The sequence below is a fragment of the Calidifontimicrobium sp. SYSU G02091 genome (assembly GCF_022631395.1).
Classification (GTDB): Bacteria; Pseudomonadota; Gammaproteobacteria; order Burkholderiales; family Burkholderiaceae_C; genus Calidifontimicrobium; species Calidifontimicrobium sediminis.
Genome location: NZ_JALBGB010000023.1, coordinates 1 through 54,215, shown reverse-complemented (window position 1 = coordinate 54,215; position 54,215 = coordinate 1). Strand labels below are relative to the sequence as shown.

57 protein-coding genes and 1 tRNA gene (1 of these 58 running past the window's edge) are annotated in these 54,215 nt (G+C 71.1%); 20 read left to right on the top strand and 38 right to left on the bottom strand.

Going from position 1 to position 54,215, the window contains the following annotated elements; translation table 11 throughout:
* Nucleotides 1–288, top strand: the 3' portion of a protein-coding gene (locus tag MOJ79_RS13880) for a fasciclin domain-containing protein (RefSeq protein WP_241924692.1). The gene continues 168 nt to the left of window position 1, outside the view; the window shows 288 of its 456 coding nt (coding positions 169–456); its start codon lies off the left edge, out of view; the stop codon is at nt 286–288.
* A gap of 182 nt (nt 289–470) precedes the next feature.
* Nucleotides 471–1,700: a cytochrome D1 domain-containing protein gene (locus tag MOJ79_RS13875; RefSeq protein ID WP_241924691.1), complete on the top strand. Its 1,230-nt coding sequence runs from the start codon at nt 471–473 to the stop codon at nt 1,698–1,700.
* A 24-nt stretch (nt 1,701–1,724) separates the two neighbouring features.
* On the opposite strand, the gene ppk2 is transcribed toward MOJ79_RS13875, so the two are convergent.
* Nucleotides 1,725–2,654 (bottom strand): polyphosphate kinase 2, encoded by a 930-nt coding sequence (gene ppk2 / locus MOJ79_RS13870; RefSeq protein ID WP_241924690.1) that lies wholly within the window; start codon nt 2,652–2,654, stop codon nt 1,725–1,727.
* Nucleotides 2,655–2,729: 75 nt separating this feature from the next.
* The gene (locus MOJ79_RS13865; RefSeq protein ID WP_241924689.1) at nt 2,730–3,971 is read right to left on the bottom strand and encodes a glycosyltransferase family 4 protein; all 1,242 of its coding nucleotides are present in this window, start codon (nt 3,969–3,971) and stop codon (nt 2,730–2,732) included.
* A 179-nt stretch (nt 3,972–4,150) separates the two neighbouring features.
* Between MOJ79_RS13865 and MOJ79_RS13860 the strand changes: the two genes are divergently transcribed.
* Nucleotides 4,151–4,762: a hypothetical protein gene (locus MOJ79_RS13860; protein ID WP_241924688.1), complete on the top strand. Its 612-nt coding sequence runs from the start codon at nt 4,151–4,153 to the stop codon at nt 4,760–4,762.
* Between the two features lie 27 nt (nt 4,763–4,789).
* On the opposite strand, the gene MOJ79_RS13855 is transcribed toward MOJ79_RS13860, so the two are convergent.
* Nucleotides 4,790–6,433 (bottom strand): aminotransferase class III-fold pyridoxal phosphate-dependent enzyme, encoded by a 1,644-nt coding sequence (locus tag MOJ79_RS13855; protein ID WP_241924687.1) that lies wholly within the window; start codon nt 6,431–6,433, stop codon nt 4,790–4,792.
* Between the two features lie 27 nt (nt 6,434–6,460).
* Here MOJ79_RS13855 and asd point away from each other — a divergent pair, with 27 nt between their 5' ends.
* The 10 genes from asd to tolA all read left to right on the top strand — a co-directional run bounded on the left by asd (nt 6,461) and on the right by tolA (nt 13,490).
* The gene (gene asd, locus MOJ79_RS13850) at nt 6,461–7,354 is read left to right on the top strand and encodes an archaetidylserine decarboxylase (protein WP_241924686.1); all 894 of its coding nucleotides are present in this window, start codon (nt 6,461–6,463) and stop codon (nt 7,352–7,354) included.
* 22 nt (nt 7,355–7,376) lie between these two features.
* The gene (locus tag MOJ79_RS13845; protein ID WP_241924685.1) at nt 7,377–7,709 is read left to right on the top strand and encodes a hypothetical protein; all 333 of its coding nucleotides are present in this window, start codon (nt 7,377–7,379) and stop codon (nt 7,707–7,709) included.
* Between the two features lie 119 nt (nt 7,710–7,828).
* Nucleotides 7,829–8,479 carry a hypothetical protein gene (locus tag MOJ79_RS13840; protein ID WP_241924684.1) on the top strand — a complete coding sequence of 217 codons (651 nt, stop codon included), beginning with the start codon at nt 7,829–7,831 and terminating at the stop codon, nt 8,477–8,479.
* Nucleotides 8,437–8,838, top strand: coding sequence for an HPr-rel-A system PqqD family peptide chaperone (locus tag MOJ79_RS18980; protein ID WP_259374496.1), 402 nt, complete (start codon nt 8,437–8,439; stop codon nt 8,836–8,838). Before MOJ79_RS13840 ends, MOJ79_RS18980 begins: the two co-directional genes overlap by 43 nt.
* Nucleotides 8,835–9,752: an HprK-related kinase A gene (locus MOJ79_RS13830; RefSeq protein WP_241924682.1), complete on the top strand. Its 918-nt coding sequence runs from the start codon at nt 8,835–8,837 to the stop codon at nt 9,750–9,752. The genes MOJ79_RS18980 and MOJ79_RS13830 overlap by 4 nt, the downstream gene beginning before the upstream one ends.
* Nucleotides 9,749–10,888 (top strand): nucleotidyltransferase domain-containing protein, encoded by a 1,140-nt coding sequence (locus MOJ79_RS13825; RefSeq protein ID WP_241924681.1) that lies wholly within the window; start codon nt 9,749–9,751, stop codon nt 10,886–10,888. Before MOJ79_RS13830 ends, MOJ79_RS13825 begins: the two co-directional genes overlap by 4 nt.
* Before the next feature lie 50 nt (nt 10,889–10,938).
* Nucleotides 10,939–11,367, top strand: a complete 429-nt coding sequence (gene ybgC, locus MOJ79_RS13820; protein WP_119354116.1) for a tol-pal system-associated acyl-CoA thioesterase — start codon at nt 10,939–10,941, stop codon at nt 11,365–11,367.
* Complete coding sequence (gene tolQ / locus MOJ79_RS13815; RefSeq protein ID WP_241924680.1) at nt 11,364–12,089, top strand: protein TolQ; 726 nt, start codon at nt 11,364–11,366, stop codon at nt 12,087–12,089. Before ybgC ends, tolQ begins: the two co-directional genes overlap by 4 nt.
* A 2-nt stretch (nt 12,090–12,091) precedes the next feature.
* Entirely contained in the window at nt 12,092–12,517 is a 426-nt protein-coding gene (locus MOJ79_RS13810; RefSeq protein ID WP_241924679.1) for an ExbD/TolR family protein, read from the top strand.
* Nucleotides 12,518–12,521: 4 nt separating this feature from the next.
* A complete protein-coding gene (tolA, locus tag MOJ79_RS13805) occupies nt 12,522–13,490 on the top strand; it encodes a cell envelope integrity protein TolA (protein ID WP_241924678.1) in 969 nt (322 codons plus the stop codon).
* A 35-nt stretch (nt 13,491–13,525) separates the two neighbouring features.
* Here the strand turns inward: tolA and MOJ79_RS19110 are convergent, their stop codons facing one another.
* The 4 genes from MOJ79_RS19110 to MOJ79_RS13785 form a co-directional block, all read right to left on the bottom strand.
* Nucleotides 13,526–14,008, bottom strand: coding sequence for a DUF3047 domain-containing protein (locus tag MOJ79_RS19110; RefSeq protein ID WP_241924677.1), 483 nt, complete (start codon nt 14,006–14,008; stop codon nt 13,526–13,528).
* A complete protein-coding gene (locus tag MOJ79_RS13795; RefSeq protein WP_241924676.1) occupies nt 14,005–16,170 on the bottom strand; it encodes an FAD-dependent oxidoreductase in 2,166 nt (721 codons plus the stop codon). The genes MOJ79_RS19110 and MOJ79_RS13795 overlap by 4 nt, the downstream gene beginning before the upstream one ends.
* Nucleotides 16,171–16,223: 53 nt before the next feature.
* Nucleotides 16,224–16,790, bottom strand: a complete 567-nt coding sequence (thpR, locus tag MOJ79_RS13790) for an RNA 2',3'-cyclic phosphodiesterase (protein WP_241924675.1) — start codon at nt 16,788–16,790, stop codon at nt 16,224–16,226.
* A 137-nt stretch (nt 16,791–16,927) separates the two neighbouring features.
* Entirely contained in the window at nt 16,928–17,398 is a 471-nt protein-coding gene (locus MOJ79_RS13785) for a CBS domain-containing protein (protein WP_241924674.1), read from the bottom strand.
* Nucleotides 17,399–17,496: 98 nt separating this feature from the next.
* Here MOJ79_RS13785 and MOJ79_RS13780 point away from each other — a divergent pair, with 98 nt between their 5' ends.
* Both MOJ79_RS13780 and MOJ79_RS13775 read left to right on the top strand, forming a co-directional pair.
* Entirely contained in the window at nt 17,497–18,798 is a 1,302-nt protein-coding gene (locus tag MOJ79_RS13780; RefSeq protein ID WP_241924673.1) for an O-acetylhomoserine aminocarboxypropyltransferase, read from the top strand.
* A complete protein-coding gene (locus MOJ79_RS13775; RefSeq protein ID WP_241924672.1) occupies nt 18,795–19,610 on the top strand; it encodes an alpha/beta fold hydrolase in 816 nt (271 codons plus the stop codon). Before MOJ79_RS13780 ends, MOJ79_RS13775 begins: the two co-directional genes overlap by 4 nt.
* Before the next feature lie 25 nt (nt 19,611–19,635).
* On the opposite strand, the gene MOJ79_RS13770 is transcribed toward MOJ79_RS13775, so the two are convergent.
* Nucleotides 19,636–20,868 carry a YihY family inner membrane protein gene (locus MOJ79_RS13770; protein WP_241924671.1) on the bottom strand — a complete coding sequence of 411 codons (1,233 nt, stop codon included), beginning with the start codon at nt 20,866–20,868 and terminating at the stop codon, nt 19,636–19,638.
* A 19-nt stretch (nt 20,869–20,887) separates the two neighbouring features.
* Between MOJ79_RS13770 and MOJ79_RS13765 the strand changes: the two genes are divergently transcribed.
* From MOJ79_RS13765 to MOJ79_RS13755, 3 genes are all read left to right on the top strand, one after another.
* Nucleotides 20,888–21,304: a DUF2069 domain-containing protein gene (locus MOJ79_RS13765; RefSeq protein WP_241924670.1), complete on the top strand. Its 417-nt coding sequence runs from the start codon at nt 20,888–20,890 to the stop codon at nt 21,302–21,304.
* A gap of 197 nt (nt 21,305–21,501) precedes the next feature.
* Complete coding sequence (locus MOJ79_RS13760) at nt 21,502–22,917, top strand: carboxypeptidase regulatory-like domain-containing protein (RefSeq protein WP_241924669.1); 1,416 nt, start codon at nt 21,502–21,504, stop codon at nt 22,915–22,917.
* 81 nt (nt 22,918–22,998) lie between these two features.
* Entirely contained in the window at nt 22,999–24,432 is a 1,434-nt protein-coding gene (locus MOJ79_RS13755) for an FAD-binding oxidoreductase (protein WP_241924668.1), read from the top strand.
* Between the two features lie 45 nt (nt 24,433–24,477).
* Here MOJ79_RS13755 and MOJ79_RS13750 read toward each other — a convergent pair whose 3' ends face one another.
* The 25 genes from MOJ79_RS13750 to MOJ79_RS13630 all read right to left on the bottom strand — a co-directional run bounded on the left by MOJ79_RS13750 (nt 24,478) and on the right by MOJ79_RS13630 (nt 48,534).
* Entirely contained in the window at nt 24,478–24,915 is a 438-nt protein-coding gene (locus tag MOJ79_RS13750) for a DUF1178 family protein (protein ID WP_241924667.1), read from the bottom strand.
* A 31-nt stretch (nt 24,916–24,946) separates the two neighbouring features.
* Nucleotides 24,947–25,525, bottom strand: a complete 579-nt coding sequence (locus MOJ79_RS13745; RefSeq protein ID WP_119288433.1) for an NUDIX domain-containing protein — start codon at nt 25,523–25,525, stop codon at nt 24,947–24,949.
* On the bottom strand, nt 25,525–25,824 hold the full coding sequence (locus MOJ79_RS13740) for a DUF2818 family protein (protein WP_241924666.1): 300 nt from the start codon (nt 25,822–25,824) through the stop codon (nt 25,525–25,527). Before MOJ79_RS13740 ends, MOJ79_RS13745 begins: the two co-directional genes overlap by 1 nt.
* Before the next feature lie 39 nt (nt 25,825–25,863).
* Entirely contained in the window at nt 25,864–27,348 is a 1,485-nt protein-coding gene (gene nuoN, locus MOJ79_RS13735; protein ID WP_241924665.1) for an NADH-quinone oxidoreductase subunit NuoN, read from the bottom strand.
* Nucleotides 27,349–27,367: 19 nt separating this feature from the next.
* Nucleotides 27,368–28,843: an NADH-quinone oxidoreductase subunit M gene (locus MOJ79_RS13730; RefSeq protein ID WP_241924664.1), complete on the bottom strand. Its 1,476-nt coding sequence runs from the start codon at nt 28,841–28,843 to the stop codon at nt 27,368–27,370.
* Nucleotides 28,844–28,874: 31 nt separating this feature from the next.
* Nucleotides 28,875–30,911: an NADH-quinone oxidoreductase subunit L gene (gene nuoL, locus MOJ79_RS13725; protein ID WP_241924663.1), complete on the bottom strand. Its 2,037-nt coding sequence runs from the start codon at nt 30,909–30,911 to the stop codon at nt 28,875–28,877.
* A gap of 7 nt (nt 30,912–30,918) precedes the next feature.
* Nucleotides 30,919–31,230, bottom strand: coding sequence for an NADH-quinone oxidoreductase subunit NuoK (nuoK, locus tag MOJ79_RS13720; RefSeq protein WP_210756971.1), 312 nt, complete (start codon nt 31,228–31,230; stop codon nt 30,919–30,921).
* Nucleotides 31,230–31,868: an NADH-quinone oxidoreductase subunit J gene (locus tag MOJ79_RS13715; RefSeq protein ID WP_241924662.1), complete on the bottom strand. Its 639-nt coding sequence runs from the start codon at nt 31,866–31,868 to the stop codon at nt 31,230–31,232. Before MOJ79_RS13715 ends, nuoK begins: the two co-directional genes overlap by 1 nt.
* Before the next feature lie 65 nt (nt 31,869–31,933).
* Nucleotides 31,934–32,422 carry an NADH-quinone oxidoreductase subunit NuoI gene (gene nuoI, locus MOJ79_RS13710; protein ID WP_119288288.1) on the bottom strand — a complete coding sequence of 163 codons (489 nt, stop codon included), beginning with the start codon at nt 32,420–32,422 and terminating at the stop codon, nt 31,934–31,936.
* Nucleotides 32,423–32,441: 19 nt separating this feature from the next.
* Nucleotides 32,442–33,509 carry an NADH-quinone oxidoreductase subunit NuoH gene (gene nuoH / locus MOJ79_RS13705; protein WP_241924661.1) on the bottom strand — a complete coding sequence of 356 codons (1,068 nt, stop codon included), beginning with the start codon at nt 33,507–33,509 and terminating at the stop codon, nt 32,442–32,444.
* A 2-nt stretch (nt 33,510–33,511) separates the two neighbouring features.
* A complete protein-coding gene (gene nuoG / locus MOJ79_RS13700) occupies nt 33,512–35,833 on the bottom strand; it encodes an NADH-quinone oxidoreductase subunit NuoG (protein ID WP_241924660.1) in 2,322 nt (773 codons plus the stop codon).
* 20 nt (nt 35,834–35,853) lie between these two features.
* Nucleotides 35,854–37,194: an NADH-quinone oxidoreductase subunit NuoF gene (nuoF, locus tag MOJ79_RS13695; protein ID WP_241924659.1), complete on the bottom strand. Its 1,341-nt coding sequence runs from the start codon at nt 37,192–37,194 to the stop codon at nt 35,854–35,856.
* Nucleotides 37,195–37,214: 20 nt separating this feature from the next.
* A complete protein-coding gene (gene nuoE, locus MOJ79_RS13690; RefSeq protein WP_241924705.1) occupies nt 37,215–37,703 on the bottom strand; it encodes an NADH-quinone oxidoreductase subunit NuoE in 489 nt (162 codons plus the stop codon).
* A gap of 8 nt (nt 37,704–37,711) precedes the next feature.
* Entirely contained in the window at nt 37,712–38,965 is a 1,254-nt protein-coding gene (locus MOJ79_RS13685) for an NADH-quinone oxidoreductase subunit D (RefSeq protein WP_119353305.1), read from the bottom strand.
* A 3-nt stretch (nt 38,966–38,968) separates the two neighbouring features.
* Nucleotides 38,969–39,568: an NADH-quinone oxidoreductase subunit C gene (locus MOJ79_RS13680; protein ID WP_241924658.1), complete on the bottom strand. Its 600-nt coding sequence runs from the start codon at nt 39,566–39,568 to the stop codon at nt 38,969–38,971.
* A 12-nt stretch (nt 39,569–39,580) separates the two neighbouring features.
* The gene (locus MOJ79_RS13675) at nt 39,581–40,057 is read right to left on the bottom strand and encodes a NuoB/complex I 20 kDa subunit family protein (protein ID WP_119288274.1); all 477 of its coding nucleotides are present in this window, start codon (nt 40,055–40,057) and stop codon (nt 39,581–39,583) included.
* 114 nt (nt 40,058–40,171) lie between these two features.
* Nucleotides 40,172–40,531, bottom strand: coding sequence for an NADH-quinone oxidoreductase subunit A (locus MOJ79_RS13670; RefSeq protein ID WP_241924657.1), 360 nt, complete (start codon nt 40,529–40,531; stop codon nt 40,172–40,174).
* 174 nt (nt 40,532–40,705) lie between these two features.
* Nucleotides 40,706–40,790: transfer RNA gene (locus tag MOJ79_RS13665), tRNA-Leu, on the bottom strand.
* A 169-nt stretch (nt 40,791–40,959) separates the two neighbouring features.
* Nucleotides 40,960–41,364: a preprotein translocase subunit SecG gene (secG, locus tag MOJ79_RS13660; protein ID WP_241924656.1), complete on the bottom strand. Its 405-nt coding sequence runs from the start codon at nt 41,362–41,364 to the stop codon at nt 40,960–40,962.
* A gap of 30 nt (nt 41,365–41,394) precedes the next feature.
* Nucleotides 41,395–42,144, bottom strand: coding sequence for a triose-phosphate isomerase (gene tpiA / locus MOJ79_RS13655; RefSeq protein ID WP_241924655.1), 750 nt, complete (start codon nt 42,142–42,144; stop codon nt 41,395–41,397).
* A gap of 10 nt (nt 42,145–42,154) precedes the next feature.
* Nucleotides 42,155–43,141 (bottom strand): NAD(P)H-quinone oxidoreductase, encoded by a 987-nt coding sequence (locus MOJ79_RS13650; RefSeq protein ID WP_241924654.1) that lies wholly within the window; start codon nt 43,139–43,141, stop codon nt 42,155–42,157.
* 31 nt (nt 43,142–43,172) lie between these two features.
* Nucleotides 43,173–45,452: a polyribonucleotide nucleotidyltransferase gene (pnp, locus tag MOJ79_RS13645; RefSeq protein WP_241924653.1), complete on the bottom strand. Its 2,280-nt coding sequence runs from the start codon at nt 45,450–45,452 to the stop codon at nt 43,173–43,175.
* 199 nt (nt 45,453–45,651) lie between these two features.
* Nucleotides 45,652–45,921 (bottom strand): 30S ribosomal protein S15, encoded by a 270-nt coding sequence (gene rpsO, locus MOJ79_RS13640; RefSeq protein ID WP_119288262.1) that lies wholly within the window; start codon nt 45,919–45,921, stop codon nt 45,652–45,654.
* Nucleotides 45,922–46,069: 148 nt separating this feature from the next.
* Nucleotides 46,070–47,254 carry a pyridoxal phosphate-dependent aminotransferase gene (locus tag MOJ79_RS13635; RefSeq protein ID WP_241924652.1) on the bottom strand — a complete coding sequence of 395 codons (1,185 nt, stop codon included), beginning with the start codon at nt 47,252–47,254 and terminating at the stop codon, nt 46,070–46,072.
* Complete coding sequence (locus MOJ79_RS13630) at nt 47,251–48,534, bottom strand: branched-chain amino acid ABC transporter substrate-binding protein (protein WP_241924651.1); 1,284 nt, start codon at nt 48,532–48,534, stop codon at nt 47,251–47,253. The genes MOJ79_RS13635 and MOJ79_RS13630 overlap by 4 nt, the downstream gene beginning before the upstream one ends.
* A 108-nt stretch (nt 48,535–48,642) precedes the next feature.
* Here MOJ79_RS13630 and MOJ79_RS13625 point away from each other — a divergent pair, with 108 nt between their 5' ends.
* On the top strand, nt 48,643–49,083 hold the full coding sequence (locus tag MOJ79_RS13625; protein ID WP_241924650.1) for an Hsp20/alpha crystallin family protein: 441 nt from the start codon (nt 48,643–48,645) through the stop codon (nt 49,081–49,083).
* A gap of 19 nt (nt 49,084–49,102) precedes the next feature.
* On the opposite strand, the gene tsaD is transcribed toward MOJ79_RS13625, so the two are convergent.
* Nucleotides 49,103–50,143 (bottom strand): tRNA (adenosine(37)-N6)-threonylcarbamoyltransferase complex transferase subunit TsaD, encoded by a 1,041-nt coding sequence (tsaD, locus tag MOJ79_RS13620; protein WP_241924649.1) that lies wholly within the window; start codon nt 50,141–50,143, stop codon nt 49,103–49,105.
* A 120-nt stretch (nt 50,144–50,263) separates the two neighbouring features.
* Between tsaD and MOJ79_RS13615 the strand changes: the two genes are divergently transcribed.
* Nucleotides 50,264–50,725, top strand: a complete 462-nt coding sequence (locus MOJ79_RS13615; RefSeq protein ID WP_241924648.1) for a DsrE family protein — start codon at nt 50,264–50,266, stop codon at nt 50,723–50,725.
* Between the two features lie 169 nt (nt 50,726–50,894).
* Here the strand turns inward: MOJ79_RS13615 and fdx are convergent, their stop codons facing one another.
* From fdx to MOJ79_RS13595, 4 genes are read right to left on the bottom strand one after another with little or no spacing between them, the layout of a single operon-like run.
* Entirely contained in the window at nt 50,895–51,236 is a 342-nt protein-coding gene (gene fdx / locus MOJ79_RS13610; protein WP_119288250.1) for an ISC system 2Fe-2S type ferredoxin, read from the bottom strand.
* A gap of 6 nt (nt 51,237–51,242) precedes the next feature.
* The gene (hscA, locus tag MOJ79_RS13605) at nt 51,243–53,099 is read right to left on the bottom strand and encodes a Fe-S protein assembly chaperone HscA (RefSeq protein ID WP_241924647.1); all 1,857 of its coding nucleotides are present in this window, start codon (nt 53,097–53,099) and stop codon (nt 51,243–51,245) included.
* A gap of 5 nt (nt 53,100–53,104) precedes the next feature.
* Nucleotides 53,105–53,623 carry a Fe-S protein assembly co-chaperone HscB gene (gene hscB / locus MOJ79_RS13600; RefSeq protein WP_241924646.1) on the bottom strand — a complete coding sequence of 173 codons (519 nt, stop codon included), beginning with the start codon at nt 53,621–53,623 and terminating at the stop codon, nt 53,105–53,107.
* Nucleotides 53,620–54,120, bottom strand: a complete 501-nt coding sequence (locus MOJ79_RS13595) for a GNAT family N-acetyltransferase (RefSeq protein WP_241924645.1) — start codon at nt 54,118–54,120, stop codon at nt 53,620–53,622. The genes hscB and MOJ79_RS13595 overlap by 4 nt, the downstream gene beginning before the upstream one ends.
* Nucleotides 54,121–54,215: the final 95 nt, after the last annotated feature.

Genomic DNA, 54,215 nt, shown 5'->3' with positions numbered 1-54,215 from the left:
TTCGCGCCGAGCGACGAGGCGTTCGCGAAGATCCCGCAGGCCGAACTCGACGCGCTGCTCGCCGACAAGGACCGGCTCAAGCAGGTGCTCGCCTATCACGTCGTGCCGGGCAAAGTCATGGCCGCCGACGTGAAGGCCGGCGAGGTCAAGACCGTGCAGGGCTCGGCGATCACGCTGAGCACCGCCGGCGGCGTGCGCGTCAACGACGCCAACGTCGTCAAGGCCGACATCGTGGCCGACAACGGCGTGATCCACGTGATCGACGCGGTGATCCTGCCGCAGCTGTAAGCCGGCGCTGTCCGGCACCGGCCGCGCCAGAGCGGGCCGCCGCGAAGCGGTCCGCCCGCTGCGCCCCCGCCGGCGTTGACACGGCCGCGAGCGCTGCGATCTACTGCCCCCATGCGGATGGGCCGATGGGCGGCGCGTCCACCGCGCCGTCACCGAACAACCGCCCGTGGAGGAGTCAGATCGTGAAGAGCCGTTTCCTGTTCGCCGCGGCCGCGCTCGCCGCGCTGTCGGGCTGCGCGAGCCTCGCGCCGACGCCCGCGCCCGTGTGGCCCGACGTCGTCGTGCACCTGCACACGCTGGGCAAGGCCTACCTCGTCGACCCGCGCACCGATCAGGTCGTCGCCGCGCTCGACACGGTGCCTGGCGGCAACCTCGGTTCGACGACGCCCGACGGGCGCTACGTCTACGTCGGCGGCGAGGCGCTGAACCAGAACACCGTCACCGTGCTCGACCTGAAGGAGCGCAAGGTCGTCAAGAAACTCGCCACCGGCAGCCGCCCGAAGCACCCCCAGGTCAGCCCCGACGGGCGCTGGGTGATGGTCAACCACTGGGGACTCGACGGCGGCAAGCTGCGTGTGACCTTCATCGACACGCGCACGCACGAGATCGCGAAGAACGTCGAGGTCGCGGTCGCCGGTGCCGCGTCGCCGACCGCGGTGACGTCGATGCACAACAGCTGGAGCGTCGACTCGCGCTACGCGTTCACCGTCGACCGTGTCGACCGGAACCTGCTCGTGATCGACACGCGCGACTGGTCGGTGCGCAAGATCGCGACACCTTCGCAGCCGCACTACCCGGTGCCGAGCCCCGACGGCAAGGAGCTGTGGCTCGTCGTCGAGGGCCGCGGCACGGCCGAGCCGCCGGCGGCGCTCGTCTACGACCTGACGCAGCCGGGCATGCCGCAGATCGCGCGCGTGAACCTGCCGCTCGCGGGGCAGGCGGCGATCGAGGGCCACCACGGCAACTTCACGCAGGACGGGCGGCACTTCTACATGCTCAACCGCGGCCCGGGCAACGACCTCAGGGGCACCGCGGTGGCCGCCGTCGATGCGCGCACGAAGCAGGTCGTCGCGCGCGTCGACACCGGCAGCACCGGCATCGGCCACACCTACAACACCCCCGACGGCCGCTACGCGGTGGTGACGAACTACGGCAACAACGTGATCAGCGTGATCGACGCGAAGACGTTCCGCCTCGTCAAGGACCTGACGGTCGGCAAGGGCCGCATGGGCCACGTCGCGTTCACGCGCGACGGGCGCTTCGGCTACGTGTCGAACGCCGGCGACGGCAACCTGCACAAGATCGACATGGCGAGCCTCACCGTCGTCAAGGAGATCGCCACCGGCAACGCGCCGGGCGGCGCGCAGGTGCTCAACGTGTGGACCGGCGTGTTCGAGGAGCTGCCGCGCTGACGCCCCCGCGGGGCGTGCCCGGGGTCAGTAGACCTCGGGCACGATCATCTCGGGCGGCACCGGGTGGCGGATGTAGTCCGGGTGCCGCTCGCGCGGCGGCAGCACGACCTCGGGGCGCTCGACCTCGTGGTAGGGCACCAGGCTCAGCAGGTGGTGGATGCAGTTGAGCCGCGCGCGCTTCTTGTCGACCGCCGGCACGATCCACCACGGCGCCTCGGGGATGTGCGTGCGCTCGAGCATCGCCTCCTTGGCCTTGGTGTAGTCCTCCCAGCGGCGGCGGCTCTCGAGGTCCATCGGACTGAGCTTCCACTGCTTCAGCGGGTCGTGGATGCGGCCGAGGAAGCGCAGGTGCTGCTCGTCGTCGGTGATCGAGAACCAGTACTTGACGAGCTGGATGCCCGAGCGCACCAGCATGCGCTCGAACTCGGGCACCGAGCGGAAGAACTCCTCGACCTCGTCCTCGGTGCAGAAGCCCATCACGCGCTCGACGCCGGCGCGGTTGTACCAGCTGCGGTCGAACAGCACGATCTCGCCGCCGGCTGGCAGGTGCGGCACGTAGCGCTGGAAGTACCACTGCGTGCGCTCGCGGTCGCTGGGCGCCGGCAGCGCGACGACGCGCGCCACACGCGGGTTGAGCCGCTGCGTGATACGCTTGATGACGCCGCCCTTGCCGGCCGCGTCGCGCCCCTCGAAGACGATGACCATCTTGTGCCTGGTGTGCGCGACCCAGTCTTGCAGTTTCACGAGCTCGCCCTGCAGCCGGAACAGCTCGCGGAAGTAGGTCTGCCGCGCCGCGCGTGCCTGCGGGCTGCGGTCGACCACGGTGCGCCCTTCGGCGTCGACGTCGCGGTCTTCGTACGCCATCTCGAGCTCCTCGTCGTAGCCGTCGAGGAGTTCCTGCTCGATGCGCTCGCGCAGGTCGGACAGGTCGGGCAGCGGCGTCGGTCGGGTCATGGCGGTGTCGCAGGCGCAAAGGGGTCGACCCGCCAGCGTCGCGGCCGTCTGTGACCGCGCTGTGACAGCGCGCCGTCAGACGTCGCTGGCCACCGGCACGCGCACCGGCCGCCACGGCAGCGGCTCGTGCTGCGCGAGTGCCGCCAGCAGCACCGACTCGACCTGCGCGACGATGCGCTCCCAGCCGTGACCGACCATCGTCTCGCGCGCGCGCCGTGCGAGCGCGGCGGCCAGCGCCGGCGACGCCGCCAACCGCAGCGCGCGCTGCACGAACGCCGCCTCGTCGCCGGCCGGCGCGAGCAGGCCGTTGTCGCCGTCGCGGATCAATTGCGCCGCCGCCGCGTAGTCGAACGCGAGCACCGCCAGCCCGCTGGCCAGCGCTTCGGGCGTCACGTTGCCGTAGGTCTCGGTCAGGCTCGGAAAGACGAACAGGTCGCCCGACGCGTAGTGCGCCGCGAGCGCGTCGCCCGACTGCGTGCCGGCGAACACGGCCTGCGGGCAGCGCGCCTGCAGGTCGGCGCGCGACGGCCCGTCGCCGACGAGCACGAGCCTGAGCCGCGGGTCGACGGCCGCCATCTGCGCGTGGCAGCGCAGCAGCAGCTCAAGGTTCTTCTCCGGCGCGAGCCGCCCGACGTACAGCAGCACGCGGTCGCCCGGCGCGCAGCCCCAGGACTGGCGCAGCGCGTCGCTGCGGCGCGAGGGATCGAAGCGGCGCGTGTCGACGCCGCGCGCGACCACCGCCAGGCGCTGGAAGCCGTAGGCTTCGAGCTCGCGCTTGAGCGCCTCGGTGGGCACCATCGTGCACGCGGTGCGGTTGTGGAACTTGCGCAGGTACGCGACGATGGGCTTGTGCAGCCAGCCGACGCCGTAGTGCCGGCTGTAGGCGTGGAAGTTGGTGCGGAAGTCCGACACCACCGGTAGCCGCAGCCGCTGCGCGGCCTGCAGCGCCGACCAGCCCAGCGGCCCTTCGGTGACGATGTGCACGACGTCGGGGCGCTGGCGGCTCCAGCGCTCGCCCAGTGCGCGCCGCGCCGGCAGCCCCATCTTCAGGTGCGGGTAGCGCGGGATCGGCAGCCCACGCAGCAGCACCTCGTGCAGCCGCTGCGCGTCGTCGGGCCGGTCGCCGGCGTGCTGGCGCGGGCGTACGAGCTGCACCGCGTGCCCGCGCTGGATCAGGCCCTCGACGATCGGCGCGATCGTCGCTGCGACGCCGTTGACCTCGGGCGGGTAGGTCTCGGTGACGACGGCCACGCGCAGCGAGCGGCGCACGGTCGGCAGGTCGTCGACCGTGATGCCGGCGTCGTCGCGTTGCGTCACGCGCGCATCGTCGCTGCAGCAAGCGACAGTTCGATGACCGCCGCCGCGCGTGTCGCGGCGTCAACGCAACGACGCCGCCGCGTCGCGAGCGCGTCATCGCGGTTTCACGCCCGCGCCGCAGCATCGTCACGCGCAGTGCAGGTCGCGCTGCTGCCTCGTCCACCCACGGAGACCCGACGATGAACGAATTCCTGCGCCAGCTCGAGATCCAGCGCTGGGACGACCACCGCTACTACCACCACAGCACGATCAACCAGTCGCTGCACCTCGTGTCGGCGATCTCGTTCGTCGTCGCGTACGGCCTGCTGTTCGTCGATCCGCCGCTGGCGGCGCTGCTGGCCTGGTGCGTGTCGATGACGACACGGCAGGCCGGGCACTTCTTCTTCGAGCCTCGGGGCTACGACCACGTCAACGAGGCCACGCACGAGTACAAGGAACAGATCAAGGTCGGCTACAACCTGCGCCGCAAGGTCGTGCTGATGGCGATCTGGGTGCTGCTGCCACTCGTGCTGTGGTTCGACCGCAGCTTCTTCGGTCTCATCGCGCCGAGCGCCGACCTGTGGGGCTACGCGCGCGACGTCGGCTGGCTGTGGCTGGCGCTCGGCGCCGGCGGCCTCGTGTTCCGCACCGTGCAGCTGTTCTTCCTGCAGGGCGTGACGACGGGCCTGGTGTGGGCGACGAAGATCCTCACCGACCCGTTCCACGACATCTGGCTGTACCACAAGGCGCCGCTGAAGCTGCTGCGCGGGCAACTGATCGACCCGGCACACGGCCGGCGCCCCGCGCGCTGAGCGCGCGGGGGCGCACCGAGAAGCGTCTCAGAAGCGTTGCGCCAGCATCTCGCGCAGCAGGCTGCGCTTGATCGCCTTGTCGGTCAGCGCGGCGTCGTGCCACCACCAGCCGTCGGCCTGCATCTGCCGGCCGGCGGCCACGACGCGCTCGAGCACCTGCGCGAACTCGGCATCACCGTAGTTCAGGCTGAAGATCAGCCGGCCGGTGCCGACCCAGCTCAGCGCCAGCCCCTGCGCGCGCAGGTAAAACTGCAGCATCCAGTGGTAGCGCCCCGGCTGCGTGTAGAACAGCGTCCAGATCGTCGACAGGTTCGCCGCGCGCAGCGGCAGCCCCTCGGCCGCCATGCGCGCGTTGAAGGCTGCGCAGCGCGCGTTCCAGCGCTCGTCGAGACCGTCGTACAGCGCGCGCACCTCGGGGCGCTCGAGGCGGTCGAGGAAGGCCGCCATCGCGCCCATCACGTAGGGGTGCGAGTTGAAGGTGCCGCGCGCGAAGCAGATGTCGGCGGGCCGCTCGTCGCGGAAGCGCTTCATCAGCTCGCGCCGCCCGCACACGACGCCCACCGGCAGGCCGCCGCCGAGCGTCTTGCCGTAGGTCACGAGGTCGGCCTTCACGCCGAAGTACGCCTGCGCCCCGCCCGGCGCGAGACGGAAGCCGACGAACACCTCGTCGAAGATCAGCACGATGCCGCGCTCGCTGCAGACCGCGCGCAGCTGCTGCAGCCAGCGCGTGTAGGCGGCGCGGTCGAAGCCGGCGCGGCGCGAGCCGTCGACGAGCGACGAGTCGCCCGGCGCCGGCCTGTTCGGGTGCAGCGCCTGCAGCGGGTTGACGAGCACGCACGCGATGTCGCGCCGCGTGCGCAGCACGTGCAGCGTGCGCTCGTCCATCTCGGCCAGCGTGTAGGTGTGGCGCGGGTTGACCGGGTTGCCGGGGCCGGGCTGCACGTCCTCCCACCAGCCGTGGTAGGCGCCGGCGAAGCGCACGAGGTGCGTGCGCCGCGTGTGGTAGCGCGCCAGGCGCACGGCCTGCATCACGGCCTCGGTGCCCGACATGTGGAACGACACCTCGTCGAGCCCCGAGATCGCGCGCAGCCGGCGCACGTTGTCGGCGACGACCGGGTGGTAGCTGCCGAGCACGGGCCCGAGCGCCGCGACGCGCGCGCTGCCCTCGGCGATGCAGTCCTTGTAGAAGTCGTAGCCGAACACGTTGACGCCGTACGCGCCGGTGAGGTCGAAGAAGGCATTGCCGTCGAGGTCGGTGACGGTCACGCCGGCGCTCGACTCGACGAACGCGCCCACGGCCAGGTGTTCGCGCAGGTAGCGGCTGAACGGGTACGGCACGCGGTACGCGCCGGTGAACTGCAGGTCCGAGATGCCCTCGCGCGCCTGCGTCGTCAGCGCGACCGACTTGGGGTAGCGCTCGCGGTACAGCGCCGCCAGCCGCTCGAAGCCGGCGCGGCGGCGCGCGACGACGTCGCCCGGCGCGCCGTCGGCGGCGAAGAAGCGCTGCTCGTCGTACGCGTAGCCGGGAATCAGCGCTGCGACGCGCTTGGCCATCTTCGAATGGCCGGCCAGCGACGGGTGCTTGGCGCGCGACAGCTCGAGGCGGCGCTTGACTTTGGGCAGCAGCGCGAGCGCGCCGGCGCCGAGGGCGAGGGCAAGGGTTTCGTTCATCCCCGATTGGTAACCGAGGCATTTGACATGGCCGTGAATCACCCGTTCGACGACGCGCGCGCGCCACGACGCCGGCGCGACCGCTGGCTTCAGCACGAGGACCTGAACTTCGTGCTGACCAACCGCGTGCCGCGCGCGGCGCTGACGCACCTCGTCGGCTGGTTCAGCCGCATCGAATGCGAGTGGCTCGCGCGGCTGTCGATCGCGGTGTGGCGCCAGTTCACCGAGCTGGACCTGAGCGACGCGCGCGAGACGCGCTTTCGCAGCCTGCACGCGTGCTTCACGCGGGCGCTGAAGCCCGGCGCGCGCACCGTCGATGCCGACCCGCGCGTGCTCGCGAGCCCGTGCGACGCGATCGTCGGCGCCTGCGGCACCGTGCGCGACGGCCAGCTGTTCCAGGCCAAGGGCATGCCGTACACGCTCGACGACCTGTTCGCCGGCTCGCCGCTGGCAGCGCACTACCGCGACGGCACCTGGGCGACGCTGCGGCTGACGTCGGCGATGTACCACCGCTTCCACGCACCGCACGACGGGCGGCTCGAACACGTGACCTACGTCAGCGGCGAGGTGTTCAACGTCAACCCTGCGGCGCTCGCGCGCATCCCGCGCCTGTTCTGCCGCAACGAGCGCGCGCTGCTGAAGACGACGATCGCCGGCGGCCACGTCGTCACGCTGGTGCCGGTGGCGGCGATCCTGGTGGCCAGCATCCGCCTGCACGCGCTCGACGTGCGGCTGCACCTGAAGTACCGCGGCCCGAACGAGATCGCCTGCGACGTGCCGTTCGCCAAGGGCGACGAGCTCGGCTGGTTCGAGCACGGCTCGACGATCCTCGTCTTCGCGCCGCGCGGCTTCACGCTGGCACCGGCCATCGCGCCGGGCGCGCGCATCCGCATGGGGCAGGCGCTGATGCGCCTGCCCTGAGCGGGCATGCGCGGGAACCGCGATGAGCCTCTTTGAACCCCGGCGCGCCGAGTTCGCCGGGTTGTGGACTTTCACCGCGCCCCTGACGTATGGCCTGGTCGACCACCTCACCGCCAGCAACCGTCGGCTGGCGATCGTCTCGGCGATCGACTTCCTCGCCGTCGGGTTCGCCTGCGGATACCAGTCAACGTCGCGCGAGAGTGGCGGCAACGGCAGATACAGGAGTGTCGGCGCGTTGAGCGCATCCCCTGGTGACAACGGCCACAGGCTCAAGCTGTCGGCTTTTTTTACACTTCAAAGTCCGCGTGGCACCTTGCCGATCCCCGCGGACGCGGGGGCCAAGGCTTGCAGGTGACGCATGCGGCTGGCCGTCCCTCGGCGCGCGTGCGAAGATTTAAGGGTGGTGGGAATTCCCGCCGGCGCGCGCACGCGGCTTGCTTGTCCGTTGCGAGCGCCCACCCAGGAGAGGCTGCGATGAACGAATCCGACCGCGATCCCCCCGCCCACGGCACGCCGGCCGACGGCCAGGCGCCGCGCGGCGATGCCGCCGGCTCTGTGGCGCGCCGGCGCACGCTGCTGCGCAGCTTGTCTCTGGGCGCCGCCACCGCCGCAGCAGGGGCGCCGATGAAGGCGCTCGCCGGGCTCGGCGGCGACCGCAAGTACTGCTTCCACAAGAGCGACCCGGTCCGCAAGCGCCACGCGACTGTCTCGGGCTGCCACTCGGTGATTTCGTCGCTCTACCACCGCGACTTCACCGAGTCGAAGGGCAGGTCGTGCTGGTACTACGGCTCCACCGACAACTGGCCGAAGCGCTGGAACAAGAACCAGTACCAAGCGTATTGCAAGGGTGTCAACAACACCGCGTTCACGCCCGATGCACCGTTCTGGCAGGTCTTTGGCCTCTCGGACAAGAGTGGCTACAACGGCTGGAAGATTCGTGACTTGATGGCGCAGCAGATCTCCCCGCACCGGCACTGGATCACCGGTTGCCTGAACTCGACGGCGTTCTACGACGGCGGACAGTTCACCTACACGTCGCACGAACTCGTCTCGATGTTCAAGGACCCGGCCAAGCAGCTCGCCTGCCTGACCTTCCTGCGCGACTTTCAGGAGAACGGCGCCTGACAGAGCAACATTGTGCAGAGCCGCCTGGTGACGCGGCTGGCAGCACGCCGTACAGCGGTGGCACGGGGCCGAGCGAGCCCTGGCGGCTGAACCCGACGGCGCAGTGGCACTGGCGCGACTGGGGCGCTGATTCGGTCGTGATCGAAGTGCGCTCCGGCGACACGCACTTGCTCGACCCATTGAGCGCCGCCGTGATGGCGTGCATCGAGTCCGGCGCCTGCTGCCGGGACGAGCTGCTGGCGATGCTTCGCGCCGACCTGGACGTCGACGCCATGCCGGAGTTCTCGCAGACGCTGGAGACCATCCTCGAGAAGCTGTTCAGACTGGGCTGGATCGAGCCGAAGCCCGGCGCTGCATGAGGATTGGCGAACTCCCCGCGGATGCACTGAAGCGCGAACTGGCGGCCGGACGGCTGGCGGTACGCACCGGGCCGTTCGGGTTCCGGTTGCGCTGCGACGCCGATCGCGTCGCCCGCGGCATCGCGCTGTTGTACGGCGACTACCCGCGCCTGGGCGACGACGACTTCTGCGACTTCACGCTCGACGTCGGCCGCGTGCGCGGGCTGCGGCGCTGGATTCGCCCGCAGGTGCGCGCGCTGTACGACGGCGAGCCGAACTTCGAGCCGCTGCCGCTCGGCCACGCGTTTCCGCTGCTCGAGTGGACGCTCAACTGGTGCATCAGCACCCACACGTTCGAGTACCTGACGCTGCACGCGGCCGTCGTCGAGCGCGGCGGGCGCGCGGCGATCCTGCCGGCCCCGCCCGGCTCGGGCAAGAGCACGCTGTGCGCGGCGCTCGTGCACCGCGGCTGGCGGCTGCTGTCCGACGAGATGGCGCTCGTCGCCCTCGCCGACGGGCGCGTGTGGCCGCTCGCGCGGCCGGTGAGCCTGAAGAACGCGTCGATCGACGTGATCCGCCGCTTCGCACCCGACGCCGTGATGAGCGAGCCGACGCACGACACCAGCAAGGGCACCGTCGTGCACATGAAGGTGCCCACCGAGCACGTGCTGCGCATGGACGAAGCGGCCGCGCCGGCGTGGATCGTGTTCCCGCGCTACGTCGCCGGCGCGCCGGCGCAGCTCACCGAGCGGTCGAAGGCCGACGCGATGATCGAACTGGGCCAGAACTCGTTCAACTACGGCGTGCTCGGCCGCGCCGGCTTCGACGCGCTGGCCGACCTCGTCACCGCGTGCGAGTGCGCCGACTTCAGTTACGGCCACCTCGACGACGCGATCGCCGTCTTCGACCGCCTCGCAGCCGGCGCACCGTCGTGAACGGCGACCTGATCACGCCGGCGCTGACGGCCCCCGAGCGCCTCGAGTTCACGCCCCGCCAGTGGGAAGACCTGCTGAGCCAGGCGCGCCGCTCGCGGCTGCTCGCGCGGCTGGCCTGGCGCTACGACGAGCGCGGCTGGATCGACGCGGTGCCCGCCGGCCCGCGCCAGCACCTGCGGGGCGCACTGCGCGTCGTGCAGCGCCAGCGCGACGAGGTACTGTGGGAGATCGACCGCCTGCGCTTCGCGCTGCGCCACGTCGACGGCCCCGTCGTGCTGCTCAAGGGCGCGGCCTACATCGCGGCCGACCTGCCGCCGTGGCGCGGGCGGCTGTTCGGCGACGTCGACCTGCTCGTCGCGCGCGACCGCCTCGCGCAGGTCGAGACTGCGCTGATGGCCGGCGGCTGGGTCGCGGCCCGCCTCGATCCCTACGACGACCGCTACTACCGCCAGTGGATGCACGAGCTGCCGCCGCTGCAGCACGTGCAGCGGCGCACGCACCTCGACGTGCACCACACGATCACGCCACCGACGTCGCGCTTCCCGATCGACGGTGGCTCGCTGCTCGAGCGCTCGGTGCCGGCCGTGCACGGCATGGGGCTGCGCGTGCTCGCGCCCGCCGACATGGTGCTGCACAGCGCGGTGCACCTGCTGCAGGAAGGCGAGTTCGAAGGCGGCCTGCGAGACCTGCTCGACATCCGCGACCTGCTGCTGCACTTCGGCAGCGACGGCGCCGGCTTCTGGGACGAACTCGCGCGGCGCGCCGCCGAGCTCGGCGTCGGCGTGCCGCTGAGCTACGCGCTGCACCACGTCGAACGCCTGTTCGGCACGCGCCCGCCCGAGGCGCTGCGCGAGCGTTTCGACGCGCTGCGCGCGCCACTGCTGCCGCGCGCGGCGATGAACGCGCTGCTGGCCATCGCGCTGCGCCCCGACCACCCGGCGTGCGACACCGCGCTCACGCGGCCGGCGCGCTTCGCGCTGTACGTGCGCTCGCACCACCTGCGCATGCCGTGGTACCAGATCGCGCCGCACCTGGCGCGCAAGGCGTGGATGCGTGCGCTGCAGCGGCGCAAGGACGCACGCGAGCGCGCGGCACAGGCCGCGGCGCAGAACGACGCCAGCCACACGACGCGGTAACGACCGGCAACGGGGCCGCCGCAGGGCACGCCGATAATGCGGCCCCAGCGATGAGCGACTTCACCCGCGCCGCCCCTTTCGTCCACCGCCTGCGCGTCTACTGGGAAGACACCGATGCCGGCGGCATCGTCTTCTACGCCAACTACCTGAAGTTCTTCGAGCGCGCGCGCACCGAGTGGCTGCGCGCGCTGGGCATCGGGCAGCAGCGGCTGAAGGACGAGCACGCGCTGATGTTCGTCGTCGCCGCCACCTCGGTGCGCTACCTGCGACCGGCGCGGCTCGACGACGAGCTCGATGTCACGGTGACCGTCGTCGCGGCCGGGCGCGCGAGTCTCGACGTCGCACAGCAGGCCTGGCATGGCGACCGCCTGCTCGCCGAGGGCGACATCCGCATCGGCTGCGTCGACGCGGGAACCTTTGCGCCGCGGCGCCTACCGAAGCCGATCGCCGACGCGGCGATGCAAGAACTCCGAAGATGAACCAGGACATGTCGATCGTCTCGCTGGTCATGCAGGCCAGCCTCGTGGTGCAGCTCGTGATGGCGGGCCTGCTCGTGACTTCGCTCGCGAGCTGGACCGTGATCTTCGGCAAGCTGTTCGGCCTGAAGCGCGTGCGCGAGCGCAACGACGGCTTCGAGCGCGACTTCTGGTCGGGGCGCAACCTCAACGAGCTGTACCAGGCCGCGATCGCGCGTGCCGCCGGCGACGGCGCGCCGATGGAGCGCATCTTCGCCAGCGGCATGCGCGAGTTCCTGAAGCTGCGCGAGCGCCGCCTCGACGCCGCCGCGCAGCTCGACGGCGCACGCCGCGCGATGCGCGCGAGCTTCCAGCGCGAGCTCGACACGATGGAAACGCACCTGAGTTTCCTCGGCTCGGTAGGCTCGGTGTCGCCGTACGTCGGGCTGTTCGGCACCGTGTGGGGGATCATGCATGCCTTCGTCGGGCTGTCGAACCTGCAGCAGGTCACGCTGGCCACCGTGGCGCCGGGCATCGCCGAGGCGCTGGTGGCCACCGCGATCGGCCTGTTCGCGGCGATCCCGGCGGTCGTGGCCTACAACCGCTTCGCGCGCGACATCGACCGCATCGCGATCCAGCTCGAGACCTTCATCGAGGAGTTCTCGAACATCCTGCAGCGCAACGCCGGCACGCCGGCCGCCGCACCCGCCGCCGCGGCCCCCGCGGCCGCCGCGTCGAGGTTCTGACGATGCCGCAGCTCGCAGCCCGCGGCGGGCGGCGCCGGCGCACGATGAACGAGATCAACATGGTCCCGTTCATCGACGTGATGCTGGTGCTGCTGATCATCTTCATGGTCAGCGCACCGCTGATCACGGTCGGCGTCGTCGACCTGCCCAGCGTCGGTACCGCGCAGCAGCGCGCACCGAAAGTCGTCGAGATCATCGTCGGCGCCGACGAGCGCCTGCGGCTGAAGGTCGATGGCGGCAACGAGGAGTCGGTCGCGCTGCCGCAGCTCGTCGCGCGCGTGCAGCAGGCGCAGGGCGGCAACGGGCAGGTGCCGGTCGTGATCTCGGCCGACCGCAACGTCAAGTACGACGCCGTCGTGCGCGTGATGGACCGCCTGCAGCGCGGCGGCGTGCAGCGCGTGGGCCTGTCGGTGCGCCAGGCCGGCTGACGCGATGGGCGGGCGCAGCGCGATCGACCCGCTCAAGCCACCGCCGGCCGACCGGCTGGGGCCGGGTGCGGCCGTCGCGCTCGGCGCGCACGCGGCGCTGCTGGCCGCGCTCGCGCTCGGGCTGCAGTGGCGCAGCCAGAGCCCGACGCCCGTCAGCGCCGAGCTGTGGGCTGCAGTGCCGCAGATCGCCGCACCGCCCGCACCCCCGCCACCGCCGCCGGCCCCACCCGCCCCCGAGCCACCACGTCCGGCCCCGCCGCCGCCGGCGCCAGCGCCCGCGCCGCCGGCACGGCGCGAAGCCGACATCGCGCTCGAGCGTGAGCGCCAGCTGCGCGAGCAGCGCGAGGCCGAGGCCAAGCGCCAGGCCGAGCGGCAGCGGCTCGAACGCGAACGTGCCGAACGCGAACGTGCCGAACGCGAACGTGCCGAACGCGAACGTGCCGAACGCGAACGTGCCGAACGCGAACGTGCCGAACGCGAGCGCATCGAGCGCGAACGCGCCGAGAAGGCGCGCGCCGAAGCCGAGGCCAAGCGCCAGCGCGAGGCCGAGCAGCGCCGCCAGGCCGAGGCGCAGCGCCAGCGCGAGCTCGCCGAACAGAAGCGCATCGAGGCGCAGCGCCAGGCGCAGCTCGAGCGCATGCTGAGCCAGGCGCAGGGCAGCGGCAGCCCGTCGTCGAGCGGCACCGCGGTGCGCGACGCGGCACCCTCGGCGAGCTACGCGGGGCGCATCGTCGCGCGCGTCAAGCCCAACATCATCTTCACCGACGACGTGCCGGGCAACCCGGCCGCCGAGGTCGAGCTGCGCACGCTGCCCGACGGCACCATCGTCTCGCGCCGCATCGTCAAGAGCAGCGGCGTGCCCGCGTGGGACGACGCCGTGCTGCGCGCGATCGACCGCACCGCGGTGCTGCCGCGCGACGTCGACGGCCGCGTGCCGCCATCGATCGTGATCGTGTTCCGCCCGCGCGACTGAGCCGCACGGCTGCGGCGCGCGCGAGCCGCGCGCCGTCAGGGGCCGGCGCGCAGTGCGCTCACGTGCGCGACGCTGTGCGCGCCGGTGTTGTCGGCGTCGCCAGCCACGGCGATCGCGCTCGCTGGCGGCATCTCGCGCGCCTCGTCGCCGAATGCACGCAGGTCGTCGGCCGCGACGTCGCGCCGCTCGTCGAGCCAGGTGGCCAGCGGGGCGTCGGCACTGCGCAGCACGACGTAGCGCACGCGGCGCGAGTACGCGTTGGCGAGCACCGCACCGGCGGGCTGCGCGTGCGCCCACACGTAGCACAGCGTCACGGCGGGCAGCGGCTCGGCGCTGGCCGCGCGGTACTCGGTGGACGGCAGGCTCTGCTGCGGCAGCCCGGCGAAACGCCACGGCGCGGCGATCCCGGGGACGTCGCCGCCGACGAGCGGTGCGAGCCCGACGGGCGGCGCCGCCGCACCCAGTGCCGTGCACGCGGCCAGCGCTGCCGCCACGCACCGCCGCGGCGCCACGCTCACGGCGCGTCCCCGCCGCGCTGCCACGCGTGGAAGCGCTCGAGCCAGGCCAGCACCCGCTGCGGCGCATGCGCGCGCTTCCACGCGCCGGCGGCGTACTTGTTGGCTTCGGCGAACGTCGGGTACGCGTGGATCGTGCCGAGGATCTTGTTCAGCCCGATGCCGTGCTTCATCGCGAGCACGTATTCGGCGATCAGCTCGCCGGCGTGCGCGCCGACGATCGTCACGCCGAGGATGCGGTCGCGGGCCGGTGCCGTCAGCACCTTGACCCAGCCCTGCGCCTTCCCGTCGACGATCGCGCGGTCGAGGTCGTCGATGCCGTAGCGCGTGACCTCGAACGCGACGCCGCGCGCACGCGCCTCCTGCTCGTTGAGGCCCACGCGCGCGACCTCCGGGTCGACGAAGGTGGTCCACGGGATCACGGCGTAGTCCACCGCGAAGCGCTTGAAGCGCCCGAACAGCGCGTTGACCGCGGCGTGCCACGCCTGGTGCGCGGCGACGTGGGTGAACTGGTACGGCCCCGCGACGTCGCCGGCGGCGAGGATGTTGGGGTAGACCGTGCGCAGCGCCTCGTCGGTGACGATCGTGCGCTGCGTCACGATGCCCAGCGCCTCGAGCCCGTAGCCCTCGAGCCGCGCGACGCGGCCGACCGCGCACAGCAGGCGGTCGAACGGCACGCGCTGCTCGACGCCGCCGTGCTCGACGACCAGCACGTCGCCGTCGCGCCCGGCCGCTTCGACGCGCAGCGCCCGGTGCCCCGCGAGCACGCGCACGCCGTCGGCCTCGAGGCGCTCGCGCACGAAGGCCGCGACGTCGTCGTCCTCGCGCGCGAGCAGCCGTGGCAGCTGCTCGACGAGCGTCACGGCGCTGCCCAGGCGCGCGAAGGCCTGCGCGAGTTCGCAGCCGACGGGCCCAGCGCCGAGCACCAGCAGCCGCGGCGGCAGCTCGCGCAGCTCCCACAGGTTGTCGCTCGTCAGCACTTCGATGTGCTCGATCCCCGGCAGGTCCGGCACGTGGGGCCGCGCGCCCGCGGCGATCACGATCGCGCGCGTAGACAGCACCTGCTCGCCGCCGCCGTGCAGCGCGATCTTCACGTGCCACGGGTCGACGATCGTCGCGTGGCCGCGCACGACGTCGACGCCGAGCTGCGTGTAGCGCTCGACCGAGTCGTGCGGCTCGATCTCGCGCACGACGCGCGCGACGCGCGCCATCACGTCGGCGAAGTCGACCCGCGCTTCGGCGTGCGCGATGCCGAGCGCGCGGGCATGGCGCACCTCGTGCAGCAGCTTCGCGGTGCGCAGCAGCGCCTTGCTCGGCACACAGCCGGTGTTCAGGCAGTCGCCCCCCATGCGGTGCGCCTCGACGAGCGTGACCTTGGCCTTGACCGCGGCGGCGACGTAGCTCGCGACGAGCCCGGCGGCGCCGGCGCCGATGACGACGAGGTTGCGGTCGAAGCGGCGCGGCCGACGATCGGCCCAGCGGGCATAGACGCGGCGCCGCTTCGCGGCCTCGACGGCCTTCTTCGCCAGCAGCGGGAACACACCGAGCAGCGCGAACGACGCCAGCAGCCCCGGCGAGACGATGCCCGCGACGCTGTCGAGCTTCGCCAGCTGCGTGCCGGCGTTGACGTAGACGGCCGTGCCCGCGAGCATGCCGAGCTGGCTGACCCAGTAGAAGGTCCACGCGCGCATCGCCGTCAGCCCGAACAGCAGGTTGATGGCGAAGAACGGGAACACCGGCACCAGCCGCAGCGTGAACAGGTAGAACGCGCCGTCGCGCTCGATGCCACGGTCGACCTCGGCCAGCCGTGCGCCGAAGCGCGCCTGCACCGCGTCGCGCAGCAGGTAGCGCGCCACCAGCATCGCCAGCGTCGCGCCCAGACTCGACGCGAACGACACGACGACGAGCGCGACGCCGAAGCCGAAGAGCGCACCGCCAGCGAGCGTCATCACCGCCGCGCCCGGCAGCGACAGCGCGGTGACGGCGACGTAGAGCGCGAAGTACGCGCCGATCACGGCCACGGGCCGCGCCGCGTACAGCGCGGCGAAGTCGGCCTGCGCCGACTTGACGTACCCGAGGCTGAAGAAGCGCCCGAGGTCGAGCGCGAAGAACGCCACGACCGCGGCGGCGAGCAGCGCGAGCAGGATCAGCTGGCGGCGGTTCATCGGGTCGGCGGCAGACGGTCCGCGCGGCACCGCGGCCTTCGATCGGTGCACGCTCAAGTCGCGCGCGGCGGCCCCGACGTTACCGCGGCGCCGCCAGCCGCGTAGCGGCGCAGCACGTGGTAACCCGCGCCGCGCGGGCCGCCCGATTCGACGAGCACGAACTCGCGCACCGGCCAGCGCACCGCGAGCGGCGCCGCCGGCGGCTGCGCCCCCGCGGCGTGGCGTGCCAGCGTCACGTGCGGGCGCAGCGGCCGCGCCTCGGTGCGCAGCGCCTGCGCCCGCAGGACCTCGCCGATCGCCGCGTGCAGCGCCTCGAGCGCCGGCGGCGCGACGACGTCGACGACCGCGAGCCCATGTCCCCACTGGGGCACGGCGCCGAAGCCGAGCTCGAACGGCTCGCCGCACCACGCGAGCGCGGCAGCGAGCACCGGCACGCGCGTGCGCGGCACCGCGCCCAGGAAGTGCAGCGTCACGTGCAGATCGCGCGGCGCGACGAGCCGCGCGCCGTGCGGCCAGCGCCAGCGATCACGCCAGCGCACGATCGCCTGGCGCACGCGGTGGTCGGGCCACAGCGCGACGAACAGGCGTGCCGTGTCGGCTGGCGGCGCGGCGGTGGACATGGCGCGAGGCTACCGCACGCGGCGAGACCGCCTCGACCCTCGCGACCGCGACGCCGCGCCCGAAGCGGCGTGCAGACCGTCGCCCGGCGCGCAACAAGCCGCGGCCCGCCGCACGCGCGCGAGCCGCGACGCCGCCGTCAGGCCTGCGGCTGCGCCGCGGGCTGCTCGCCTTCCTCGACCGGCCAGTCGCGGATGTAGGCCTTGAGCATGCGGTTCTCGAAGTCCTGCGCCTCGACGACGGCCTTCGCGACGTCGTAGAAGCTGATCACGCCCATCAGCGTGCGCCCGTCCATCACCGGCGTGTAGCGCGCGTGGCGCTGCAGCATGATGCGGCGCACTTCGTCGAGCTCGGTCTCGGGCGTGCAGGTCAGCGGCGAGTCGTCCATCACGGTGCGCACGACCGTGTCGCCGACCTTGCCGCCGTTGTTCACGACGGCCGCGATGACTTCGCGGAAGGTCAGGATGCCGACCAGCTCGCCGTGCTCCATCACGACCAGCGAGCCGATGTCGTGCTCGGCCATCGTCTGGCAGGCGTGCCACAGCGGCTGGTCGGGCGACACGGTGAACAGCGTGCCGCCCTTGACGCGCAGGATGTCGTGGACTTTCATCGGCCGTCTCCTCGCCCGTTGCGCGGGTCCCGTCGGGGCAATATAGCCCACAATCGCCGCAGCACGACACCCCGCGAACCCCGGGTTCGCGCCCTGCCATGCCCGGACCTTCCGACCCCGGCTTCGACACGCTGGCGCTGCACGCCGGCGCCGCGCCCGACCCCGCCACCGGCGCGCGCGCGCTGCCGATCCACCTGAGCACGAGCTTCGTGTTCGAGAGCTCCGAACACGCCGCGAGCCTGTTCAACATGGAGCGCTCGGGCCACGTCTACAGCCGCATCAGCAACCCGACGAACGCCGTGTTCGAGGAGCGCATCGCGGCGCTCGAGGGCGGCGTGGGCAGCATCGCAACCGCCAGCGGCCAGGCCGCACTGCACCTGGCGATCGCGACGATCGCCGGCGCGGGCAGCCACATCGTGGCCAGCAGCGCGCTGTACGGCGGCAGCCACAACCTGCTCGCCTACACGCTGCCGCGCTTCGGCATCACGACGACGTTCGTCGCGCCGGGCGACGTCGACGCGTGGCGCGCCGCGATCCGGCCGCAGACGCGGCTGCTGTTCGGCGAGACGCTCGGCAACCCGGGGCTCGACGTGCTCGACATCCCGGCGGTGGCGCAGGTCGCGCACGACGCCGGGCTGCCGCTGCTGGTGGACTCGACGTTCACGACGCCGTGGCTGATGAAGCCCTTCGAGCACGGCGCCGACCTCGTCTTCCACTCGGCGACCAAGTTCCTCTGCGGCCACGGCACCGTCGTCGGTGGCGTGCTCGTCGACGGCGGCACGTTCGACTGGTCGGCGTCGCCGCGCTTTCCCGAGCTGAACGAGCCGTACACCGGCTTCCACGGCATGGTGTTCACCGAGGAGAGCACGGTCGGCGCCTTCCTGCTGCGCGCACGCCGCGAGGGGCTGCGCGACTTCGGCGCCTGCATGAGCCCGCACACCGCGTGGCTGATGCTGCAGGGCCTCGAGACGCTGCCGCTGCGCATGGCACGCCACGTCGACAACACGCGCAAGGTGGTCGACTTCCTCGTGCGCCAGCCGCTGGTCGCGCGCGTCGGCTACCCCGAGCTCGAGAGCCACCCGAGCCACGCGCTGGCCAAAAAGCTGCTGCCGCGCGGCTGCGGCGCCGTCTTCAGCTTCGACCTGAAGGGCTCGCGCGCCCAGGGCCGCGCGTTCATCGAGGCGCTCAAGCTCTTCAGCCACCTCGCCAACGTCGGCGACTGCCGCTCGCTGGTGATCCACCCGGCGTCCACCACGCACTTCCGCATGGACGACGCGGCGCTCGCGCGCGCGGGCATCGAGCCGGGGACGATCCGGCTGTCGATCGGGCTCGAGGACCCCGACGACCTGATCGACGACCTCAAGCGCGCGCTGCGCGCCGCCGAGAAGGCCGCGCCATGAAACTGACCGTCCACGGCCGCGAGGCCTACGCGTACACCGGCGGCAAGCCGTTCGATGCGGCGCTGCCCACCGTCGTCTTCATCCACGGCGCGCTCAACGACCACAGCGTGTGGACACTGCTGGCGCGCTGGTTCGCGCACCACGGCTGGGGCGTGCTCGCGGTCGACCAGCCCGGCCACATGCGCAGCGCCGGCCCGGTGCTGCCGAGCATCGAGGCGCTCGCGGACTGGACGCTGGCGCTGCTCGACGCGGCCGGCGTGCAGCGCGCGGCGCTCGCCGGCCACAGCATGGGCTCGCTGATCGCGCTCGAGGCGGCGGGGCGCGCGCCCGAGCGCGTGACGCACCTCGCGCTGCTGGGCACCGCGTACCCGATGAAGGTGTCCGAGGCGCTGCTCGCGACGTCGCGCGACGACCCGCTGAAGGCGATCGACATGGTGACCGTGTTCTCGCACTCGACGATCGCGGCCAAGCCGTCGTTCCCGGGGCCGGGGATGTGGCTGCACGGCTCGGCGCGCGCGCTGGGGCGGCGCGTGCTCGCGGCGCAGTGCGAGATCAACCTGTTCCACCACGACTTCGCGCTGTGCGACGCCTACGCGCACGGCCTCGAGGCCGCCGCACAGGTGCGCTGCCCGGCAACATTGATCCTCGGCGAGCGCGACCAGATGACGTCGCCGAAGGCCACACGCGACCTCGCGCAGGCGCTGAAAGCGCGCGTGCTGACGGTGCCCGCCGGCCACGCGCTGATGGCCGAGGCGCCCGACGCGACGCTGGCGGCGCTGCGGGCGGCGTTCGCGCCGGCGGCGGCCGCCTGAGACGCCGCCCCGCGGCGCGCGCGCGTCAGCCGAGCACGTCGGCCAGCGTCAGCCGCGCCAGCCCGGCGCGGTCACGGAACGCGGCCGTCGCGCTGCTCGGCGCGAGCAGCAGCGCGTCGACGAGCGGCGCCACCGGTGTCGTCGCCGGGTCGCAGGCCAGCACGTGGCGCGGGTCGCCGCCTTCGTCGAGGCGGCCGACCCAGTCGAGCGCAATCAGCGTGTCGAGCACCGGCTCGATCTGCAGCGGGTCGAGCCGCAGCTGGTACGCCAGCGACGGCAGCGACCACCCGCGCGCCGGCAGGCTGCGCGCGCGCGCCAGCTCGCGCAGCAGCACCAGCGCGAGTTCGAAGCGGTCGCCGGGCGACGGCGGCCGCCGCGCGACGCGCATCGACAGGCTTGGTGCGTAGGCCGCGATCACGGCGCCGAGCAGCACGATGGCCCACACGGTGTAGATCCACAGCAGGAACACCGGCAGCGCGGCCGCGGCGCCGTAGATCGCGGCATTGGCCGGGAACGCGCGCACGTACCAGCCCAGCGCCTGCTTGGCCAGCTCGATGCCGACCGCGACGAACAGCCCGCCGGCCCACGCGTGGCGCCAGCGCACGTCGGTGTTGGGCAGGTAGTGGTACAGGCCCGCCATCGTCGCGGCGAGCAGGCCGAACTCGAACGCGGCGAGCAGCGCGCGCGTGAGCCCCGGCATCGGCCCGACCCAGCCGGCCGCCGCCGACAGCGCCCACGAGCTGGCCGTCACGCTGACGGCCAGCACCAGCGGCCCCAGCGTCAGCGCCGCCCAGTACACGAGCACACGCTGGCCGAGCGGGCGCGGCCGGCGCACGCGCCAGATCGCGTTGAGCGCGCCGTCCATCGTGAACAGCAGCACCAGCGCCGACGCCAGCAGCACCGCGACGCTGACGCCGCCCATCGCCAGCGCGCGGTCGGCGAAGCGCGTCAGCGCCGCGAGCACCGGCTTGGCGATCTCGGCCGGCACGAACGCGGGCAGCACCTGCGTCTCGAGCCGCCCGCGCAGGTCGGCGAACAGCGGGAAGATCGACAGCACCGCGAAGGCCACCGTGACCAGCGGCACGAGCGCGAACAGCGTCGTGAACGTCAGGCTGCTCGCCGTCAGGCTGAGGTGGTCTTCGCGGAAGCGCTGGCGCAGCGTGGACAGCGTCGCCATCCACGGCCAGTCGTGCAGCGTGGCCAGCAGTTCGGCCGTGCGGCTGCGCACCTGGGCCACGGTCGCGAGGGGCGATCTCATGCGGCCTATGATGCCAGCCATGCCCGACGCGACCACCCTCCCCGCCGAGCCCGCAGCGCCCGACGGCGTCGTGCGGCTGACGCGCGCGATGGCGGTCGGCAGCCTGCTCGCGATGATCGTGCTCGGCCTCGCATGGGAGCTGTGGCTGGCACCCACCGGCAACCGCACGCTGGTGCTCAAGGTGCTGCCGCTGGCGATCCCGATCGCCGGGCTGCTGAAACACCGCATGTACACCTACCGCTGGGTCAGCCTGCTGGTGTGGCTGTACTTCACCGAGGGCGTCGTGCGCGCGACGAGCGACAGCGGGCTCAGTGCGGTGCTGGCCGCGATCCAGGTCGTGCTGTGCCTGGTGCTGTTCACGGCGTGCGCGCTGCACGTGCGCTGGCGGTTCAGACAGGCGGCCGGGCGCGGGTCAGCCGCCGTCAACCGGACGTAGAGCGCCCCACTCGCAGCGCGCCGCGGCGGCGTGCACGCGGCCCCCGCAACCGGGTGTGGCACGAAGTCACGTTCTTACAGTCTCACGTTCGAAAGGCGTGCCGGTGCTTCCAATAATGCGCACATGGATTGCCCGCTGGAGGGGTATCGCGTCGCGCGTAGCGTCGATGCAATCGCTGTGAAGGAAAGGCTCGCACCATGACCGACTCGACGCCTCAAGCAGACTGCGCGATCGGCCGTCGCTGGTTGACGACGTGGCTCGCGCTGGCCGTCACCGTCGCCGTGGCCGCTTGTGGAGGCGGCGGCGGTGGCGGCTCGCTGCCGCCGGCAAGTTCGGTGGGCTTCCTGCAGGTCACCGTCATCGATGCGTTCGGCGCTGCGGTGCCTGGCGCCACGGTGAGCGGCACGCTCGGCGGATCGAGCCAAACGGCGACGACCAATCCAGCCGGCATCGCCGTGATCGGTTTCAACGAGCCGAACGGCACCGCGTCACTGACGGTGACGCGCGCGTCGTTCCGCGAGCGCGTGGCGACCGCCGACGTCGTGCGCGGCCAGCGCCGGGACGTCACCGTCACGCTCGACCGCGCCACAGCGCCGGCCGGTGGTTCGCTGACGACGCGCAGCGGGTTTGCGCCGGTCGTCGGCATGGCCCAGCAAACGCTCACGTTCGAGATCGAAGTCGTGGCCGTCGACGGCGACGGTCAGCCGCTTGGCGGTCTCGACGCCTCGAGCTTCGTGCTGCTGCCCTGCGCGCCCGATGCAGCCACCGTCGACCGAGCGGACTGCGTGCGTGGCACGTCTTTGGCGCACGACGTGGCGTACACCCCGCTGCCCGCGCTCCCCTTGCAGTTGGAAGTCGTGGCTGGGGGCACGCCGCAGCCGTATGCAGCGGCACTGCTGCTCGACCAGAGCGGCAGCATCGCGCAGTCCGACCCAACCGGTGCACGCCTGTACTCGGCCAAGGCCTTCCTCTCCGGTCTGGGCTCAGGCGACGCGGCACGCATCGCGGCCTTCGCCGGCGGATCGGATGCGCGCATCCCGACCCCGCCGCTGGCCACGTTCGGCCCGTTCCGCGGCCCCGCTGGCGCGATGGCGTTCTTCCCCGACCTCGATGCGCTGGCGCAGCAGGTGGGGGGCAACACGCCGATGTATGCCGCGCTCGACACGCTGCGCGACAGCGTGGCGACCGACCCGAGCGTCGCTCCCGGCCAGGGCAAGGCCGTCGTGCTGTTCACCGACGGCATCGACACCGACTGCGGCAACGCCGCCGCATGCCTCGCGCGGCGCAACCAGTCGGTGGCCGGCGCGCTGGCTCAAGGGGTGCGCGTGTTCACGATCGGGCTGTCGAGCCAGATCGACGTCGAGGCGCTGGCCGACCTGTCGAACCGCACCGGCGGTGCGTTCTTGTACGCCGAAAGCGCCGAACAGCTGCTACCGCTGTACGGTACCGTCGGCCGACTGCTGAGCCTGAGCCTGCCAACGTACCGGCTGCGCTGGATGGTGCAGGCCGATGCACCCGGCGCCTTCGCATCGGGACGCGCACTGCTCGGCCGTATCGAGGTGCGGCACGGCAGCGGCACGTTCGAGGTCCCGTTCATCGTTGGCATTCCCTAACCCGGCGCCACGTCCGCTGGGGGGTCGATAGGGCAGCCCTTCGGAATCGGCCGCAAGCCCTGCTTTGCGAAAATGCGCGTGATGAACGGCGGCCCGACGAACCTGCTGCCGACGCTGCGCGCGATCGTCGGCGATGCGCATGTGCTGACGACGGCGACGCACGGCGACCTTTCGGCTTATGAAGTCGACTGGCGCAAGCGCTGGCGCGGCCGCGCCTTGGCCGTCGTGCGGCCGGGCACTGCGGTCGAGGTGGCCGCTGTCGTGCGCGCCTGCGCCGACGCCGGCGTGGCGATCGTGCCGCAGGGCGGCAACACCGGGCTGGTCGGCGGCGGCGTGCCCGACGGCAGCGGCACGCAGGTGCTGCTGAGCCTTCAGCGGCTCAACCGCGTGCGCGAAATCGACGCGGCCAACCTGACGATCACCGTCGAAGCCGGCTGCGTGCTGCAGGCGGTGCAGCAGGCCGCCGACGACGCGGGGCTGCTGTTCCCGCTCAGCCTCGCCGCCGAGGGCAGCTGCACGATCGGCGGCAACCTCGCGGCCAACGCCGGCGGCACGCAGGTGCTGCGCTTCGGCAACGCGCGCGAGCTGTGCCTCGGGCTCGAGGTCGTCACGGCACAGGGCGAGCTGTGGGACGGGCTGTCGGGCCTGCGCAAGGACAACACCGGCTACGACCTGCGCGACCTGTTCATCGGCAGCGAAGGCACGCTGGGCGTGATCACCGCCGCGACGCTGAAGCTGTTCCCGCGCCCCGCCGCCGTGATGACGGCGCTGGCCGCCTGCGCGTCGATCGCCGACGCGGTGCGGCTGCTCGAGCGCGCGCGCGCCCGCCTGGGCGCCGGGCTGACGGGGTTCGAGGTGATGAACCGCTTCTCGCTCGAACTGGTCGCGCGCCACTTCCCGCAACTCGCACAACCGTTCGCCGGCGACGCGGCGCCGGCGTGGACCGTGCTGCTCGAACTCTCCGACGGCGAAAGCGAGGCGCACGCGCGCGAGGCCTTCGAGGCGCTGCTCGCCGACGCGCTCGACGCGCAGCTGATCGCCGACGCCGTGGTCGCCGAGAGCGTCGCGCAGTCGAGGGCGCTGTGGCACCTGCGCGAGTCGATTCCGCTGGCGCAGGCCGAGGAAGGGCTCAACATCAAGCACGACATCGCGCTGCCGGTGTCGCGCATCCCGGACTTCGTCGCGGCCACCGACGCGGCGCTCGAAGCCGCGTTCCCCGGCGTGCGGCTGGTCGACTTCGGCCACCTCGGCGACGGCAACCTGCACTACAACGTGCAGGCGCCGGTCGGCGTCGACGCGGCGGCGTTCCTGCGCGAGCGCGAACACGCCGTCAACGCGCTGGTGTTCGACGCGGTGATGGCGCACGGCGGCTCGATCTCGGCCGAGCACGGCATCGGCGCACTCAAGCGCGACGAACTCGCACGGCGCAAGCACCCGGTGGCGCTGCGGCTGATGCGCGCGATCAAGACCGCGCTCGACCCGGTGGGCGTGATGAACCCCGGCCGCGTGCTCTGAGCCGGCCCGCCGCGCGTCTCGGGCGAACGCGGTGCCCGCTGCGCGCTACTGCAGCGGCTCCTTCAGCGCGGCCGGCACCGGCAGCGCGACGACTTCGATGCCCTCCTCGCGCAGCGATTCGCGCTCCTCGGGCGTGGCGTGACCCCGGATGCCGCGGGCCTCGACCTCACCGTAGTGGATGCGCCGCGCTTCTTCCGCAAAGCGGTCGCCGACGTCTTCCGTGGTCGCCAGCACGTGGCGCACGGCCTTCAGCCACAGCGCCTGCAGGTCGGGCTGCGCAGCGGCCGCGGGTGGCGGTGCCTCGTCGGCACGCACGCCCGACAGGTTCAGCCGTGGCGCGCTCGGCAGCCGCGTGACGACGCGGTCGCCGCACAGCGGGCATTCGATCAGGCCGCGGCCGTTCTGGTCGAGGAACTCGTCGTCGCTGGCGAACCAGCCTTCGAATCGGTGCCCGTGGGAACAACGCAGGTCGAGCACTTTCATGGCCGCATTATCGGCGGCCGTCACGAAACCTTCACGGTGCGGGTTGCCAGCGCAGCGGCCACGCGCCAGCGCGCCAGCGCTGCAACCACAGCAGGCCGACGAGCGTCTTGACGTCGGTGACCTCTCCGCGCGCGGCCATCGCGTCGAGCTCGGCGGGGTCGACGAGCACGACCTCGAGGTGTTCGCCGTCGTCGAGCCGCGAGGCTCCCGCCGTCAGGCCGCGCGCGAACCAGATCTCGATACGCTCGTCGGAGTAGCCCACCGCGTTGTGCATCAGCCCGGCGCGCGCCCACTCGCGCGCGGTGTAGCCGGTTTCCTCGGCGAGCTCGCGCACGCCGGTGGCCAGCGGCCCTTCGCCGGCGTCGATCTTGCCGGCCGGCAGCTCGAGCAGCACGCGCCCGAGCGGGTAGCGGAACTGGCGCTCCATCACGAGCCGACCGTCGTCGAGCAGCGGCACGACGACGACGGCACCGGGGTGCACGATGTACTCGCGCGTGGCCTCGCGGCCGTCGGGTAGCCGCACGCGGTCGCGGCGCACGTCGAGCAGCGCACCGCGGAAGACGACCTCACTGGCGACGCGCGACTCGCGCAGGTGCTCGTCGTCGGCCATCACGCGCCGCGGCGCAGGTAGCGCCACACGAAGCCCGGGAAAGCGAACGTGACGAACAGGCACAGCGCGGCGACGTAGAATTCCCAGTTCTGCGGCTGACGCTGGCCGACGCGGGCTTCGAGCCCGAAGCCGACTGCGAGCGCGACGCCGCCGTACACCAGCAGTTCGAGCACGCGCCAGCCCAGGTGCTTGCGTGCGAGCCGCGGCCCGGCGACGAACAGGCGCTCGTTGACGAACGGCAGGTTGGCGAGCACGAGTGCGACGAGCAGCACCAGCCACACCTCGGCGGAATGCGTCATGGACATCTCGACCTGCGAGCGCGGTGGGTGGTTCCGTGCTCAGCCGGCCAGCGCCTTGACGATCGCGTCGCGGCACAGCGCCATCAGGCCGCCGGGCAGCAGCCCGAGCACGAGCACCGCGGCGCCGTTGACCGCCAGCAGCGCGCCCGCGCCGTGCGGCACCCACGTGACCGGCGCCGCGTCGGCCGGCTCGTCGAAGTACATCACCTTGACGACGCGCAGGTAGTAGAACGCGCCGACCAGCGACAGCAGCACGGCGACGACGGCGAGCACGATGTAGCCGGTCGAGGCGGTCGTCACCAGCGCCTGCAGCACCGCGAGCTTGGCGTAGAAGCCCACCGTCGGCGGGATGCCGGCCAGCGAGAACATGAACACCGTCATCACGCCGGCCAGCCACGGGCTGCGCCTGGCCAGGCCGGCGAAGTCGGCGATCTGGTCGCACTCGTGGCCCTGGCGCGCGAGCAGCATCACGAGTCCGAACGTGCCCAGCGTCGTCAGCACGTAGGTCACGAGGTAGAACAGCGCCGAGCTGTAGCCGTTGGCTGCCGACAGCGTGTTGCCGGCCACGACGGTGGGCGTCAGGCCGAGCAGCACGAAGCCGATCTGCGCGATCGTCGAGTACGCCAGCATCCGCTTGAGGTTGGTCTGCGCGATCGCCACCAAGTTGCCGATCACGAGCGACGCCACCGCGAGCACGATCAGCATCTGCTGCCAGTCGGCGGCCAGCCCGTTGAGCGCCTCGTGCAGCAGGCGGATCGTCATGCCGAACGCGGCCAGCTTCGGCGCGCCGGCGATCAGCAGCGTGGCCGCCGTCGGCGCGCCGTGGTAGACGTCGGGCACCCACATGTGGAACGGCACTGCGCCGAACTTGAACGCCAGCCCGGCGACGATGAACACGATGCCAATGACGAGCACTTCCTCGTTGATGCGCCCGCTCTGGATCGCGTCGAACACCTCGTCGTGCTGCAGCGAGCCGGTGGCGCCGTACATCATCGACAGGCCGTAGAGCAGGAAGCCGCTGGCCAGCGCGCCGAGCACGAAGTACTTCATCGCCGCCTCGGTCGCGGTGGCGTGGTCGCGCCGCAGCGCCACGAGCGCGTACAGCGACAGGCTCATGATCTCGAGGCCGAGGTAGACGACGAGGAAGTTGTTGGCCGACACCATCACGCCGATGCCCAGCAGCGCGAACATCGCCAGCGAGAAGAACTCGCCCTTGAGCATCTCGCGCGACGCGATGTACGGCTGCGCGTAGGCGATCGTCAGCATCGTGGCCAGCGTCGCGAACAGCGACAGCAGGTGACCCAGCGGGTCCGACACCATCAGGCCCTGCATGCCGACCAGGCTCTCGCCCGCCGACAGCGCGTCGAAGTGCAGCAGCGCGACGACGGCCAGCGACGCCTGCGCCAGCCAGAACGTCGGGCGCCGGCGCGCGTCGGTGACGAACAGGTCGACCAGCGCGACCGCGGCCACCGCCGCCAGCAGCACGACCTGCGGCAGGCCCACCATCCAGTTCAGCTCGTTCATTTCGTTCCAGCGGGCGGTGTCAATCCAGCTTCGATTGCGCGACGTGGTCGAGCAGCTGCGTCACCGACGCCTGCATCACGTCGGTGAACGGTTTCGGGTACACGCCCATCGCCAGCACCGCGACGGCCAGCACCGCGAGCATCGCGAACTCGCGCCGGTTGATGTCGGTCAGCGCCTTCACGTGGTCGTTGGCGACGTCGCCGAAGTACACGCGCTTGACCATCCACAGCGTGTACGCCGCACCGAAAATCAGCGTCGTCGCGGCCAGCATGCCGAGCCAGAAGTTGACCTTGACGGTCGCGAGGATCACCATCCACTCGCCGACGAAACCGGCGGTGCCCGGCAGGCCGGCGTTGGCCATCGCGAACAGCACCGCGAAGGCGGCGAACTTCGGCATCGTGTTGACGACGCCGCCGTAATCGGCGATCTCGCGCGAGTGCACGCGGTCGTACAGCACGCCGATGCACAGGAACATCGCGCCCGAGACGAAGCCGTGGCTGATCATCTGCACGAGGCCGCCGGCGACGCCGAGCTCCTCGAAGATGAAGAAGCCCAGCGTCACGAAGCCCATGTGCGCGATCGACGAGTACGCGACGAGCTTCTTCATGTCGCGCTGAACCAGCGCGACCAGCCCGATGTAGACCACGGCCACCAGGCTCAGCGCGATGATGAACCACGCGTACTCGCGCGACGCGTCGGGCGCGATCGGCATCGAGAAGCGCAGGAAACCGTAGGCGCCGAGCTTGAGCATGATCGCCGCCAGCACGACCGAGCCGCCGGTGGGGGCCTCGACGTGCGCGTCGGGCAGCCAGGTGTGGACCGGCCACATCGGCACCTTGACCGAGAACGCCGCGAAGAACGCGAAGAACAGCAGCACCTGCGCGGCCATCGGAATCGGGAGCTGGTGCCAGTCGAGGATAGCGAAGCTGCCGCCGGACTTCCAGTACAGGTAGATCAGCGCGATCAGCATCAGCAGCGAGCCGAGCAGCGTGTAGAGGAAGAACTTGAACGCCGCATAGACCCGCCGGGGCCCTCCCCACACGCCGATGATGATGTACATCGGGATCAGCGTGGCCTCGAAGAAGACGTAGAACAGCAGACCGTCGAGCGCGGCGAACACGCCGATCATCAGCCCCGACAGGACCAGGAACGCGCCCATGTACTGGTTGACGCGCTCCTCGATGACTTCCCAGCCGGCGATCACGACGATGACGGTGATGAACGCCGTCAGCAGCACGAACCACACCGAGATGCCGTCGACGCCGAGGTGGTAGTGCGCGTTGAAGCGCTCGATCCACGGCAGCTTCTCGACGAACTGCATCTGCGCCGTGCTCGCGTCGAAGCCCGTCACCAGCGGGATCGTCACCAGGAAGCCGGCCACGGCACCGGCCAGCGCCATCCAGCGCACGACGTCGCGGTACTGGTCGCGTCCGAGCGCGAGCAGCACGACGCCCGCCGCGATCGGCAGCCAGATGGCAACACTCAACAGACCCATTGTTCTTCGCTCCGCCCGTCTCGTCGTCGCCTCAACGCCCGACGAGGCCCGTCAGGTGCGGCCACAGCTGCCACGTCATCAGGGCGAACACGCCCAGCATCATCACCAGCGCGTACCAGTACAGGTGCCCGGTCTGGATGACGCGCACGACACCCGACAGCCAGCCGACCACGCGCGCCGACCCGTTGACGACGAGACCGTCGATCAGCGTCTGGTCGCCGCCCTTCCACAGGCCGGTGCCGAGCGCGCGCGCGGCGCGCGCCAGCACGTGCTCGTTGAACCAGTCCATGTAGTACTTGTTCTCGAGCACGGTGACCAGCGGCCGCAGCGCGCGCGCGATCGCCGCCGGAATCGCCGGCTGCTTCAGGTAGAACCACCACGCGGTCGCGACGCCAGCCACCGCGAGCCAGAACGGCAGCGTCTGCAGCCCGTGCAGCGCCATCGCCGCGGCGCCGTGGAAGTGTTCGGCCAGCTGCGCCATCGCCGGGTGCTTCGCGGCGTCGACGACGATCGCGCCGGCGAAGAAGTCGCCGAACAGCATCGGGCCGATCGTCAGGTAGCCGATCACGACCGACGGAATCGCCAGGAGCACGAGCGGCGCCGTGACGACCCACGGCGACTCGTGCGGCGTCGCGTCGTGGTGGTCACCGTGGCCGTGATCGTCGTGCGCGTGGTCGTCTTCCGGCGGGAACGGCTTGTGGCGGAAGCGCTCCTCGCCGTGGAAGACGAGGAAGTACATCCGGAACGAGTAGAACGCCGTGACGAACACGCCGGCGACGACGGCGAACGTCGCGAAGCCTGCACCCGGCAGCGTGCTCGCCTCGACCGCCATGATGATGCTGTCCTTGCTGTAGAAGCCCGAGAACAGCGGCGTGCCGATCAGCGCCAGCGAGCCCAGCAGCGCCGTGATCCACGTGATCGGCATGTACCTGCGCAGGCCGCCCATGTTGCGGATGTCCTGGTCGTGGTGCATGCCGATGATCACGCTGCCCGCGGCGAGGAACAGCAGCGCCTTGAAGAACGCGTGCGTCATCAGGTGGAACACCGCGACCGAGTACGCGCTCGCGCCGAGCGCGACCGTCATGTAGCCGAGCTGGCTCAGCGTCGAATACGCGACGACGCGCTTGATGTCGTTCTGGATGATGCCCAGCAGGCCCATGAACAGCGCGGTGATCGCGCCGATGACGAGCACGAAGTTCAGCGCCGTGTCCGACAGCTCGAACAGCGGGCTCATGCGCGCGACCATGAAGATGCCCGCGGTGACCATCGTCGCGGCGTGGATCAGCGCCGAGATCGGCGTCGGGCCCTCCATCGAGTCGGGCAGCCACACGTGCAGCGGGAACTGCGCGCTCTTGCCCATCGCGCCGATGAACAGGCAGATGCACGCCACCGTCAGCAGCATCCAACCGGTGCCGGGGAAGGTCAGCGTCGCGAGTTCGCCGGCCTTCGCGAAGGCCTCGGCGTAGTTCAGCGTGCCGGCGTAGGCGGCGATCAGGCCGATGCCGAGGATGAAGCCGAAGTCACCGACCCGGTTGACGAGGAAGGCCTTCAGGTTCGCGAAGATCGCGCTCGGCCGCTTGTACCAGAAGCCGATCAGCAGGTAGCTCACGAGGCCCACCGCTTCCCAGCCGAAGAACAGCTGCAGGAAGTTGTTGCTCATCACGAGCATCAGCATCGAGAACGTGAACAGGCTGATGTAGGCGAAGAAGCGCTGGTAGCCCGGGTCGTCGGCCATGTAGCCGATCGTGTAGACGTGCACCATCAGCGACACGAAGGTCACGACGCACATCATCATCGCCGTCAGCCCGTCGACGAGGAAGCCGACTTCCATCTTCAGGCCGCCGACGACCATCCACTCGTAGATCGTCGCGTCGAAGCGCGCGCCGTGCAGCGCGACGTCCTTGAGCACGAGCGCCGACAGCACGAACGCGACGGCGACGCCGAGGATCGTGACCGTGTGCGCGCCACGCCGGCCGACGGCGCGACCGAACAGGCCGGCGACGACGGCGCCGACCAGCGGCGCCAGCGGCACCGCGAGCAGGAGGTTGGGGTTCAGTTCCGCTGCCATGTCGTGGTCATCCCTTGAGCGTGTCGAGCTCCTCGACCTCGATCGACGAGCGGTTGCGGAACAGCACGACGAGGATCGCCAGGCCGATCGCCGACTCGGCGGCAGCCACAGTCAGGATGAAGAACACGAAGACCTGCCCCGCCATGTCGCCGAGGTAGTGCGAGAACGCGACGAAGTTCAGGTTGACGGCGAGCAGCATCAGCTCGATCGCCATCAGCAGCACGATCAGGTTGCGGCGGTTGAGGAAGATGCCGATCACCGACAGCGCGAACAGGATCGCGCCCAGCGACAGGAAGTGGCCCAGCGTGATCGGCCCCATCATGCCTGCCCCTCCTCGGCGCCCTTGGCCACGGCCGGCCGGTCGACCACCGGCGGCATCTGCACCACGCGCAGGCGCTCGGCCTTGCGCGCCTTGACCTGCTCGGCCGGGTCGATGTAGCGCGTGTCCTTGCGCCGGCGCAGCGTCAGCGCGATCGCGGCGACGATGGCCAGCAGCAGCAGCACCGCGGCGAGCTGCAGCGGGTACAGGTAGTTGGTGTAGATCTCGATGCCCAGCAGCTTGGTGTTGCCCATCGCCACCTGCTCGGGGGTGGGGCGCGGCGCGTCGGGCAGGTCGAAGCCGCCCATCAGCACGAGCGCCATCTCGAGCGCGATGACGGCGCCCACTGCGCCGGCCAGCGGGAAGTGCTTCCAGAAGTTCTCGCGGAACTTGTCGGTGTTGATGTCGAGCATCATCACGACGAACAGGAACAGCACCATCACGGCGCCGACGTAGACGAGCACGAGCGCGATCGCGAGGAACTCCGCCTCGAGCAGCATCCACACGCACGACGCGCTGAAGAATGCCAGCACGAGGTACAGCGCCGCGTGCACCGTGCTGCGCGCGGTGATGACGCGAAATGCCGCGAACAGCAGCACGGCCGAGAAGACGTAGAAGAGCGCGGTCATCGTGTTCATGGTGTTCGGGCCGTACGACGCCGCCGCGGGCCGGTCGCGGGCCGCGGCGGCGGTCGGCGAGCGCCTCAGCGGTACGGTGCGTCGGCCTGCCGGTTGGCGGCGATCTCCTTTTCGTAGCGGTCACCGACCGCGAGCAGCATGTCCTTCGTGAAGTACAGGTCGCCGCGCTTCTCGCCGTGGTACTCGAAGATGTGCGTCTCGACGATCGAGTCGACCGGGCAGCTCTCCTCGCAGAAGCCGCAGAAGATGCACTTCGTCAGGTCGATGTCGTAGCGCGTCGTGCGCCGCGTGCCGTCGGCGCGTACGTCGGACTCGATCGTGATCGCCATCGCCGGGCACACCGCTTCGCACAGCTTGCACGCGATGCAGCGCTCCTCGCCGTTGTCGTAGCGGCGCAGCGCGTGCAGGCCGCGGAAGCGCGGCGACAGCGGCGTCTTCTCTTCCGGGTACTGGATCGTGATGCTCTTGCGCAGGAAGTGGCGCCCGGTCAGCGCCATGCCCTTGAACAGCTCGAGCAGCAGGAAGCTGGAGAAGAAGTCTTTCACCGCGGACATGTCCTCGTCTCCCGGGTCTTCACTTCCAGATGTTCCACGGCGACTGGATCCACAGTCCGACGACGACCAGCCACACCAGCGTCACCGGGATGAAGATCTTCCAGCCCAGGCGCATGATCTGGTCGTAGCGGAAGCGCGGGAACGTCGCGCGCACCCAGAGGAACATCGTGACGACGACGAAGGTCTTCAGCGCGAGCCAGATCCAGCCCGGGATCGCGTTGAACACCGGCGAGTCGATCGGCGGCAGCCACCCGCCGAGGAACATGATCACGCACAGCGTGCTCACGAGGATCATGTTGGCGTACTCGGCGAGGAAGAACATCGCGAAGCTCATGCCCGAGTACTCGATCATGTGGCCGGCGACGATTTCGCTCTCGCCCTCGACGACGTCGAACGGGTGGCGGTTGGTCTCGGCCAGACCCGCGATGAAGTACACAAGGAACACCGGCAGCAGCGGCAGCCAGTTCCACGACAGGAAGTTCAGCCCCATCTCGGCGAAGGTGCCGCGGTCCTGCGAGAGCACGATGTCGGTCAGGTTCATGCTCGCCGACACCATCAGCACGACGACGAGCGCGAAGCCCATCGCGATCTCGTAGCTCACCATCTGCGCGCTCGCGCGCAGCGCGCCGAGGAAGGCGTACTTCGAGTTGCTCGCCCAGCCGGCGATGATCACGCCGTAGACCTCGAGCGACGTGATCGCCATCAGGAACAGCAGCCCGGCGTTGATGTTGGCCAGCGCCACCTCGGGGCCGAACGGGATCACGGCCCACGCCGCCAGCGCCGGCATGATCGTCATCACGGGCCCCAGGAAAAACAGGCCCTTGTTGGCCGCCGTCGGGCGGATGATCTCCTTGAAGATCAGCTTGACCGCATCGGCGATCGGCTGCAGCAGGCCGGCCGGCCCGATGCGGTTGGGGCCGAGCCGGATCTGCGTGAAGCCGATGCCCTTGCGCTCCCACAGCGTGAGGTAGGCGACGCAGAGCATCAGCGGCAGCACCACCGCGACGATCTTGACGAGGCTCCAGACGACGGCCCAGCCGCCGCTGCCCAGCGCCGCCTCGCCGATCTGATGGACTTGGTCGAGCATGGTCAGGCTTTCTCCACCGCGATCGGCCCGAACATCGCGCCGAGCGCGGCCGTATCAGGGTGGCCCGCGCTCACGCGCACCGCGGTCGGTGCCAGCGTCGGGTCCTCGCGTGCCGGCAGCACGGCACGGGCCGCCCCCTGCGTGATGCGCACCCTGTCGCCGGGTTGCAGGCCGAGCTCGCGCCACAGCACCGCCGGCAGCCCGGCCACCGGGGGTTTCGCGTCGGCGGTGCGCTGCAGCGACGGCGCACGGCGCACGATGGCGTCGGTGCAGTAGATCGGCACGTCGGCGATGCGCTCGAGCCCGCCGGCCGCGGCCTGCGGTGCGGCCACCGGCGCCGCGTTGTCGAGCCGCGCCGCGAGCGCCGCCTCGTCGGGCAGCGCCTCGGCACGCACGTCGTCGATCGTCTCGTGCTCGAAACCCGGCAGACCGAGCAGGTTGCCGAGCACGCGCAGCACCTTCCACGCCGGGCGTGCGTCGCCCAGCGGCTTGACGACGCCGTGGAAGCGCTGCACGCGTGCCTCGGCGTTGACGAAGGTGCCCGCCGTCTCGGTGAACGGCGCGATCGGCAGCATCACGTCGGCGTGCTCGACGACGGCGTCGTTGAACGCGGTCAGCGCGACGACCATGCCCGAGCCCTTCAGCGCCGCGACCGCGGCCGCGGGATCGGCGGCATCGAACGCCGGCTCGACGTTCAGCAGCAGCAGCGCCTTCATCGGCTGCGTCAGCATCTGGCCGGCGTTCAGGCCACCGGCCTTCGGCATCGCGCCGACCCACTGCGCGCCGACGCTGTTGCCGGCCTCGCCGAGCACGCCGACCGTGGCGCCGACCTGCTGTGCGATCCAGCCCGCCAGGCCGAGCAGCGCGCTGGCCTGCGGGTGCCACACGGCGGCGTTGCCGAGCAGAACCGCCTTCTTCGTCGCGTTCGGCTCGCCGGCGAGCAGCGACGCGGCGACGGCGTCGGCCGCGGGCGTTGCGGTGCCGGGCACCGGGGCCGCCGCACCGGTGCGCGCCGCCACCGCCGTCGCGACGTCGGCGAGCGCCTGCAGCCAGCCGCTGGGCGCGGCGGTCAGGCGGTGCGCCACCGGCATCGCCCAGTCGTCGTGCACCGCGTTCAGGCTCGAGACCTCGGCGCCGTGGCGCACCGCCTGGCGGAGGCGCTGCGCGAACAGCGGATGGTCCTTGCGCAGGAACGAGCCGACGACGAAAGCGCGCTGCAGCGTCGACAGCGACGCGATCGGCATGCCGAGCCAGCGGATGCCCGCCGGCGGCGTGAAGTCGGCGTGGCGCACGCGGTGGTCGACGTTGTCGCTGCCCAACCCGCGCACCAGCTTGGCCAGTAGGTGCAGCTCCTCGACGGTGCTCGACGGCGCGCCGAGCGCGCCGATGCCCTGCGGCCCGAACTCGGCGCGGATGCGCTTGAGACCGTCGGCGACGTAGTCGAGCGCGGTCGTCCAGTCGACCGCGCGCCAGGCGCCATCTTGCTTGATCATCGGCGCGGTCAGGCGCCGGTCGGTGTTCAGCGCCTCGTAGCTGAAGCGGTCGCGGTCGGCGATCCAGCACTCGTTGACGTCCTCGTTCTCGAACGGGACGACGCGCAGCACCTGGTTGCCCTTGACCTGCACGATCAGGTTGGCGCCGGTGCTGTCGTGCGGGCTGACGCTCTTGCGGCGGCTGAGCTCCCAGGTGCGTGCGCGGTAGCGGAACGGCTTGCTCGTCAGCGCGCCGACCGGGCAGATGTCGATCATGTTGCCCGACAGTTCGCTGTCGACGGTGCCGCCGGTGATCGTCGTGATCTCGCTGTGCTCGCCGCGGTGGACCATGCCGAGCTCCATCACGCCGGCGATCTCCTGGCCGAAGCGCACGCAGCGCGTGCAGTGGATGCAGCGGCTCATCTCCTCCATCGAGATCAGCGGGCCGACGTCCTTCGGGAAGACGACGCGCTTTTCCTCGGTGTAGCGCGAGGCGGACTTGCCGTAGCCCACCGCGAGGTCCTGCAGCTGGCACTCGCCGCCCTGGTCACAGATCGGGCAGTCGAGCGGGTGGTTGATGAGCAGGAACTCCATCACCGCCTTCTGCGCCTGGACCGCCTTGTCGCTCCTCGTGCGCACGACCATGCCCTGCGTGACCGGCGTCGCGCAGGCCGGCATCGGCTTGGGCGCCTTCTCGACGTCGACCAGACACATGCGGCAGTTGGCCGCGATGCTGAGCTTCTTGTGGTAGCAGAAGTGCGGGATGTAGGTGCCCGCCGCGTCGGCGGCGTGCATCACCATGCTGCCCTCGGGCACGCTGACCTTGCGGCCGTCGAGTTCGATCTCAACCATGGGTGTCGCTCAACCGATGCTCAGACGTGGGCCGGCACGAGGCAGGACTTGTGCTCGACGTGGTGCACGAACTCGTCGCGGAAATGCTTGAGCATGCCCTGCACCGGCATCGCCGCCGCGTCACCGAGCGCGCAGATCGTGCGCCCCTTGATGTTGTCGGCCACCGAGTCGAGCAGGTCGAGGTCCTGCGGCCGGCCCTGGCCGTGCTCGATGCGGTGGACGATGCGCCACAGCCAGCCGGTGCCCTCGCGGCACGGCGTGCACTGGCCGCAGCTCTCGTGCTGGTAGAAGTAGCTCAGGCGCAGCAGGCTGCGCACCATGCAGCGGGTGTCGTTCATCACGATCACGGCGCCCGAGCCGAGCATCGAGCCGGCCTTCGCGATCGCGTCGTAGTCCATCGTCAGGTCCATCATGACCTTGGCCGGCAGCACCGGCGCCGACGAGCCGCCGGGGATCACGGCCTTGAGCGCGCCGCCCTTCACACCGCCGGCGAGCTCGAGCAGCTTGGCGAACGGCGTGCCCATCGGCACCTCGTAGTTGCCCGGGCGCTCGACGTCGCCGACCATCGAGAAGATCTTGGTGCCGCCGTTGTTCGGCTTGCCGACCTCCAGGTAGGCCTGGCCGCCGTGGTTGATGATCCACGGCACCGCCGCGAAGGTCTCGGTGTTGTTGATCGTCGTCGGCTTGCCGTACAGCCCGAAGCTGGCCGGAAACGGCGGCTTGAAGCGCGGCTGGCCCTTCTTGCCCTCGAGCGACTCGAGCAGCGCCGTCTCCTCGCCGCAGATGTAGGCGCCGAAGCCGTGGTGCGCGTGCAGCTGGAAGCTGAAGCCGCTGCCGAGGATGTTCTCGCCCAGGAAGCCGGCGGCGCGCGCCTCTTCGAGCGCCTGCTCGAAGCGCTCGTAGACCTCGAAGATCTCGCCGTGGATGTAGTTGTAGCCGGTCTTCACGCCCATCGCATAGGCGGCGATCGCCATGCCCTCGATGACGATGTGCGGGTTGTAGGCGAGGATGTCGCGGTCCTTGCAGGTGCCGGGCTCGCCCTCGTCGCTGTTGCACACGAGGTACTTCGCGCCGGGAAACTGCCGCGGCATGAAGCTCCACTTCAGGCCGGTCGGAAAGCCGGCGCCGCCGCGGCCGCGCAGCGCGCTCGTCTTGACCTCGGCGATGACCTGCTCGGGCGTCATGCCCTCGCCGCCGTCCTTGCCGAGGACCTTCTTCAGCGCCGAATAGCCGCCGCGCGCGACGTAGTCGGCCAGACGCCAGTTGCTGCCGTCGAGGCCGGCGTAGATCTGCGGCGCGATGTGGCGGCCGTGGAAGCAGGTCTCGCGGCCGGTGGCCTGGAAGCGGGAGAGGTCGAGCATGGCGTGCGCTCCGAGATGGCTCACTGGGCTTGCGCCTTCAGGACCTCGACCAGTTCGTCGAGGCGCTCGTTCGTCATGAAGCTGACCATCTGGCGGTCGTTGACCAGCATCACCGGCGCGTCGGCGCAGGCGCCGAGGCACTCGCACTGCTGCACCGTGAACCGGCCGTCGGCCGTCGTGCCGCCTTCCTCGACGCCGAGACGCTCGCACAGGTGCGCGAGCGCCTGGTCACCGCCGCGCAGCGCGCACGGCAGGTTGGTGCAGACGTTGAGCTTGAACCGCCCCACCGGCTGCTGGTTGTACATGTTGTAGAACGTCGTCACCTCGTGCACCGCGATCGGCGCCATGCCGAGGTACTCGGCCAGCGCGACCTCGGCGTCCTGCGACACCCAGCCCTGCTCCTGCTGCACGATGGCCAGGCACGCCATGACGGCCGACTGCTTCTGGTCGGCGGGGTACTTGGCCACTTCGCGCGCAAAGCGCGCGAGCGTCTCGTCGCTGAACTTCATCGCTGCGCTCATCGGTCGATCTCGCCGAACACGATGTCCATGGTGCCGATGATCGCCACCGCGTCGGCGATCATGTGCCCGCGCGCCATCTCGTCGAGCGCGGACAGGTGCGCGAACCCGGGCGCGCGGATCTTCAGCCGGTACGGCTTGTTCGCGCCGTCGCTGATCAGGTAGATGCCGAACTCGCCCTTCGGGTGCTCGACGGCGGCGTAGGCCTCGCCCTCGGGCACGTGCATGCCCTCGGTGAAGAGCTTGAAATGGTGGATCAGCTCCTCCATGTTGCTCTTCATGCTCACGCGCGACGGCGGCGCGACCTTGTGGTTGTCGGTGATCACCGGCCCGGGGTTGGCGCGCAGCCAGTCGACGCACTGCTTGATGATGCGGTTGGACTGGCGCATCTCCTCGACGCGCACGAGGTAGCGGTCGTAGGTGTCGCCGTTGGACCCCACCGGCACGTCGAACTCGACGCGGTCGTACACGTCGTACGGCTGCATCTTGCGCAGGTCCCACGCGATGCCGCTGCCGCGCAGCATCGGCCCGGTGAAGCCGAGGTTCAGCGCCCGCTCGGGGCTGACGACGCCGATGCCCACCGTGCGCTGCTTCCAGATGCGGTTGTCGGTCAGCAGCGTCTCGTACTCGTCGACATACTTCGGGAAGCGCTGCGTGAAGTCGTCGATGAAGTCGAGCAGCGAGCCCTGCCGGTTGGCGTTGAGTTCGGCGACGGCGCGCGCGTTGCGGATCTTGCTCGCCTGGTACTGCGGCATGCGGTCGGGCAGGTCGCGGTAGACGCCGCCGGGACGGAAATACGCCGCGTGCATGCGCGCACCCGAGACCGCCTCGTACATGTCGAACAGGTCTTCGCGCTCGCGGAAGCAGTAGATGAAGATGTTCATCGCGCCGCAGTCCAGGCCGTGGCAGCCCAGCCACAGCAGGTGGTTCAGCAGTCGCGTGATCTCGGCATACATGACGCGGATGTACTGCGCGCGCAGCGGCACCTCGATGCCCAGCAGCTTCTCGATCGCCAGGCAGTAGGCGTGCTCGTTGCACATCATCGAGACGTAGTCGAGCCGGTCCATGTACGGCAGCGACTGGATGAACGTCTTCGTCTCGGCGAGCTTCTCGGTCGCGCGGTGCAGCAGGCCGATGTGCGGGTCGGCGCGCTGAATGACCTCGCCGTCGAGCTCGAGCACCAGGCGCAGCACGCCGTGCGCGGCCGGGTGCTGCGGCCCGAAATTGAGGGTGTAGTTCTTGATCTCGGCCATGGCTCAGTGGAGTCCGCCGTAGTTCTCTTCGCGCACGATGCGCGGCGTGATCTCGCGCGGCTCGATCGTCACCGGCTGGTAGATCACGCGGCGGCGCTCGGGGTCGTAGCGCATCTCGACGTGACCCGAGACCGGGAAGTCCTTGCGCATCGGGTGGCCGATGAAGCCGTAGTCGGTCAGGATGCGGCGCAGGTCCTCGTGGCCCTCGAACACGATGCCGAACAGGTCGAAGGCCTCGCGCTCGAACCAGTTGGCCGAGTTCCAGATGCTGGTCAGCGAAGGCACGAGCGGCAGGTCGTCGTCGGGCACGAACACCTTCACCCGCAAGCGCCAGTTGTGGCTGACGCTCAGCAGGTGCGAGACGACGCAAAAGCGCGGCCCCTCCCAGGGCTGGTCCTTGTAGGTCGAGTAGTCGACGCCGGCGAGGTCGATCAGCTGCTCGAACTTCAGCGCCGGGTCGTCGCGCAGCGTGCGCGCGACGTCAACGCTGTCGGCCGCACGGACCGTGATCGTGATCTCGCCGCGTTCGCGCTTGAAAGCCTGGATGCGCTCGCCGAGCGCGCCTTTCAGCGCGGCTTCGAGCCGGTCGAGTCGTTCGCTCATGCGTCGTGTTCCTCAGCGCGCGATCGTGTTCTCGCGCCGGATCTTGTTCTGCAGCTGCAGGATCCCGTAGAGCAGCGCCTCGGCGGTGGGCGGGCAGCCGGGCACGTAGACGTCGACCGGCACGATGCGGTCGCAGCCGCGCACGACCGAGTAGCTGTAGTGGTAGTAGCCGCCGCCGTTGGCGCACGAGCCCATGGAGAGCACCCAGCGCGGCTCGGCCATCTGGTCGTAGACCTTGCGCAGTGCCGGCGCCATCTTGTTGCACAGCGTGCCGGCGACGATCATCAGGTCGCTCTGGCGCGGGCTCGGCCGGAACAGCATGCCGAAGCGGTCGATGTCGTAACGCGCCGCGCCCGCGTGCATCATCTCGACGGCGCAGCACGCCAGGCCGAACGTCATCGGCCACAGCGAGCCGGTCTTGGACCAGTTGACGAGCTTGTCGACCGAGGTGGTGACGAAGCCTTCCTTCAGAACGCCTTCGATGCCCATTGCACTACTCCATGGCCATCACCGCGCGCAGGCCGAGCGCCGCGTCGCTGCCGAGCCGGCCCGCATCCCCTCGGGGGATCGGCCGACGGTGTCGTCGCACGAGGAGCCCCATGTTCACTCCCAGTCGAGCGCGCCCTTTTTCCACTCGTAGACGAAGCCGACGACGAGTATGGCGAGGAAGACCATCATGGCCCAGAAGCCCGTGGCGCCGATCTCGTGCAGCGCCACCGCCCACGGGAACAGGAACGCGATCTCGAGGTCGAAGAGGATGAACAGGATCGCGACGAGGTAGTAGCGCACGTCGAACTTCATGCGTGCGTCCTCGAACGCCTCGAACCCGCACTCGTAGGGCGAGTTCTTCTCGGGGTCGGGCCGGTTGGGGCCGAACAGGAAGCCGAGCACCTGCGGCGCCACGCCCACCGCCACCCCGACCAGGATGAACAGAATGACGGGCAGGTACTGTTGCAGGTCCATGGTCTCGGCGGTGTCGTGATCGCTCGGTCGGCTTTCCGGCCTTGCGTGCCGAGGCCACCGCAGTGATCCCGAGCATGCTGGCCGAACCCTGCACGAAACTGTCAGGGCCGCTGCGCGGCCACCGGGGTGACATCTTCGCAGCGAGGGTGTCGATCAGAAGGACTGATTCGACGCTGGTGCCGACGGCGAGACTCGAACTCGCACAGCTTTCGCCACTACCCCCTCAAGATAGCGTGTCTACCAATTCCACCACGTCGGCGCCGACGCTTTCGTCTCTGACTCGCATGAGGAGTGGCTCGTCAGAACGCGGCGCATTCTAAGCGCAAAAGGGGCCGTTTCCGGCCCCTTCGCTGTCGAGGTCTCGCGGCACGCGCGATCCCCGTCGACGTCGCGGCCACAGCGGTCGCGGCGCCGGCCGTGACCCGAGCTCAGTTGCTCGGGATCGCGCCCCCGCCCGCGGGTGCCGGCTGCGCCGGCGCGGGCGGCGGCACGAGGCCCGGGATCTGCGCAGGCGCCGTGCCCGCCGGCTCGCTGGCCGCCGGTGCCACGCGGTCGAGCACGCTGGTGCCCTCGCCGGCCGACGGCGCGATCGCGCGCGTGTGCCCCATATAGGCCAGCGCGAGCGTGCACGCGAAGAACACGGTGGCCAGCGCCGCCGTCGAGCGCGACAGGAAGTTCGCACTGCCGCTGGCACCGAACAGGCTGCCGGCCGAGCCGCTGCCGAACGACGCTCCCATGTCGGCGCCTTTGCCGTGCTGCACCAGCACGAGCCCGATCATCGCCAGCGCCGACAGGAGCTGGATCACCAGAACGATGTTCACCCAGATCTGCATGGAGGTCTTCCTCGCAATCGAAATTCGGAATCAGCCCGCGGCGCGGCAGATGGCGACGAAGTCCGCGGCCTTCAACGACGCGCCGCCGATCAGGCCGCCGTCGATGTCGGCCTGCGCGAACAGCTCGCGCGCGTTGTCGGGCTTGACGCTGCCGCCGTACAGGAGCTTCATCTCGTCGGCGCGGCTGCCGGTGGCCGCACGCAGCTGCGCGCGCAGCAGCGCGTGCACCGCCTGCGCCTGCTCGGGCGTCGCGGTGCGCCCCGTGCCGATGGCCCACACGGGCTCGTAGGCGACGACGATCTCGCCGGCGCAGTGCGCCAGCGTGTGGATCACGGCGGCGAGCTGGCGCTTGACGACGTCGGCGGTCTCGCCGGCCTCGCGCTGCGCGAGCGTCTCGCCGACGCACACGATCGGCGTCACGCCGCGCGCGAGCGCGGCCTTGGCCTTGTCGGCGACGAGCTGGTCGCTCTCGCCGTGGTAGGCGCGGCGCTCCGAGTGCCCGACGATCACGTAGCGGCAGCCGAACTCCTGCAGCATGCCCGCCGAGACCTCACCGGTGTAGGCCCCCTGCTCGTGCGCCGAGCAGTCCTGCGCGCCCCAGCGGATGTCGGTGCCGGCCAGCGCGACCGCGGTCTCGGCCAGGTACGGAAACGGCGGGCACACCGCGACGTCGCAGCCGAACGGCCGCGCGCCGGCGATGCCGTCGAGCAGTTCGGCATTGCCCTTGCGGCTGCCGTGCATCTTCCAGTTGCCCACCACCAGCTTGCGTCGCGTGTTCATCGCGTGTTCCTCACCAGGTCAGCACGATCTTGCCGACGTGCGTGCTCGACTCCATCAGCGCGTGCGCGGCCGCGGCGTCGGCAGCCGGGAACACCGCATGGATCACCGGCTTGACGCGCCCGGCTTCGAGCAGCGGCCACACGCGCTCGCGCAGTGCCTGCGCCAGGCGCGTCTTGTACGCGACGGAACGCGGGCGCAGCGTCGAGCCGGTGATCGCCAGGCGCTTGCGCAGCACCAGCCCCGCGTCGAACGCGCTGCGCGTGCCGCCCTGCACCGCGATGATCGCGAGCCGGCCGTCGTCGGCCAGGCACTGCACCTCGCGCTCGACGTAGTCGCCGGCGACCATGTCGAGCACGACGTCGACGCCGCGCCCACCGGTCAGACGCCTGGCCTCGGCGGCGAAGTCCTGCGTGCGGTAGTTGATCGCGTGGTCGGCGCCGAGCCGCACGCACGCGGCGCACTTGTCGTCGCTGCCGGCGGTGACGATCACGGTCGCGCCGAACGCCTTCGCGAGCTGGATCGCGGTGACACCGATACCGCTCGAGCCGCCCTGCACGAGCAGCGTCTCGCCCGGCTGCAGCTTCGCGATCTCGAAGACGTTCTGCCACACGGTGAAGAACGTCTCGGGCAGTGCCGCCGCCTCGACGTCGGTCAGGCCCGTGGGCACCGACAGGCACTGGCCGATCGGCGCGGTGCACTGCTCGGCGTAACCGCCACCGGCCACCAGCGCGCAGACGCGGTCACCGAGCCGGAAGCCCGCGGCCGCGAGCTCGGCCGGGTCGCCGCCCGCCACCGTGCCGGCGACTTCGAGGCCCGGCAGGTCGGACGCGCCGGGCGGGGGCGGGTAGGCCCCTTTGCGCTGCAGCACGTCGGGGCGGTTGACCCCCGAGGCGCGCACTGCGATCAGCATCTCGCCGGCCTGCGGCACCGGTGCTGCGCGCTCGACGGTGCGCAGCACCTCGGGCCCGCCGGGGCGGCTGATCTCGATCGCCTTCATCGCGTCGTGCCGGCCGGCGCGCGATGGCGCGTCACTCGGACTTGGCCGGCGGCTCGTCGCCACCGGCCGCGTCGGCCACCGGCTCGCGCTCGGCGCGTTCACCGCGCTCCGGGCGGTCGCTGCGCTCGCGACGCGGACCGCGGTCGCCACGCCCGCCGCGCTCGTCACGGTCGCGGCGCGGGCGCTCCTCCTCGACCCAGCCCTCGGGCTTGTCGAGCAAGGCCTTCATCGACAGCTTGATGCGGCCCTTGTCGTCGGTCTCGAGCACCTTGACCTGCACGACCTGACCTTCCTTCAGGAAGTCCTCGACCTTCTCGACGCGCTGGTGCGCGATCTGGCTGATGTGCAGCAGGCCGTCCTTGCCGGGCAGGATGTTGACGAGTGCGCCGAAGTCCAGGATCTTCGTCACCGGCCCCTCGTAGACCTTGCCGACCTCGGCCTCGGCAGTGATCTCGCCGATGCGCCGCATCGCCTCCTGCGCACGCGCCGCGTCGGTCGAGGCCACCGTGATCGTGCCGTCCTCGGCGATGTCGATCGTCGTGCCGGTCTCCTCGGTCAGTGCGCGGATCGTCGCGCCGCCCTTGCCGATCACGTCGCGGATCTTCTCCGGGTTGATCTTCATCGTGTACAGGCGCGGCGCGAACGGGCTGAGCTCCTCCTTCGCGCCGCCGACGGCCTCGACCATCTTGGCCAGGATGTGCATGCGCGCTTCCTTCGCCTGCGCGAGCGCGACCTGCATGATCTCCTTCGTGATGCCCTGGATCTTGATGTCCATCTGCAAGGCCGTCACGCCGGCGGTGGTGCCGGCGACCTTGAAGTCCATGTCGCCGAGGTGATCCTCGTCGCCGAGGATGTCGGTGAGCACCGCGAAGCGGTTGCCCTCCTTGATCAGCCCCATCGCGATGCCGGCCACGTGCGCCTTCATCGGCACGCCGGCGTCCATCAGCGCGAGGCAGCCGCCGCACACCGAGGCCATCGACGACGAGCCGTTGCTCTCGGTGATCTCGCTGACGACGCGCATCACGTACGGGAACTCGTCGCGGCTGGGCAGGCAGGCGGCCAGCGCACGCTTGGCCAGGCGCCCGTGGCCGACCTCGCGGCGCTTCGGCGAGCCCACGCGCCCGGTCTCGCCGGTGGCGAACGGCGGCATGTTGTAGTGCAGCAGGAAGCGGTCCTGGTACTCGCCGGCCAGCGCGTCGATCTTCTGCGCGTCCTGCTCGGTGCCCAGCGTGGCCACCACCAGCGCCTGCGTCTCGCCGCGCGTGAACAGCGCCGAGCCGTGCGTGCGCGGCAGGATGCCGGTGCGGATCTCGATCGGGCGCACGGTGCGCGTGTCGCGCCCGTCGATGCGCGGCTCGCCGGCCAGGATCTGGCTGCGCACGATGCGCGCCTCGATGTCGAACAGCATCGCGTCGACCTTGACCTCGTCGAACGCGACACCCTCTTCGGCGAGCGCCGCCTTGACGCTGGCGTAGGCCTCGCGGCAGGCCTGCGTGCGCGCCTGCTTGCTGCGGATCTGGTAGGCCGCGCGCAGCTTGTCCTCGGCGAGCGCGTTGACCTTGGCGATGAACGCCTCGTCCTTGACCGGCGGCGTCCACAGGCCCGCGGCCTGCCACTCGGGCTTGCCGGCCTCACGCACGAGTTCGTGGATCGCCTCGATCGCGACCTTGCCCTGCTCGTGGCCGAACACGACGGCGCCGAGCATCACCTCCTCGCTGAGCTGGTCGGCCTCGGACTCGACCATCAGCACGGCGGCCTCGGTGCCGGCGACGACGAGGTCGAGCTTGCTGTCGGCGAGCTGCGTCTTGCCCGGGTTGAGCACGTACTCGCCGTTGATGTAACCGACGCGCGCGGCGCCGATCGGGCCGTTGAACGGGATGCCCGACACCGACAGCGCGGCGCTGGTGGCGATCATCGCGGCGATGTCGGCCTGCACCTCGGGGTTCAGGCTCAGCACGTGCACGACGACCTGCACCTCGTTGAAGAACCCGTCGGGGAACAGCGGGCGGATCGGGCGGTCGATCAGGCGGCTGGTCAGCGTCTCGAGCTCGCTCGGACGGCCTTCGCGCTTGAAGAAGCTGCCCGGGATCTTGCCGGCGGCGTAGGTCTTCTCGATGTAGTCGACGGTCAGCGGGAAGAAGTCCTGCCCCGGCTTGGCGTTCTTGGCCGCGACGACGGTGGCCAGCACGACGGTGTCGTCGATGTCGACGAGCACGGCGCCGGTGGCCTGGCGGGCGATCTCGCCCGTTTCCATGCGCACCGTGTGCGCACCCCACTGGAAGGTCTTGGTGACTTTGTTGAACAGGCTCATGGCGAGTCTCCGGTCGGAAAGGCCGCACCTTCACGGCGGTGCGCGGAACCGGGAGCCTGGGCCTCGCGGCGGGATGCCATTCCAGCGTCGCGGCCGACCGCGACGGTGGAATGACACAGCAGCGCCGTATGGGCCATGCTCCAAACGACGACAGCCTGTGCTGCACGCGCAGACAGGCTGTCGCTTCGCATCGTTCGGCTTACTTGCGCAGGCCGAGCTTGTTGATCAGCGCGACGTAGCGCTCGGCGTCCTTGCTCTTGAGGTACGCGAGCAGGCGCTTGCGCTGGTTGACCAGCTTGAGCAGGCCGCGGCGGCCGTGGTGGTCCTTGACGTGGGTCTTGAAGTGCGGCGTCAGCTCGTTGATGCGCGCGGTCAGCAGCGCGACCTGCACTTCGGGCGAACCGGTGTCGTTGGGGCTGCGGCCGTTGGCCTTGACGATCTCGGCCTTGTTGATGTCTGCGACTGCCATCGTGGGTCCTTGCGATTTCGGGAAGCGGACAACCACGACGGCGACGCACGCCGCAGCGGTTTCCGGGTGGGACTCGCGGTCGCGGGTGAAACCGACCCGCGCCGTGCTCGCACGCGCCGAAGCCCTCCAGCCCCAGCGCGACCGCACATTATAGCCGCAGCGCCGCCGCGAGCCGCTGCACCCCCTGCTGCAGTCGCGCCGGGTCGCGCGACGCGAAGCACCAGCGCAGCCAGCCCTCGCCCTCGTCGCCGAACGCGACCCCGGGCGCCAGCCCCAGCCCGTGCTCGGCGACCAGCCGCTTCGCGAACGCGAGCGAGTCGTCCTGCCCCTCGACGCGAAAGAACGCGTACAGCCCGGCCGGCGGGGCGGCCAACGTCACGCCGGGCAGCGCGGCCAGCGCGCCGACGAGCATGTCGCGGCAGCCGCGCAGCCGCTGCACCAGCGCCGGCACGAAGTCGTCGGCGATCGCCAGCGCCGCCAGCCCGCCGCGCTGCACGAACACCGGCGCGCACGAGCTGTTGAACTCGACGAGCTTGCCCACCGTGTCGGTCAGCGCGGCCGGCGTCACGAGCCAGCCCAGCCGCCAGCCCGTCATCAAGAAGCTCTTCGAGAAACTGTGCGCGACCAGCAGCCGGTCGTCGGGCTCGGCCAGGTCGAGGAAGCTCGGCGCGGCGCGGCGCCCGGCACCGAACCACACGCGCGAATAGACCTCGTCGGCGACGATCCACGTGCCGGTGCGCCGGCAGTGCTCGAGGATCGCGCGCTGCTCGTCGGGCGCCAGTGTCCAGCCGGTCGGGTTGTTCGGCGCATTGAGCACGAGCGCACGCGTGCGCGGCGTCACGGCGTCGAGCAGGCGCTGCAGGTCCAGGCCCCAGCGGCCGCCTTGCGGGCGCAGCGGCACGCGCACGACCGACGCGCCGAGGATCGCCGGCTGCGCGGTCAGGTTCGGCCACACCGGCACGACGGCGACGACCTCGTCGCCGGGTGCGAGCAGCAGCTGCGCGGCGATCATCAGCGCCGTCACGCCCGAGCTGGTGACCGCGATGCGGCTGGCGTCCAGCGGCCGGTGCAGCGCCGACAGGTACGCCGCCAGCGCCTCGCGCAGCGCGGGCAGCCCGAGGTTGTGCGAATAGAAGGTCTCGCCGGCGGCCAGCGAGCGCGCCGCGGCGTCGCACACCGCCGCCGGCGTGGGCTCGTCGCTCTCGCCGAACCAGAAGGCGAGCACGTCGTCGCGGCCGAGCGCGGCGTTGGCCACCTCGCGGATCTTCGAGCCGGGCAGCGCGGCGATGCGCGCCGGCAGCACCGCCGGCGTCGGTGGCGGCCGGATGCTCATCCGGGCCACGTCATGCGGCACGCGTGCGGCTGCGCGACCTCGTCGGCCGAGAACGTGCGCACCGTGCGGAAGCCGAAGCCCGAGCCCTCGACGTCGTGCGCGACGCCGGGGCGGCCGGCACGGTCCATCACGCTGACGACGAGCGACTGCTGCAGCTGGTGGTCGGCGGCGCGCATCGTGCCGCGGTGCACGCCGCCCAGCGCCGCGCCGTCGTGGGACAGGCCCGACAGCGCCTGCGCCACCGCCAGCGGCTCGGCGCTGCCGGCGCGCTCGATCGCCGCGGCCAGCATCTCGATCATCAGGTGCATGCGCGCGTGCACGTAGTCGTCGCGCGGATCGGGGAAGCGCCGGCGGAACTCGGCGTAAAACGCCTGCGACGCCGCGCCGCTCACGTTGGGATGCCACTCGGCCACCGCGAGCACGCGCCCGACGCCCGCCTCGCCGATCGCCGCCGGTGCGCCGAGCGCGTTGCCGTAGAAGGTGTAGAACTTCAGCGACTCGCCTAAGTCGCGCGCCGCGCGCACGAGCTGCGTCAGGTCGTTGCCCCAGTTGCCGGTCAGCACGGCCTGCGCGCCGCTGGCGCGGATCTTCGTCGCGTACGGCAGGAAGTCCTTCACCCGGCCGAGCGGGTGCAGCTCGTCGCCGACGATCTCGATGTCGGGCCGCGCGGCGGCGATCATCGCGCGCGCCTGCCGCGCGACGTGCTGGCCGAAGCTGTAGTCCTGGTTGATCAGGTACAGGCGCCGCACCTCGCGGTCGCTGCGCAGGACCTCGACGAGCGCCGCGAGCCGCATGTCGGCGTGCGCGTCGAAGCGGAAGTGCCACGGGCTGCAGCGCTCGTTGGTCAGGCTCGGGTCGACGGCCGAGTAGTTCAGCAGGATCGCGCGTCGGGCGGGGTCGCGCTCGTTGTGCTTGTTCAGCGCATCGATCAGCGCCGCGGCCACCGCCGAGCTGTTGCCCTGCAGCACGAAGCCGATGCGCTGGTCGATCGCGCTGCGCAGCAGCGCCAGCGCCTCCTCGGCCTGGCCCTTGCTGTCGAAGCGCACCAGTGCGAGCGGGCGCCGCCCGCCGGGCAGCGCGACGCCGCCGCGGGCATTGACGCGCTCGACCGCCCACTGCAGGTTGCGAAACACGGCCTCGCCGGCGTTGGCGAACGGGCCCGACAGGCCTTCGATCAGCGCCAGACGCAACGGCGCGGCAGGGGCCTGCGCGACCGCCGGCGGCAGCAGCGCACCGGCGGCGAGCGCGAGCAGCGCGCGACGCGCAACGGGTTGATTCATCTCAATGTTTTGGGCTTGAAAGCGGGCCTGCCGATTCGCATAGTTGGGCTGGCCCGATGACCGTCGCGGCGCGACGGTTCGTGTTCAACCCGATTCTAGGAGGACGCCATGTTTCCGCTGAGCACATCCCGCAGCAGCAACGACCTCGCGCGCTCGTTCGAGCGCCTGTTCGACGAGAGCTTCGAGCGCTTCTTCGGCCTCGCCCCGCGCGGCGAGGGCGGCACGCGCACGCCGGCACTCGACGTGCACGAGTCCGACAAGGCCTACACCGTCAAGCTCGACCTGCCCGGCGTCGACAAGAAGGACGTCAAGATCAGCATCGACGGGCGCCTCGTGACGGTGCAGGCCGAAACCAAGAAGGAAGAAGAGAAGAAGGAAGGCGAGCGCGTCGTCTACCGCGAGCGCTCGGTGTCGAGCTATGCGCGCAGCTTCACGCTGCCGCAGGACATCGACGAAGGCGCGTCGAGCGCGAAGATGGACAACGGCGTGCTGACGCTGACGCTGGCCAAGAAGGAGCCGGCGCAGACCAAGCGCATCACGGTCTCCTGAGGCTGGCAAGGCGGGCCGCTCAGGCTTCGTCGAGCGGCCAGCGCGGCCTGACGTCGAACGCCGCGTCGGGCTGCGGTGCGGCGATGCCGGCTTGCAGCCGCATCGCCGCGGCGAGCGCGATCATCGCGCCGTTGTCGGTGCACAGGTGCAGTTCGGGGTAGTGCACGCGCACGCCCCGCGCACCGCAGGCGGCGTCGAGCTGCGCGCGCAGCCACCGGTTGGCGCCGACGCCGCCGGCCACGACCAGCCGCTTCAGTCCGGTCGCGTGCAGCGCACGCATCGACTTGGCGACCAGCACGTCGACGATCGCGGCCTGCGTCGCCGCAGCGAGGTCGGCGCGCGGCTGCTCGCACGCTGCGTCGCCAAGCTTGCGCAACTGCGTCAGCACCGCCGTCTTCAGCCCGGCGAACGAGAAGTCGAGGTTGGCGCTGTGCAGCAGCGGGCGCGGCAGCGCGAACGCGCTCGCGTCGCCGAACTCGGCCAGCCGCGCCAGCGCCGGACCGCCGGGGTAACCGAGGCCGAGCAGCTTGGCTGTCTTGTCGAAGGCCTCGCCGGCGGCGTCGTCGATCGTCTCGCCGAGCAGCGTGTAGCGACCCACGCCGTCGACGCGCATCAGCTGCGTGTGTCCGCCCGAGACGAGCAGCGCGACGAACGGGAACCGCGGCGGGTCGGCCGACAGGAACGGCGACAGCAGGTGCCCCTCGAGGTGGTGCACGCCCAGCAGCGGACGGCCGAGCGCCGTGCCGAGCGCGCAAGCCAGCGCGGCGCCCGTCAGCAGCGCGCCCGCGAGGCCCGGCCCGCGCGTGTAGGCGACGACGTCGACGTCGGCCAGCGCGAGCCGCGCGTCGGCCATGACCTGCCGCACCAGCGGCACGAGCCGGCGGATGTGGTCGCGCGACGCGAGCTCCGGGACGACGCCGCCGTAGGCCTCGTGCATCGCGACCTGGCTGTGCAGCGCATGCGCGAGCAGCCGTGGCGGTGCGCCGTCGTGTGCGCCCGCGCCTTCGACCAGCGCGACGCCGGTCTCGTCGCACGACGACTCGATCCCCAGCACCCTCATCGCGCGGCAGTGTAGCCACCCGCGTCGCTGGATCTCGATCAAGCGCGGCACGCGCCGCGCCCGTACCATCGCGCGACCCGAGTCCCCGATGCGCTGCCGATGTCGAACCGCCGCCGCTTCATGACCCTGTCCGCGCTGCCGCTGGCCGGCGGCGCGCTGGCTGCCACCGCGACCCGCGCCGCCGATGCGCCGAAGGCCGAGCGCTTCCCCGGCGACCCGCCACAGCACAAGGTCGTCTACCAGCTCAACGAAGCCGACAACGCCTACATCGAGCACATCCTGAACTCGGTCGGCGCGATGATCGGCAAGTACCAGCACAACGTCGCAATCGCCGTCGTCGTCTTCGGCCCCGGCATCCACCTGCTGGCCAAGAACCCCAAACGCCCCGTGGCGGCGGCGCTGCGCCAGCGCGTGATCAGCCAGGCGCGCGACTACGGCGTGACCTTCATCGCCTGCGGCAACACGATGAAGACGCTGGGCTGGACCGCGCAGGACATCGTCGAGGTCGCCAAGGTCGAGGAGGTCGGCGCGGCGACGCTGATGGAGCTGCAGGAGCAGGGCTACGCCTACATCGCGTGGTGAGGCCGCCGCGGTGGCACGCCCCTTGCGTGCAGCGCGGTCGACACTGGAGCGCGGTGTCTGTCTATCTCCTCAGCAGGGCGATGCCCTTTGACGCGCCTCCCCTCGCGGGAGGCGTTCTTTTTTCGCCCCTCGACGGTGCGCGGCGCACCGGCTGCGGGCAGCCCGGCGTTCAGCCGTGCTGCTCCTTGGCGTGGTTGATCGAGTACTTCGGAATCTCGATCGTCACGTCGCGGTTGGACAGGATCGCCTGGCAGCTCAGCCGCGAGGTCGGCTCGAGGCCCCAGGCCCGGTCGAGCAGGTCCTCTTCGGCCTCGTCCATCTCGCCGAGCGACTCGTAGCCCTCGCGCACGACGACGTGGCACGTCGTGCAGGCGCAGCTCATCTCGCACGCGTGCTCGATCGCGATGCCGTTGTCGAGCAGCGCCTCGCAGATCGAGGTGCCGGCGGGCGCCTCGATGACGTCACCTTCGGGGCAGTACTCGGCGTGCGGCAGGACGGTGATGGTGGGCATCGGGGGTCAGACTTCCTCGACCTTGCGGCCGGCGAGCGCGGCACGGATGCCGCGGTTCATGCGCATCGCAGCGAAGGGCTCGGTGCCTTCGGCGAGCGCCTTGACGGCGTCGTCGATCGCGTGGGCGTCGCTGCCGGCGGCGGCGGCGACGGTGCGCTCGACGAGCGCCTCGATCGCGGCGCGCTCGGCGTCGCCGAGCAGGTCGCCGTCGGCGGCGAGCGCCGAGCGCGTGGCGAGCACCATGCGCTCGGCCTCGACGCGCGCCTCACGCAGCGCGCGCGCGGCCATGTCTTCCTCGGCGCGGGCGAAGCCCTCCTGCAGCATGCGCGCGATCTCGTCGTCGCCGAGTCCGTAGCTCGGCTTGACGGCGACCTTGGCCTCGACGCCCGAGGTCAGTTCGCGCGCCGAGACCTGCAGCAGGCCGTCGGCGTCGACCTCGAACGTGACGCGGATGCGCGCCACGCCGGCGGCCATCGGCGGGATGCCGCGCAGCTCGAAGCGCGCGAGCGAGCGGCAGTCGGCGACCAGTTCGCGCTCGCCCTGCACGACGTGGATCGCCATCGCCGTCTGGCCGTCCTTGAACGTCGTGAAGTCCTGCGCCTTGGCGATCGGGATCGTGCTGTTGCGCTCGATGATGCGCTCGACGAGCCCGCCCATCGTCTCGATGCCCAGCGACAGCGGGATCACGTCGAGCAGCAGCAGCTCGCCGTCGGGCGCGTTGCCGGCGAGCTGGTTGGCCTGGATCGCCGCGCCGATCGCGACGACCTCGTCGGGGTTGACGTCGACCAGCGGCTCGCGCCCGAACAGCTCGCCCACCGCGACGCGCACCTGCGGCATGCGCGTCGAGCCGCCGACGAGCACGACGCCGTGCACCTCGTCGCGGCCGACCTTCGCGTCGCGCAGCACGCGCCGCACCGCGGCGAGCGTGCGCTCGAGCAGCGGGCGCGTCAGCGACTCGAACTGCGCGCGCGTGACCTCGACCTCGAGCGGCCCGTCGGACAGGCTCGCGCGCAGCGGCGCCGTCGCCGCACCGGTCAGCGCCTCCTTCGCGGCGCGTGCGGCGACCAGCACGGCGCGCTTGTCCTGCGCGTTCGTCGCGCTGCGGCCGGCCTGCGCGAGCGCCCACTGCGCCAGCGCCGCGTCGAAGTCGTCGCCGCCGAGCGCGGCGTCGCCACCGGTGGCCACGACCTCGAACACGCCCTTGGTCAGCCGCAGCAGCGAGATGTCGAACGTGCCGCCGCCGAGGTCGTAGACGGCGTACAGCCCCTCGGCGCCGCGGTCGAGCCCGTAGGCCACCGCGGCGGCGGTCGGCTCGTTGATCAGCCGCAGCACGTTCAGCCCGGCGAGCTTCGCGGCGTCCTTCGTCGCCTGGCGCTGCGCGTCGTCGAAGTACGCGGGCACCGTGATCACGGCGCCGAACAGCTCGGCGTCGAACGTGTCCTCGGCGCGCTGGCGCAGCGCGGCGAGGATCTCGGCCGAGACCTCGACCGGCGTCTTGACGCCGTCGCGCGTCTCGATCGCGACCATCCCGGGGCGGTCGACGAAGCGGTACGGCAGCCGCTCGGGGTGGGCGATGTCGGCCAGCCGCCGGCCCATGAAGCGCTTGACCGAGACGATCGTGTTGTGCGGGTCGTCGGCCTGCGCGGCGAGCGCGTCGTGGCCGATCTGGCGCCGGCCGCCTTCGAGGTAGCGCACCGCCGACGGCAGGATCACGCGGCCCTGCGCGTCGGGCAGGCACTCGGCCACGCCGTGGCGCACCGCGGCCACCAGCGAGTGCGTGGTGCCGAGGTCGATGCCCACCGCCACGCGCCGCTGGTGCGGGTCGGGGGCCTGGCCGGGTTCGGAGATCTGCAGCAGCGCCATGGCCGTCATTGTCCCAGCGCGTCGAGCCGGCGGGCGACGTCGTCGCGAAAGCGCGCGACGAACATGAGGGCTCTGACGGTGCCTGCAGCGGCAGCGAAGTCGCCCTCGTCGTCGATCTGGCGTGCGAGGTCGTCGAGCATGCGGCGCTGCGCCGCCGCGACCTCGGCGTCGATCGCCTCGATGGCGGCGGCATCGCCGGCTTCGGCCAGCGCCTCGCGCCACTGCATCTGCTGCAGCAGGAACGCCGGCGGCATCGCGGTGTTGTCGTGCAGCCCGACCGGCACGCCGGCCAGCTCGCACAGGTACGCCGCGCGCTGCAGCGGATCGCGCAGCCGGCGGTACGCCTCGTTGACGCGCACCGACCACTGCATCGCCACACGCTGCGCTGCGGCACCCTGCGCGGCGAAGCGGTCGGGGTGCACCTGTGCCTGCAGCATGCGCCGGTGCGCGTCGAGCTCGGCCACGTCGAGCGCGAAGCGGCGCGGCAGCGCGAACAGCGTGAAGTCGTCGTCGGCGAGGTTCACGCCGCCCCCTTCGCGGGCAGAGCCTTGCACATGAACACGCTCAGACCGTTGTCGGGATAGCCGGCGAACGCGCCGCAGCGCGTGTAGCCGGCGCGCTCGTACAGGCGCAGCGCCTCGTGCTGGTCGCGCCCGGTCTCAAGCAGCGCCAGCGCGATGCCGTCGGCGGCGAGCACCTGCTCGAGCGCGGCGAGCAGCCGCGCGCCGATGCGCTGGCCGCGGTGCGCCGGATCGACCATCATGCGCTTGACCTCGCCGTACGGCATGCCGCCGGTCGCGGCCTCGCCCGGCATGCGGCGCACCGCGGCGCAGCCGACGACGTCGCCGCCGCGCCGCGCGACGAGGAACGTCACCTCGGGCGCCATCAGCGCCGGCACGTCGAGGATGTGGTTGTCCTCGGGCGCATACAGGCTCGCGAGGTAGGCATCGAGACGGTCGAGCAGCGCGACGACGGCGCGCTGGTCGGGACGTTCGGCGGCGATGGCGAGGTCGTCGGGCATCGTGAAAAGAAAGGTAATTCCTAAGCAAACCGGACCAAATCTGAGAGGATTTGGTCATGGAGCGATGTCCCGGATGTGCAGGTTGTCGGCACTAT

What these genes read in the sequence shown, in the direction of transcription:
- ppk2 (WP_241924690.1), bottom strand. Translation starts at nt 2,654, where the DNA reads ATGACCCGACCGACGCCGCTGCCCGACCTGTCCGACCTGCGCGAGCGC.
- MOJ79_RS13860 (WP_241924688.1), top strand. Translation starts at nt 4,151, where the DNA reads ATGAACGAATTCCTGCGCCAGCTCGAGATCCAGCGCTGGGACGACCAC.
- MOJ79_RS13855 (WP_241924687.1), bottom strand. Translation starts at nt 6,433, where the DNA reads ATGAACGAAACCCTTGCCCTCGCCCTCGGCGCCGGCGCGCTCGCGCTG.
- asd (WP_241924686.1), top strand. Translation starts at nt 6,461, where the DNA reads ATGGCCGTGAATCACCCGTTCGACGACGCGCGCGCGCCACGACGCCGG.
- MOJ79_RS13845 (WP_241924685.1), top strand. Translation starts at nt 7,377, where the DNA reads ATGAGCCTCTTTGAACCCCGGCGCGCCGAGTTCGCCGGGTTGTGGACT.
- MOJ79_RS13840 (WP_241924684.1), top strand. Translation starts at nt 7,829, where the DNA reads ATGAACGAATCCGACCGCGATCCCCCCGCCCACGGCACGCCGGCCGAC.
- MOJ79_RS13830 (WP_241924682.1), top strand. Translation starts at nt 8,835, where the DNA reads ATGAGGATTGGCGAACTCCCCGCGGATGCACTGAAGCGCGAACTGGCG.
- ybgC (WP_119354116.1), top strand. Translation starts at nt 10,939, where the DNA reads ATGAGCGACTTCACCCGCGCCGCCCCTTTCGTCCACCGCCTGCGCGTC.
- tolQ (WP_241924680.1), top strand. Translation starts at nt 11,364, where the DNA reads ATGAACCAGGACATGTCGATCGTCTCGCTGGTCATGCAGGCCAGCCTC.
- MOJ79_RS13810 (WP_241924679.1), top strand. Translation starts at nt 12,092, where the DNA reads ATGCCGCAGCTCGCAGCCCGCGGCGGGCGGCGCCGGCGCACGATGAAC.
- tolA (WP_241924678.1), top strand. Translation starts at nt 12,522, where the DNA reads ATGGGCGGGCGCAGCGCGATCGACCCGCTCAAGCCACCGCCGGCCGAC.
- MOJ79_RS13795 (WP_241924676.1), bottom strand. Translation starts at nt 16,170, where the DNA reads ATGAACCGCCGCCAGCTGATCCTGCTCGCGCTGCTCGCCGCCGCGGTC.
- thpR (WP_241924675.1), bottom strand. Translation starts at nt 16,790, where the DNA reads ATGTCCACCGCCGCGCCGCCAGCCGACACGGCACGCCTGTTCGTCGCG.
- MOJ79_RS13785 (WP_241924674.1), bottom strand. Translation starts at nt 17,398, where the DNA reads ATGAAAGTCCACGACATCCTGCGCGTCAAGGGCGGCACGCTGTTCACC.
- MOJ79_RS13780 (WP_241924673.1), top strand. Translation starts at nt 17,497, where the DNA reads ATGCCCGGACCTTCCGACCCCGGCTTCGACACGCTGGCGCTGCACGCC.
- MOJ79_RS13775 (WP_241924672.1), top strand. Translation starts at nt 18,795, where the DNA reads ATGAAACTGACCGTCCACGGCCGCGAGGCCTACGCGTACACCGGCGGC.
- MOJ79_RS13770 (WP_241924671.1), bottom strand. Translation starts at nt 20,868, where the DNA reads ATGAGATCGCCCCTCGCGACCGTGGCCCAGGTGCGCAGCCGCACGGCC.
- MOJ79_RS13765 (WP_241924670.1), top strand. Translation starts at nt 20,888, where the DNA reads ATGCCCGACGCGACCACCCTCCCCGCCGAGCCCGCAGCGCCCGACGGC.
- MOJ79_RS13760 (WP_241924669.1), top strand. Translation starts at nt 21,502, where the DNA reads ATGACCGACTCGACGCCTCAAGCAGACTGCGCGATCGGCCGTCGCTGG.
- MOJ79_RS13755 (WP_241924668.1), top strand. Translation starts at nt 22,999, where the DNA reads ATGAACGGCGGCCCGACGAACCTGCTGCCGACGCTGCGCGCGATCGTC.
- MOJ79_RS13750 (WP_241924667.1), bottom strand. Translation starts at nt 24,915, where the DNA reads ATGAAAGTGCTCGACCTGCGTTGTTCCCACGGGCACCGATTCGAAGGC.
- MOJ79_RS13745 (WP_119288433.1), bottom strand. Translation starts at nt 25,525, where the DNA reads ATGGCCGACGACGAGCACCTGCGCGAGTCGCGCGTCGCCAGTGAGGTC.
- MOJ79_RS13740 (WP_241924666.1), bottom strand. Translation starts at nt 25,824, where the DNA reads ATGACGCATTCCGCCGAGGTGTGGCTGGTGCTGCTCGTCGCACTCGTG.
- nuoN (WP_241924665.1), bottom strand. Translation starts at nt 27,348, where the DNA reads ATGAACGAGCTGAACTGGATGGTGGGCCTGCCGCAGGTCGTGCTGCTG.
- MOJ79_RS13730 (WP_241924664.1), bottom strand. Translation starts at nt 28,843, where the DNA reads ATGGGTCTGTTGAGTGTTGCCATCTGGCTGCCGATCGCGGCGGGCGTC.
- nuoL (WP_241924663.1), bottom strand. Translation starts at nt 30,911, where the DNA reads ATGGCAGCGGAACTGAACCCCAACCTCCTGCTCGCGGTGCCGCTGGCG.
- nuoK (WP_210756971.1), bottom strand. Translation starts at nt 31,230, where the DNA reads ATGGGGCCGATCACGCTGGGCCACTTCCTGTCGCTGGGCGCGATCCTG.
- MOJ79_RS13715 (WP_241924662.1), bottom strand. Translation starts at nt 31,868, where the DNA reads ATGAACACGATGACCGCGCTCTTCTACGTCTTCTCGGCCGTGCTGCTG.
- nuoI (WP_119288288.1), bottom strand. Translation starts at nt 32,422, where the DNA reads ATGTCCGCGGTGAAAGACTTCTTCTCCAGCTTCCTGCTGCTCGAGCTG.
- nuoH (WP_241924661.1), bottom strand. Translation starts at nt 33,509, where the DNA reads ATGCTCGACCAAGTCCATCAGATCGGCGAGGCGGCGCTGGGCAGCGGC.
- nuoG (WP_241924660.1), bottom strand. Translation starts at nt 35,833, where the DNA reads ATGGTTGAGATCGAACTCGACGGCCGCAAGGTCAGCGTGCCCGAGGGC.
- nuoF (WP_241924659.1), bottom strand. Translation starts at nt 37,194, where the DNA reads ATGCTCGACCTCTCCCGCTTCCAGGCCACCGGCCGCGAGACCTGCTTC.
- nuoE (WP_241924705.1), bottom strand. Translation starts at nt 37,703, where the DNA reads ATGAAGTTCAGCGACGAGACGCTCGCGCGCTTTGCGCGCGAAGTGGCC.
- MOJ79_RS13685 (WP_119353305.1), bottom strand. Translation starts at nt 38,965, where the DNA reads ATGGCCGAGATCAAGAACTACACCCTCAATTTCGGGCCGCAGCACCCG.
- MOJ79_RS13680 (WP_241924658.1), bottom strand. Translation starts at nt 39,568, where the DNA reads ATGAGCGAACGACTCGACCGGCTCGAAGCCGCGCTGAAAGGCGCGCTC.
- MOJ79_RS13675 (WP_119288274.1), bottom strand. Translation starts at nt 40,057, where the DNA reads ATGGGCATCGAAGGCGTTCTGAAGGAAGGCTTCGTCACCACCTCGGTC.
- MOJ79_RS13670 (WP_241924657.1), bottom strand. Translation starts at nt 40,531, where the DNA reads ATGGACCTGCAACAGTACCTGCCCGTCATTCTGTTCATCCTGGTCGGG.
- secG (WP_241924656.1), bottom strand. Translation starts at nt 41,364, where the DNA reads ATGCAGATCTGGGTGAACATCGTTCTGGTGATCCAGCTCCTGTCGGCG.
- tpiA (WP_241924655.1), bottom strand. Translation starts at nt 42,144, where the DNA reads ATGAACACGCGACGCAAGCTGGTGGTGGGCAACTGGAAGATGCACGGC.
- MOJ79_RS13650 (WP_241924654.1), bottom strand. Translation starts at nt 43,141, where the DNA reads ATGAAGGCGATCGAGATCAGCCGCCCCGGCGGGCCCGAGGTGCTGCGC.
- pnp (WP_241924653.1), bottom strand. Translation starts at nt 45,452, where the DNA reads ATGAGCCTGTTCAACAAAGTCACCAAGACCTTCCAGTGGGGTGCGCAC.
- rpsO (WP_119288262.1), bottom strand. Translation starts at nt 45,921, where the DNA reads ATGGCAGTCGCAGACATCAACAAGGCCGAGATCGTCAAGGCCAACGGC.
- MOJ79_RS13635 (WP_241924652.1), bottom strand. Translation starts at nt 47,254, where the DNA reads ATGAGCATCCGGCCGCCACCGACGCCGGCGGTGCTGCCGGCGCGCATC.
- MOJ79_RS13630 (WP_241924651.1), bottom strand. Translation starts at nt 48,534, where the DNA reads ATGAATCAACCCGTTGCGCGTCGCGCGCTGCTCGCGCTCGCCGCCGGT.
- MOJ79_RS13625 (WP_241924650.1), top strand. Translation starts at nt 48,643, where the DNA reads ATGTTTCCGCTGAGCACATCCCGCAGCAGCAACGACCTCGCGCGCTCG.
- tsaD (WP_241924649.1), bottom strand. Translation starts at nt 50,143, where the DNA reads ATGAGGGTGCTGGGGATCGAGTCGTCGTGCGACGAGACCGGCGTCGCG.
- MOJ79_RS13615 (WP_241924648.1), top strand. Translation starts at nt 50,264, where the DNA reads ATGACCCTGTCCGCGCTGCCGCTGGCCGGCGGCGCGCTGGCTGCCACC.
- fdx (WP_119288250.1), bottom strand. Translation starts at nt 51,236, where the DNA reads ATGCCCACCATCACCGTCCTGCCGCACGCCGAGTACTGCCCCGAAGGT.
- hscA (WP_241924647.1), bottom strand. Translation starts at nt 53,099, where the DNA reads ATGGCGCTGCTGCAGATCTCCGAACCCGGCCAGGCCCCCGACCCGCAC.
- MOJ79_RS13595 (WP_241924645.1), bottom strand. Translation starts at nt 54,120, where the DNA reads ATGCCCGACGACCTCGCCATCGCCGCCGAACGTCCCGACCAGCGCGCC.